Source organism: Geobacter sp. OR-1, assembly GCF_000813145.1.
GTDB lineage: Bacteria > Desulfobacterota > Desulfuromonadia > Geobacterales > DSM-12255 > Geoanaerobacter.
In genome coordinates this window covers 57,672-115,342 of sequence record NZ_BAZF01000013.1, presented here as the reverse complement: position 1 = coordinate 115,342, position 57,671 = coordinate 57,672, and the positions used below count along the sequence as shown (strand labels likewise).

43 protein-coding genes (2 of these 43 cut by a window edge) are annotated in these 57,671 nt (G+C 54.6%); 2 read left to right on the top strand and 41 right to left on the bottom strand.

Translation table 11 applies throughout. The features are described from left to right. On the top strand, positions 1 to 431 hold the end of the coding sequence (locus OR1_RS13940; RefSeq protein WP_052440463.1) for a tetratricopeptide repeat protein. It extends 1,186 nt beyond the left edge of the window; the window shows 431 of its 1,617 coding nt (coding positions 1,187-1,617); its start codon lies beyond the left edge, outside the window; it ends in the stop codon at positions 429 to 431. A gap of 24 nt (positions 432 to 455) precedes the next feature. Here the strand turns inward: OR1_RS13940 and OR1_RS13935 are convergent, their stop codons facing one another. Genes OR1_RS13935 through OR1_RS13925 form a run of 3 tightly spaced genes read right to left on the bottom strand, consistent with a single transcriptional unit; the run spans position 456 to position 5,100 of the window. Beyond that, positions 456 to 2,282, bottom strand: coding sequence for a tetratricopeptide repeat protein (locus OR1_RS13935; RefSeq protein WP_041972508.1), 1,827 nt, complete (start codon positions 2,280 to 2,282; stop codon positions 456 to 458). Then, positions 2,279 to 3,418, bottom strand: a complete 1,140-nt coding sequence (locus OR1_RS13930) for a radical SAM protein (protein ID WP_041972507.1) — start codon at positions 3,416 to 3,418, stop codon at positions 2,279 to 2,281. The genes OR1_RS13935 and OR1_RS13930 overlap by 4 nt, the downstream gene beginning before the upstream one ends. A 47-nt stretch (positions 3,419 to 3,465) precedes the next feature. Continuing rightward, positions 3,466 to 5,100: a hypothetical protein gene (locus tag OR1_RS13925; RefSeq protein WP_041972506.1), complete on the bottom strand. Its 1,635-nt coding sequence runs from the start codon at positions 5,098 to 5,100 to the stop codon at positions 3,466 to 3,468. Between the two features lie 102 nt (positions 5,101 to 5,202). Here OR1_RS13925 and OR1_RS13920 point away from each other — a divergent pair, with 102 nt between their 5' ends. Beyond that, on the top strand, positions 5,203 to 6,723 hold the full coding sequence (locus OR1_RS13920; RefSeq protein WP_041972505.1) for a B12-binding domain-containing radical SAM protein: 1,521 nt from the start codon (positions 5,203 to 5,205) through the stop codon (positions 6,721 to 6,723). Between the two features lie 15 nt (positions 6,724 to 6,738). Here the strand turns inward: OR1_RS13920 and OR1_RS13915 are convergent, their stop codons facing one another. The 38 genes from OR1_RS13915 to OR1_RS21680 all read right to left on the bottom strand — a co-directional run. Beyond that, positions 6,739 to 7,623: a radical SAM protein gene (locus OR1_RS13915; protein WP_160295257.1), complete on the bottom strand. Its 885-nt coding sequence runs from the start codon at positions 7,621 to 7,623 to the stop codon at positions 6,739 to 6,741. Continuing rightward, positions 7,620 to 8,453: a glycosyltransferase family 2 protein gene (locus tag OR1_RS13910; RefSeq protein ID WP_041972503.1), complete on the bottom strand. Its 834-nt coding sequence runs from the start codon at positions 8,451 to 8,453 to the stop codon at positions 7,620 to 7,622. Before OR1_RS13910 ends, OR1_RS13915 begins: the two co-directional genes overlap by 4 nt. Further along, a complete protein-coding gene (locus OR1_RS13905; RefSeq protein WP_041972502.1) occupies positions 8,453 to 9,880 on the bottom strand; it encodes a B12-binding domain-containing radical SAM protein in 1,428 nt (475 codons plus the stop codon). The genes OR1_RS13910 and OR1_RS13905 overlap by 1 nt, the downstream gene beginning before the upstream one ends. A 22-nt stretch (positions 9,881 to 9,902) precedes the next feature. Next, entirely contained in the window at positions 9,903 to 10,973 is a 1,071-nt protein-coding gene (locus OR1_RS13900) for a radical SAM protein (RefSeq protein ID WP_041972501.1), read from the bottom strand. Positions 10,974 to 10,998: 25 nt separating this feature from the next. Next, a complete protein-coding gene (locus OR1_RS13895; protein ID WP_041972500.1) occupies positions 10,999 to 11,661 on the bottom strand; it encodes a class I SAM-dependent methyltransferase in 663 nt (220 codons plus the stop codon). Between the two features lie 19 nt (positions 11,662 to 11,680). Continuing rightward, positions 11,681 to 12,763 (bottom strand): radical SAM/SPASM domain-containing protein, encoded by a 1,083-nt coding sequence (locus OR1_RS13890; protein ID WP_041972499.1) that lies wholly within the window; start codon positions 12,761 to 12,763, stop codon positions 11,681 to 11,683. Beyond that, positions 12,756 to 13,628 (bottom strand): NAD(P)-dependent oxidoreductase, encoded by an 873-nt coding sequence (locus tag OR1_RS13885; RefSeq protein WP_041972498.1) that lies wholly within the window; start codon positions 13,626 to 13,628, stop codon positions 12,756 to 12,758. Before OR1_RS13885 ends, OR1_RS13890 begins: the two co-directional genes overlap by 8 nt. Continuing rightward, the gene (locus tag OR1_RS13880; protein ID WP_041972497.1) at positions 13,621 to 14,541 is read right to left on the bottom strand and encodes a transketolase family protein; all 921 of its coding nucleotides are present in this window, start codon (positions 14,539 to 14,541) and stop codon (positions 13,621 to 13,623) included. The genes OR1_RS13885 and OR1_RS13880 overlap by 8 nt, the downstream gene beginning before the upstream one ends. Continuing rightward, a complete protein-coding gene (locus OR1_RS13875) occupies positions 14,538 to 15,329 on the bottom strand; it encodes a transketolase (RefSeq protein ID WP_041972496.1) in 792 nt (263 codons plus the stop codon). Before OR1_RS13875 ends, OR1_RS13880 begins: the two co-directional genes overlap by 4 nt. Continuing rightward, on the bottom strand, positions 15,326 to 16,126 hold the full coding sequence (locus OR1_RS13870) for a glycosyltransferase family 2 protein (RefSeq protein ID WP_041972495.1): 801 nt from the start codon (positions 16,124 to 16,126) through the stop codon (positions 15,326 to 15,328). The genes OR1_RS13875 and OR1_RS13870 overlap by 4 nt, the downstream gene beginning before the upstream one ends. A gap of 10 nt (positions 16,127 to 16,136) precedes the next feature. Then, on the bottom strand, positions 16,137 to 17,216 hold the full coding sequence (locus OR1_RS13865; protein WP_041972494.1) for a radical SAM protein: 1,080 nt from the start codon (positions 17,214 to 17,216) through the stop codon (positions 16,137 to 16,139). Between the two features lie 102 nt (positions 17,217 to 17,318). Next, positions 17,319 to 18,740 (bottom strand): hypothetical protein, encoded by a 1,422-nt coding sequence (locus OR1_RS13860; protein WP_152609903.1) that lies wholly within the window; start codon positions 18,738 to 18,740, stop codon positions 17,319 to 17,321. A gap of 220 nt (positions 18,741 to 18,960) precedes the next feature. Then, positions 18,961 to 19,890 (bottom strand): glycosyltransferase family 9 protein, encoded by a 930-nt coding sequence (locus OR1_RS13855; RefSeq protein WP_041972492.1) that lies wholly within the window; start codon positions 19,888 to 19,890, stop codon positions 18,961 to 18,963. Positions 19,891 to 19,929: 39 nt separating this feature from the next. Next, positions 19,930 to 21,648 carry a hypothetical protein gene (locus OR1_RS13850; protein WP_041972491.1) on the bottom strand — a complete coding sequence of 573 codons (1,719 nt, stop codon included), beginning with the start codon at positions 21,646 to 21,648 and terminating at the stop codon, positions 19,930 to 19,932. A gap of 67 nt (positions 21,649 to 21,715) precedes the next feature. Continuing rightward, a complete protein-coding gene (locus OR1_RS13845) occupies positions 21,716 to 23,353 on the bottom strand; it encodes a M48 family metallopeptidase (protein ID WP_041972490.1) in 1,638 nt (545 codons plus the stop codon). A 39-nt stretch (positions 23,354 to 23,392) separates the two neighbouring features. Then, positions 23,393 to 24,970: a M48 family metallopeptidase gene (locus OR1_RS13840; protein WP_152609902.1), complete on the bottom strand. Its 1,578-nt coding sequence runs from the start codon at positions 24,968 to 24,970 to the stop codon at positions 23,393 to 23,395. Between the two features lie 145 nt (positions 24,971 to 25,115). Continuing rightward, positions 25,116 to 26,738: a tetratricopeptide repeat protein gene (locus OR1_RS13835; protein WP_041972489.1), complete on the bottom strand. Its 1,623-nt coding sequence runs from the start codon at positions 26,736 to 26,738 to the stop codon at positions 25,116 to 25,118. A gap of 35 nt (positions 26,739 to 26,773) precedes the next feature. Further along, positions 26,774 to 27,451 carry an FKBP-type peptidyl-prolyl cis-trans isomerase gene (locus tag OR1_RS13830; protein WP_041972521.1) on the bottom strand — a complete coding sequence of 226 codons (678 nt, stop codon included), beginning with the start codon at positions 27,449 to 27,451 and terminating at the stop codon, positions 26,774 to 26,776. A 57-nt stretch (positions 27,452 to 27,508) separates the two neighbouring features. Next, complete coding sequence (locus tag OR1_RS13825) at positions 27,509 to 28,981, bottom strand: B12-binding domain-containing radical SAM protein (RefSeq protein ID WP_041972488.1); 1,473 nt, start codon at positions 28,979 to 28,981, stop codon at positions 27,509 to 27,511. Then, on the bottom strand, positions 28,962 to 29,753 hold the full coding sequence (locus tag OR1_RS13820) for a glycosyltransferase (RefSeq protein WP_041972520.1): 792 nt from the start codon (positions 29,751 to 29,753) through the stop codon (positions 28,962 to 28,964). The genes OR1_RS13825 and OR1_RS13820 overlap by 20 nt, the downstream gene beginning before the upstream one ends. A 14-nt stretch (positions 29,754 to 29,767) precedes the next feature. Further along, positions 29,768 to 31,390: a tetratricopeptide repeat protein gene (locus tag OR1_RS13815; protein ID WP_052440461.1), complete on the bottom strand. Its 1,623-nt coding sequence runs from the start codon at positions 31,388 to 31,390 to the stop codon at positions 29,768 to 29,770. After that, entirely contained in the window at positions 31,387 to 33,033 is a 1,647-nt protein-coding gene (locus tag OR1_RS13810) for a hypothetical protein (RefSeq protein ID WP_041972486.1), read from the bottom strand. Before OR1_RS13810 ends, OR1_RS13815 begins: the two co-directional genes overlap by 4 nt. Beyond that, positions 33,030 to 34,487, bottom strand: a complete 1,458-nt coding sequence (locus OR1_RS13805; protein ID WP_041972485.1) for a glycosyltransferase family 39 protein — start codon at positions 34,485 to 34,487, stop codon at positions 33,030 to 33,032. Before OR1_RS13805 ends, OR1_RS13810 begins: the two co-directional genes overlap by 4 nt. 40 nt (positions 34,488 to 34,527) lie before the next feature. After that, complete coding sequence (locus OR1_RS13800; protein WP_041972484.1) at positions 34,528 to 36,561, bottom strand: hypothetical protein; 2,034 nt, start codon at positions 36,559 to 36,561, stop codon at positions 34,528 to 34,530. Between the two features lie 62 nt (positions 36,562 to 36,623). Further along, positions 36,624 to 38,225 carry a hypothetical protein gene (locus tag OR1_RS13795; RefSeq protein WP_152609901.1) on the bottom strand — a complete coding sequence of 534 codons (1,602 nt, stop codon included), beginning with the start codon at positions 38,223 to 38,225 and terminating at the stop codon, positions 36,624 to 36,626. A 51-nt stretch (positions 38,226 to 38,276) separates the two neighbouring features. After that, the gene (locus OR1_RS13790; protein ID WP_041972482.1) at positions 38,277 to 39,887 is read right to left on the bottom strand and encodes a tetratricopeptide repeat protein; all 1,611 of its coding nucleotides are present in this window, start codon (positions 39,885 to 39,887) and stop codon (positions 38,277 to 38,279) included. Between the two features lie 15 nt (positions 39,888 to 39,902). Next, positions 39,903 to 41,606 (bottom strand): glycosyltransferase family 39 protein, encoded by a 1,704-nt coding sequence (locus OR1_RS13785; RefSeq protein ID WP_041972481.1) that lies wholly within the window; start codon positions 41,604 to 41,606, stop codon positions 39,903 to 39,905. Continuing rightward, a complete protein-coding gene (locus tag OR1_RS13780) occupies positions 41,603 to 42,847 on the bottom strand; it encodes a glycosyltransferase family 39 protein (RefSeq protein ID WP_041972480.1) in 1,245 nt (414 codons plus the stop codon). Before OR1_RS13780 ends, OR1_RS13785 begins: the two co-directional genes overlap by 4 nt. Beyond that, on the bottom strand, positions 42,844 to 44,901 hold the full coding sequence (locus OR1_RS13775) for a hypothetical protein (RefSeq protein WP_041972479.1): 2,058 nt from the start codon (positions 44,899 to 44,901) through the stop codon (positions 42,844 to 42,846). The genes OR1_RS13780 and OR1_RS13775 overlap by 4 nt, the downstream gene beginning before the upstream one ends. Further along, positions 44,898 to 45,671, bottom strand: coding sequence for a glycosyltransferase family 2 protein (locus tag OR1_RS13770; RefSeq protein ID WP_041972478.1), 774 nt, complete (start codon positions 45,669 to 45,671; stop codon positions 44,898 to 44,900). Before OR1_RS13770 ends, OR1_RS13775 begins: the two co-directional genes overlap by 4 nt. Further along, positions 45,668 to 47,611 carry a hypothetical protein gene (locus OR1_RS13765; protein ID WP_041972477.1) on the bottom strand — a complete coding sequence of 648 codons (1,944 nt, stop codon included), beginning with the start codon at positions 47,609 to 47,611 and terminating at the stop codon, positions 45,668 to 45,670. Before OR1_RS13765 ends, OR1_RS13770 begins: the two co-directional genes overlap by 4 nt. A gap of 24 nt (positions 47,612 to 47,635) precedes the next feature. Further along, complete coding sequence (locus tag OR1_RS13760; protein ID WP_041972476.1) at positions 47,636 to 49,201, bottom strand: B12-binding domain-containing radical SAM protein; 1,566 nt, start codon at positions 49,199 to 49,201, stop codon at positions 47,636 to 47,638. A 2-nt stretch (positions 49,202 to 49,203) separates the two neighbouring features. Beyond that, positions 49,204 to 50,700, bottom strand: coding sequence for a hypothetical protein (locus tag OR1_RS13755; RefSeq protein ID WP_041972475.1), 1,497 nt, complete (start codon positions 50,698 to 50,700; stop codon positions 49,204 to 49,206). Positions 50,701 to 50,704: 4 nt separating this feature from the next. After that, positions 50,705 to 52,240, bottom strand: coding sequence for a hypothetical protein (locus tag OR1_RS13750; protein WP_041972474.1), 1,536 nt, complete (start codon positions 52,238 to 52,240; stop codon positions 50,705 to 50,707). A gap of 3 nt (positions 52,241 to 52,243) precedes the next feature. After that, a complete protein-coding gene (locus tag OR1_RS13745) occupies positions 52,244 to 53,200 on the bottom strand; it encodes a glycosyltransferase family 2 protein (RefSeq protein WP_160295256.1) in 957 nt (318 codons plus the stop codon). Between the two features lie 307 nt (positions 53,201 to 53,507). Beyond that, on the bottom strand, positions 53,508 to 53,960 hold the full coding sequence (locus tag OR1_RS13740; RefSeq protein WP_152609900.1) for a hypothetical protein: 453 nt from the start codon (positions 53,958 to 53,960) through the stop codon (positions 53,508 to 53,510). A 160-nt stretch (positions 53,961 to 54,120) separates the two neighbouring features. Beyond that, on the bottom strand, positions 54,121 to 55,095 hold the full coding sequence (locus OR1_RS13735; RefSeq protein WP_160295255.1) for a glycosyltransferase family 39 protein: 975 nt from the start codon (positions 55,093 to 55,095) through the stop codon (positions 54,121 to 54,123). 214 nt (positions 55,096 to 55,309) lie between these two features. Continuing rightward, a protein-coding gene (locus OR1_RS21680; RefSeq protein WP_082002957.1) for a CxxxxCH/CxxCH domain-containing protein crosses the window boundary here: on the bottom strand, positions 55,310 to 57,671 show its end. The gene runs 3,818 nt beyond the window's last position; the window shows 2,362 of its 6,180 coding nt (coding positions 3,819-6,180); the start codon falls outside the window, past its right edge; the stop codon is at positions 55,310 to 55,312.

Below are 57,671 nucleotides of genomic sequence, written 5' to 3'. Positions count from 1 at the left end.
CATACTGGAAAAACTCCTACACCCTGTTTGAACACGCCCTGCGCCTGAATCCTGTCAATTCATATGCCCTGTTGGTCCTGGGAAAGGCATATTACAAAGACAACCGGTTTCCGGAAGCAATCGAAATCCTTGGGAAAGCGGAACGGCTCACGCCGAACCTGCCAAAACTGAACTATCTTACCGGCTCAGCCATGCACAAACTGGGACGAGTCGAAGAGGCGATCGATTACTACAAAGCCGAACTGCTGCTGAACCCGACGAACGTTGACTGCCTCAACAACATGGGGATAGCGGTAGCAGACCTCGGGCAGCTTGATGAGGCAGTGGCATATTTCAATGCCGCCTTGCGCCTGAAACCGGAGTACGATAACGCCCGGATAAACCTGGAGAAGACAATGCAGATGAAAAACCGGGTCGGCAGCACGGATTGAGCGGGGCTCATCCGAGCCATGAAGTCACTTTCCCGCGCCACTCGCCCCGCTTTGCTTCAAGGCAAATTCAAGGTTTTCCCGTGCCCCGGCGAAATCTGGCTTCAAGCGCAGCGCCTCCCGGAAATACCTTATCGCCTCATCCAGCCGCCCCTGCTCCGCAAGCTTTATCCCGACATTGTTGTGCACCCTTTCATCATACGGGTTCAGAGACAACGCTGCCAGGTATTCCTTGATCGCATCGTCCGGCCGGCCCAGTTGGTCAACCACAACCCCGAGATTATAATGGGCAAGTGGTGAGGCCGGATCAACCGCAATCGCTTTTACAAGAACCGCTGCAGCCTCTTCAAACCTTTTCTGCACCGCAAGGGCTATCCCGAGATTAACGTATGCTGCCAGATTGGTGGGAACAAGCTGAATGGAGCGGTTGTATCTTTCGATCGCCTCATCAATGCGTCCCTGCTTCTTCAGGCAGAGTCCCTGGTGGGTCAGGGCATCACCGACCACGGCGTATGCATTCCCGGGTGCCACCCTTACCGCTTCTTCAAACATCTTCATCGCCTCGGCAATATTACCCCTCTTCTCAAGTTCAATCCCGACCTGCGTCATCGCAAGATAGTTATTTTCCGTCACCGAAAGCGCATGGGAGAAAAGGGTCAGATTATCCTTCCAGAAAGCAGTCTGTCGGCAGGTCAGCAGCGAACAGGCCATCAGGGCGATAACGGTTACAGCAACGGCAACATGGTTTCTGTGCGTAACCTTTGCTGAGAGCTCCGAAAAACCCCATACAACCATTATGAAAATCCCTGTTAACGGGATGTACATATACCTGTCTGCCATCGACTGCATGCCGACCTGCACTATCCCGATAACCGGCACAAGTGTCCCAAGAAACCAGCACCACCCCACAATCAGCCATGGATGGCGATTGCGCTCCCGGACAACAACGACAGTGACAGCAGTCAGAAACAAGGCCGAGACCGTTACCTTCCAGAACGGGAATGATCCCGGCAGAGGGTAGAATATGGCCAGATCGGTCGGTAAGAACGTTTTTCTCAAGTAGGAAAGAATCGATAACAACGAGTTGGCAAACCTTGCGGTCATGGAGCTGTCGGCAAAGGAGCGGATTGCCGACTGCTGGGCATTAACGGTAATGATCGAAGAGACCGCCGCGCAAACAAAAAACGGGGTCTTTTCAAAAAGTAATCGGAGTATCGATTCCCTGTTTGCCTCTGACGGTTCAGCATTCAAGCGAAACCTATGCAAAGGCCAATAGTCCAGCAGCAACATAAGAAACGGGAGCGTGACAATCATTGGTTTTGCCAGCAACCCGAATACGTAAGCTGCAACCACAGAGACGTAGCGTTTGGCAGTTCGCTTCTCGACATACCTCGCATAAAGGTATAGCGTCAGAAAACCGAAGAAAGCGCACAGAAGATCCTTGCGCTCCGAGACCCAGGCCACGGATTCGACGTGCAAGGGGTGCAGGGCAAACAGGGCGGCAACGACCGCACTCCGCCAGAGATACCCGGTCATCCGGGCGAGCAGGAGAAACAGCAGCACGGCATTGACGGCGTGAATCGCAACATTCACCAGGTGGTGCCCGGCCGGGTGCAACCCGAACATCTGGATGTCGAGCATGTGCGATAACCAGGTAAGCGGGTGCCAATTGGCCGCATAGAAGGCCGTGAACGCCCACTTTGCGCCGCTTAAGGTGACACCTTCGCGGATCTGCTGGTTTTCGAGAATGTACTCCAGGTCGTCAAAAGCAATGAACTGGTGGCCGCCAACCTGCCAGTAGCAGAGCAGTACCGAGGCACACAGGACAACGGCTGTTATTGCCTTGCTCTTCATGACCCCGCGTTAGTCAAACGGTTTCGGACCGAGGACCGGACCAGGCCCAGCATTATCGAGAGTTCGGTCTGGCAGTTGAGATAACATTTGCCGCACTGCACCGTCTGGTCGCGATACTTCTGATACTCAGGCGAATTCCAGATTTTCACGAGCCCCTTGTCCGCAATGTTAAGCGACATATTACGCCAGTTGGCCCAGGGGTGACAGGGATAGAGATCGCCGTAGCAGTCGACTACTATGGAGGCAAACCCCGCATAACAGGGAAAAGTTGATGGCTGGCCGGAAAACGAGTTTTTAAACGAATCCAGGTGGAGAGAAGAGTTGTCGATCATGCTTCTCAGTCTGCGGTTTGCAACCAGCTCGGCAACGGTCCGATCGACCTTGCCGACGAAATCATCGTCATAGGTAAACTCTTCGCCATGGCCGCCCGACAGCAGCGGCTGGCAAGGCATCAGTTCGACACCGTCAATCCCCTCCCTGGCAGCCAGCTCAAGGATATTGCGGATATCGTCGATGTTATGCTTGTTCACTACCGTAAGAATCTTGATCCGCACGGGCGCCTTGAGGCTGTTCCTGACGGAAACCAGCGTGCGCAAGGCGGCCAGCGCCCGGTCATAAGCCCCTTTTGCCCGGCGGGTCAGCTGATGGACATCCGCCGTGGAACCGTCCAGGGAGATGCTGATCGACTCCAGACCGGTTTGAAGCAGCGCGGCAGCATTGCCGGCATTGATCAGCATGCCGTTGGTGCTCAGATGCCCCATGATCCCGCGTTGGTGTGCATACGCAATCAACTCCGGGATGTCCTGGCGCAGCAGCGGTTCACCGCCGGTGAACGCGATCGCCTTCACGCCGAGGGTGGCAAAGTCATCAATAACCCTCTTGAAGCCGGCGGTGTCGAGTTCCGGCATCGACTTGCCCGAGCAAAGCCGCGCAGTCTCGGGCATGTCGCAATAGCTGCATTGCAGGTTGCACCGGTACGTCAGGATCAGGATGCCGAATACCGGCCCGCAGAGCGGCTTGCCGACCATCCTGGAGGCATTGATCAGCAGGTACTGACCACCAAACCTTGCCAACAGAGAGAGCTTTTTCTGTTTGAGGATCTTCTGGGCCAGGTTGCTGTACACTTTTCTAATCATAAAATCCCTGTTAAATTACTTTACGGCTGACCGAACCGTTGCTGCGCCTAAATATTGATCCAGGCCATCTGCCCCTGCGCACGACCGGCCCTGATAAAATCCGCCTCGGCCTCCCGCTCCAGACCCATTGCCCTTAAGGTCGTCCCGCGATGATAAAAGTAGAGGGGATGGGGCTTTATAGCGATCGCTGCCGTCAGATCCTGGACCGACTCCTCGTACCGTCCCCACTTGAAGAAGGCCTCACCGCGAAAGGCATGGATATTCATGACATATTCCTGCGGCAGCCGTTCCTGACCGGCGATCTTGAGGCAGGTTGTATAATCCTGCACCGCGGCAAGAAAGTTGCCGGCATCGACATAATACAAGCCGCGGAGAAAAAACGCCCGATCGAACGGCTGAAACTGGATCACCCGCGTCCACATGGTTCCGGAGTTTTGCCAGACTGCGGTCAACCGCTGGGTCATGCCGGCGTAAAAGAGTATCAACCCCAATGTCAATGCGCTAAACAGGAGCTTGCTCCGCAAAGCCGCCAACCGGCACCCTGCCCGGGTCAGGATCACGGCACCGGCAATGGCCGTTGCCACGGAGGGGAGATAGGTATAGCGCGCCGCATATTCGACGCTGTTCATCTGGAAAAAGGTCAGCACCGGCAGGATCGGGATCAGAAACAACAGCCAGAGCGCCGGTACCCAGCGGCGCTGCCAAGCAAAACCTGCCGCTATGGTAGCCGCTGCCACACAAGCAGCTTTAAGGGCATACGTTGCCGGTATCGGGTTGAGAATGATCCTGACCGGAATAATGCCGACCGGGTAGAGCGTCAACCGGCAGTATTCGAAGATCGCGTTCCCGGAGAGGACCGTCTTCTGCCAGAAGGAAAGTCCGGCAGCCCCCGCCTGCAAGGCACCACCCTGTGCCCCGAGATAGACACTGGCAACGGCCATCACCCCGGCAAAGAAGAAAAAGGGGAGTTTTTCCGCCAGTACCGGGGCAAGAGTCTCCTTCCGGAGGCGATTCAGCGGATACCAGTCAAGCACCAGCAGGAGAGCGGGAATAACGACGCTGCTCGGTTTCGCCATAAAGGAGACCAGCATGAACAGCAGGGAAAGATAGTAATTGCCGGATCGATACCAGGCGGTTCCGGAACCCGGTACCCGGTCGACATACCGCAGATAGAAAAGCAGTGCAAGCAGATAAAACACCCCGTTCAGGACCCCGCGCCGCTCCGTCACCCAGACTACACTTTCAACCCGCAACGGGTGGATGGCGAAAAAAAGGCCGGAAAGCAGCAACAGCAGCGGATAAAGATAAGCCGAATCCGACGGGATGCCGAACTCCGGCAATCGGTCCCGACAGATCCGGTCGGTGATCAGCACCACCAGAACGGTATTGACGGCGTGCAAAAGGATATTGGTCAGGTGAAACCCGAACGGATCGAGCCCCCAAATCTGGTAATCCAGGGCAAAGGAGAGCCACGAAAGAGGTATCCACGAGCCGCTGATCGGAATGACCGTGGTGAACGCCCATTTGATAAGATTCCAGTCAAAGCTCCTCAACGGGAGATTGTTGACGACAAAATCGTGATCGTCGAAATTCAGGAAACCGCAGGAAAGCGCCCGCAAGTAGACCAGCAGGCAGATCAGCCCCGCGGCCAGGGCTATGATTACAGGGCGTCGTTGACGCATGGCAACCCCTTACAGTTAAATCGTGTTAGTATATCACTTGACACGAGTTGACGGCAACGTAACAATAACGCACTATTTCACCATGTTAATTCCGGAGCCAGAATGACGGGCAAAAAAAGGGTGCTCCTGATCTACCCGAAAATGGGGATGTCCGGGGCCTACGTCAGACACATACCGTTGAGCTTGCTCTATGCTGCCATCGATACGATCCGTTCCGGTTTCGAAATCGATATCGTCGATGTGCGTCTGAACCCGGACAACTGGCGCCGGGATATCGAGGCAAAAATCAGCGGCAATACCATCCTGGCCGGATTGAGCGTCATCACCGGGACGCCGATCGGCAATGCCCTGGAAATAACAAGCTGGCTCAAGGAGCGGTTCCCCCGGATCAGCACTGTCTGGGGAGGGCCGCACGCCAACATCTGCGGCGATGAAATCCTGGCCGAAGAGTGTATCGACTTCGTGATCCGCGGATATGGCTCCAGGCCCCTGGCATTACTGGCCTCCCATCTGCGCGGCGATGATGATGCCGTCGCGCTGAATGCCATCGCCGGGCTGATGTCCCGGGAGAGCCCACCCGCAAAGATCATTTCCGTGCCGCCGGAAAACCGCTTCGAGCATACCGATTTCCGGGAGATTCCATATCACCTGGTCGAAAGCGACCTGCCCGGCTACGGCCAGTTGGGGAACAGTGAAAGAATCTTTTCGATGTACAGCAGTCTGGGCTGTCCCTACCAATGCGCCTTCTGCTCTTCCCCGGCCCAGTACCGGCAGATGAGCAGACGGTACGAACTGGTTCCCCCGGCGGAAGTCGTCGATCATGTCGCCTACCTGGTCCAAAACTATCAGGCGACCTATATCTATTTCATCGATGACGACTCGTTCGTGGATCTTGGGCATGTCGAGGCGATCATTGACGAGATCGACCGGCGCGGGATCAAGGTAAAGCTCGGGTTCCGTGGGGCGCGCATCGATGAAATCAAGCGAATGGACGATGCCTATCTGACCAAGCTGGCCGCTGCCGGCACCAACATCCTTCATATCGGCGCGGAGTCCGGTTCGCAGCGAATGCTCGACCTGATGAAGAAGAATATCAAGGTTGAGGAGATCCTCGAAGTCAACCGGAAGCTGGCGAGGCACCCGGAGATCTCTGCCGGCTACAACTGGATGATCGGGCTCCCGGGCGAGACCCCGGATGATCTGAAAGAGACCCGCGATCTGATCATGAGGCTTCTGGCCGACAATCCGGCCACCCTGATCTTTGCCCCGAACAAGTACCGGCCGATGCCCGGCACCGAACTCTTTGACATCGCTGTCCAACACGGATATCAGCCGCCATCGAGGCTTGAGGACTGGATCGACGTCGAAGTGGAAGGGGATTACCGCTTCCCCTGGTACTCCGCCGGGACCGCTGCCGCGATCAACATGATGCAGATCGCGTCTTACTTCATCGACAACAAGTTCTACAAGCTCTCCACCGGCAACTCCCCGTTCTATACCATGGTCAAGCTGCTCGGCCGGCTGTATGCCCCTATTGCGAAGTTCAGGTATAGAACCGGCTTTTCATCCTTTCTCATTGAGTACACACTCTACAACCTGTTTGCCAAAAGGTTCCGCAGGTAGCCCCCCCTCGCGAGATCAGCCGTTCCGTATGATCTCCACCGAGGTATGACCGAACTCCTGGAAACGGTTGGTCTTCAGCTTCACGTCGCAGGGGTTGCAGAATCCGTAGTTGCTGCAGGGCCGAAAATCGCGGGTCAGGGAAAACGCCGGGTCGAGAATGGTGCCGACCGGCTCCCGCCCCTCGTAGAGATCGGCGTGACAGCGGTATAACCCGCCGTCAGGGCCGATGATCAGCTCCGTGGTCCGGCAGCTTACCTCTGAAGCAGTGAGCCGGTCGCAGGCATCGGCGTAGGACAGCACCCCGTGCATGGCCCCCTCATGGTGCCCAAGAAAATCCTTGAGCCGGAAATCGATCCCCGACTCAATGCAGTAGTCGCGCGCCCGTTCAATTTCCTCTTTCCAGAACGGATGCATCACACCCCAGATACCGACACTGTACCCGCTATCGAGCAGGCGGAGCACCTTGGCAGCCAGCTGTTCGATCCGCATCGACTCGGGATGATAACTGACGCGGATCGAGGCGTATGGAGCATCGCGCTTGACCCGGGCCGGATCGATCTCTGCCGTGAACCGGTCGAGATCGGTTTCCAGGTTGGTGAGGATATCGATATGTCTGTCAGAGCGGAGGCCGCTGATGATCGCCGCAAAATCTGGATGCAGGGTCGGCTCCCCTCCCTGCAGGGTTATCGGCAGGTCCGGAGTCCCGGCCAGCCGGTTCAGACCGGTGATCCATTCTGCCCCTGAGAGCATCCGGCCGGGTGAGGCAAGCGTGCCGAACCGGTTGATGCAGTAACTGCAGCCCAAGTTGCAGTCAAGGGTGAGGAACGCCGCGATATAGTTGTAGTCCCCCGGCAGGGCGATGTCCGGGAGGTTGGCTGTCTCTATTGCTCTGAAGTTCAATTTTGCCTCTTCCGCCATATTCTTCCGACTCGCCGGATGCCGATATCCAGGAAAAAGTGGGCCACGGAGAAAAAGTTTTTCATGGTAAGCGCCTTGGATGCACCGGCAGAGCGTTCACCCGCGACAACCGGGATCTCCACGAACGTTTTTCCCTGGTCGAGCAGCCGGGTAATCAGGTCGGCCTGAAAACCGAAGCCGTGATAATTGGTATTCCAGCGCATGACATTGTAGCGGAAATTGACCCCGCAGCCGTTGTAGTACCTTACTTTGTAGCCGCTGACAACATTGACCGTCAGCGTAAACAGGCGCGACAGCACTCTCCTGAGCAAGGTGCGGTTGAGAGTGTGCGCATGGTACGGCAGCAGCATGTCCGCCTCGCCGATATGAAGCAGCAAGGTTACGAGCTGGTCGCGGTTCTCCACGTTATCGCCGTTTACGAGTTTGTAGTAACGGCCACGGCCGAGAAAAGCCGCTTCGATGAAGTTCTGGGCGACTCCTTCATTCTGTTCCCGCACCAGGAGCCGAAGCGGACTCTCGCCATGCTGACTCATATACTGCAGCACCAGGGAAACCGAATTATCCGTAGACGCATCGTCGATGACGATGACTTCCGATGAGAGATCGAGTTCGGCCATGGCGGCTGCGATCTCCTCAAGGGTCGCAACAATGTTTTCTTCCTCGTTGTAACAGGGAACAAAGAGGGTAATGTCCAGGTCGGAGCCGTCAGTCGGGAGCGGCTGACAGACAGGGGTACCGTAGACAGCGGCAAATCCGGTCGGTTCAAACGGTTGTCTCATGACCCCATCGTGCCCCTTCATAGCCGGTGCCATTAAAAGTGTACCCCCATTTTTCTGCGCGTCTGACGGCGGTGTTCGGTGAGTTCATCGGCAGTTATCCCGTACATTCTCGCAACCCGGGCCATTTTCTCCGGCGTGCTGAAATTGATCCGGTCCCACTCGAAGGCACGCAGCACCATCAGTTCAAAAGGGGTAAACTCGTCAGTGGCAATGAATCCGGTGCCATAGCCGAAGAACTTCGGATCCAGAAAGCTGAAATCCTCCGGCAGGTAGCCGCGATCTTTGCAGATCTGGTACAGGTCGGTTCTGGGCAGCGGCGTAGCTATATGAAAATGCGCCACATCGAAGTCACACGCCTCGGCAAACCTGAAAGTCTGGCGAATCTCTTCCCATGTTTCGCCCGGTACCCCGATCACGAAATTTGCCCCAATGGCAATGCCCACGCTACGGCATTGCCGTACCAGAGCAGGAACCGTCTCCAGCCGGAGCGGCTTGCGGATCACCTCATCGAGTACCCGCTGGCTCCCGGACTCCACGGAAACGGTTATCTGCGTGCAGCCTGACCGTGCCATCAACTCCAGCAGTTCCTGATCGAGATGCCAGGCACTGACCGTGACCGCCTTCCAGGTCAGGTTGTAGTTGCGCTCGATAAAGGTCTGCAACAGCTCCGTGATGCGAGCCCGGTCGGCCAGCAGCGCATCGTCGACAAAGATGATGTTTTCGATCCGGTATTGACTCTTCAGGTATTCGATTTCTTCGAGCACGTCTGCCAGAGGCCGGAAGACGATGCGACGGCCGGAGAGCGTGCGGGAAGCACAGAATACGCAATTATACGGACAGCCGTATGACGTGATGATGAATGCCGTCGGCCGGTCGGAGTTCAGCTGGTAATCCATGGTCCGGTGATGCAGATATTTTTCCACATCAAACAGCGAATAGTCAGGCTTTACCATGACCTTGACGTCACCGATGGTTGCTACTGGAGGGTTGATGACCTGTCTGCCGGCATCGTCCCGGTACGCAACCCCGGGGAAAGACCGGGCCTGTTCCGGATTATCGGATACCAGCTGCAAAAACGGCACGATCCGTTCTTCCGCATGGTACATGAACAGCCAGTCGACATTCGGATCGTTCAACGCTTCTTCGGGAAGGGTCGTTGCATACGCTCCCCCCATGATGGTTGTTGCCGCCGGGCAGGCATGCCTGGCAATGGCCAGGGCCTTGTGGGCATGCCGATGGTATTCGACGGACAGGGCGGAAATCAGCAGCATCTGCGGCGCCATCGCTTCGAGCCTCCGGCGGCAACCCTCTTCATCCAGGTTGTCGCCGTTGGCGTCGAGGATGGCGAATTCACAGAAATCCCGCAACAGAGCCGTAAGAATCAGAGCCGCATAGGGGATGCTGCCCCAGGCTCGCTTGTCGAACCAGCGGCTGTTCGGAATAAAGAGCACGACTCTCATTGGACGCCTGGAACCTCGCTATTCACACGAACCCCAGATGCACCGGATCGGCCCCGAGGTACTCCAGGATCTGCCGATTGCTGTTATCGACCACGCAATGATGATTGCACACTACCGAAGGATCAATTTGGAAAAATCGCTCTTTGTCCGCCTGCCAGAACTCCTTGAACCGAGTTGTGCGGATTGACCCGAGCAGACCGTCCTTCAGGTTGTACGCCTTGTCGTGACAGGAATAGACGTTCTGGTCGGCACCGATGACCGGGGTTATCTGGAGATACGGGCACCAGTGATACCCCTTGGCAAAGGTTTCCAGTTCGAGATGAAAGGAGTCAAAAATCTCGAATTCCGGTCCGCTGTATTCAGCAATGGCCCGGCCGAGCTGATCTTTCACAGTGGCCAGGATCGGCTGGTGGTAGGCATTGGTTTCCACCCCGCTGTTGCTGACGATGCAGGGCGACACCTTGACGCTGTCTACCCCGGCATCTTTCAGCCGTCGGATCAGCGCCAGGATCTGGCTGCAGTTGCGGTTGTCGACAATGAGGGACACCCCGAGATAACAGGAGCCGCCAATCTTCCGGAACGCTTCCATGTTGGCCAGGATGCGGCTGAATTCACCGTCGGCACAGCCCCTGTATTCTCTGTAGCTGGCATCATCCCAGCCGTCCATGGATATCCTGATCCAGGTGGCATTATGGGCAAAGAGCTCCGCCAGCCGACCATGCAGCAAGGCGCCATTGGTAAGTGCGGCAAACCGGACCGGGGTGGCGGCCAGGCGCTCTATTGCTGCCGGCAGATGCGAATAGCAGAACGGATCGCCGCCGCCGCTGAAGGTTACGGCCCGGACCCCCATGTCGGCGATGTCATCGATTATCTCCAGCATCTTTTCCCGCGGGATGGCGTCCTGCAGCTTCATATCCTGCCCCAGCTGCAGTGCGTCGGCTCGGTAGGCGCAGTACCAGCAGCCATGGTTGCAGGCATTGGTCGGTTTGATCCGAACATGCAGCGGAGGCAGAATTTCATCCGAATCCCGTGACAATGAATCGAGTTTTTCCGGGAACCGGAAGATCTTCATCCGGGTATAGAGTAACCCCATGGTGCGCTCCAACATTAATTAACAACTACTCGAAATAAATGAACTCATAATCGCCGCCATACCCAAACTGGTTGAAAAGCCACTGCCACTCCTGCGGCGTGAAAAAAGCGGCGCAGGTCAGTGCCCAGCACTGCAGGTTGAACAGTTCTTCTTCGTTGCGATACGCCTCGACCACCAGGTACTTGTCCTTCCCCACCCGTTCCATCTCGCTCAGGGCCGACTGCAGATCCGGAAGATGCAGGTTGTGCAGGGTGTTGAGAGAGATCACCAGGTCGAACTCCTTATCCCTGAACGGGTAGTGGTCCTGAGCCCGGTGAACGGCGAGCCGGCCGTGGATCTCTTCCTTGGCATTGGCGATGGCGTATGCCGAGATGTCAAAGCCGGCAACCCGGGCTTGAGGCAGAAGCTGTTGCAGTTCATACAGCAGAAACCCCTTGCCGCAGCCGACATCCAGGATCGATGCATCCTGTTGCAGGCTGTAGGTTGCGATGAGCTTTTCGGCCACCGGCTTCCACCGGCCGTCGTACCGAAAACCGCCGTATCCGTAACGCCGGTCGCCATCCCAGTAATCGGCGCCGTAACGGTTTGCCACCCGCATGCAGTCAACCTTCGCATCCTGCATCCTGGCGAGATAGTCTCTTTCTGTTCTCCTGTGAAGAGAGGTGACTATTTCCATCAAACGGTTCAAGCTCAGTTCCTCAAATCGGCTAGATGAAATTCACATGTTCGGGAGGATGGTTGATTCTCCAGAGAAAATCGTTGATCGCATCGGTCCTGCAGTTGACATAGCAACCGCCCAGATCCAGATTCCTTATTTTATCGACAACACCGGAGTATCTGTCGCTCTCCAGAATCTCCCGGAAAGAGTGTTCGACAAGATCTCCCATGCAGAACTCCTCCTCCCTGTGGTTGAAGAACATTCCGCACGGGTACAATTTCCCGTTGCCGCTGGAATAAAGAAGAAACGGCGTACCCAGACACTGTTCATACGCACGTGCCCCCTGATTGGTCACCTTCCGCCATTTCACAATGACCGAATAGCTTCCGGTGCTCACTGATTCCGCTTCCTTAAGCCGGTCGGCAAACTGATCATACTCGCCGAGCCGGTTGAACACTCCAAGGGTGTTGTCAACCGAGTCACTGCACTGCTTGATGACGAGGTAATCGACGCCGAGATCGCGGCCCAGAACTGCAAGAGGCACTGCCTGGTCAACATTGGACGGCATCAGCACCATCTGCAGGCCAATGGTCACATCAAGCCCTTTGCGCCGCTTCACGGCAACACAGAAACGAATCTTTTCCAGCACCTGCGCAAATAAATCCCTGCCATGCACTCGGAGGTAGGCATCAGGAGAGGCAGCGCTCAAGTTGAACCGCAACCAGCTTAGATGCTCAAGGGCCTCCTCCCCCTGCTTCCCAGTATCGAACAGAGTGCCGTTGGTCCCAAGGGCCATATCCACGCCGCTTTTCTTGCCGCAAACGATCGCTTCATAGGCATGAGGGTTGACAAGCGGCTCTGCCTCGCCGACAAAAGCGATGGAACGCACTCCCAGAGCTCCGGCATCCCTCATGTAGCGCAGGAGAGGCTCCCGGGGAAAACAGCTTTCCAGCCCCTCTTCATAGACATTCCCCTGCATGACGCCGAAACAGTACGAGCATCGGATGTTACACCCCTTGCTGAGACCGGCGTCGATGTGAATGGGTGAGATCCGGTCACCCCGCAGCCATTCGGTGACGCGATCCAGATGCCAGTAAAGCTTGTGACCGTCCATCAGAAACCTGTCAGACATTGTGCCGCCATTCTGCAGAAATATACCTGCAATAATCATCGACTGCTTCACTCCAGGGACGTAACTGAGCGACCTTTTCCGATCGGATCGGGGTATAGGTGTTTTTCCTGCCCAGTGCCGGGAACTCCGCGTGCGAACAGCTCTCGATATCTGCATCCAGAGAGAGCCGGTCAACGATACGGCTCATGAGATCATGGAGAGACGCCTGACCGGCATTGGCAATATGATACAAACCGTAGGGAGCTTTCCGGCTTATGAGCCCCATTACTGCGCTGGCGACATCAAGAGAAAAAGTCGGCGAAGCAATCACATCGGAGGAGATCCGCAGCGACTTCTCGCCGTTTCTGATCCTGGAGAGCATCCGCTCGACAAACTGGTTTGCCCGCCCCGTAGGCCCAAACAGCAGCGATACCCTGATCAGGTAGTGTCTCCGGGTAGTATTCTGCACAAAGCAGTCGCCGCCGTATTTCGTGACCCCGTACATATTGAGCGGGCACGGGGTATCACTTTCCGAAAAAGGTCGGCCAACCGCATTGTTGAAGACCGAGTCGGAACTGAAATGGACCAGGTCAAACCCGCGATCTTCGGCACATTCCGCAAGGAATTTCGGCAGCATGGTATTCAAGCGCAACGCCTTTTCCGGCTCCCGTTCACACTGGTCGATCCCTTGAAAGGCCACCGTATTGAACAACAAATCCGGACGGCACTGATCAATCAATTTTCCCACCTGGGAGAAATCATTGGCATCAAGGCCGGTACTGTTGGCACAAACAACCTGGTCCTGACCGGGAAAAGCGGCTGCCAACGCCTGCCCCATCTTGCCGCTGTTACCGAGCAGCAGAATGCGCCTTGCCTTCTCACTCATCTGCTAGCCACCCCTTCACCTTACGAGCCAACTGAACGGCATCGAGCCCGAACAACCGGCGCAACCCCTTGCAATCATAGACCTCATGAATGAATTGCCTGGGTATTCCGGCTGTTTTCAGCCGCCACCCCGGATCGGCCTCTGATTTGACCCACAGCAGGGAGCTCCCCAGGCCTGAATGTTCATAATGCTCTTCAACCGTTACCACAAGACGAACCGGCCCGAGCATATCGACAAGCGCATCTTCATTCAGAGGCTGTACCATCGGCACGGAAATCAGCATGACCGAGATCCCATCCTCCTCAAGGAGCGCGGCTGCAGCCATGACCTCCTCGGCAATTGATCCGTGGAACAGGAGGGCGCAGTCACTGCCGCTGCAAATTTTAAGGGGCGTTGAGATATCGGTAACAGCCGAAGTATGAATGGCCTGCTCGCCACGTTTGGCCAGACGGACATAGACCGGTTGGTCGGCGCTGAGAGCGTACTCGGCGGCTGCCCTTGCCTCGGTCGCATCACAGGGGGAGATGACGGCCAGGTTCGGCATGGTGGCGGCAATGCCCAGGTCTTCTATGGAATAGTGGGACATCCCCTGGGGGGCATAGGTAATGCCGCTGCCGATGCCTGCCATGATTACCGGCAGACCCTGGTAGCAGATGTCGTTCCGAACCTGTTCATAGCAGCGATAGAGCAGGAACGGTATGATGTTGTACATGACCACCTTGTGGCCGGTCATTGCCAGGCCGGCGGCAAAACCGGCCATGTTCTGCTCGGCCACCCCCATGTTTACAAATGACCCAGGAGCATCCCGGCGTAATCCGTCGAAAACCCCAAGTCCGGCATCGCCACTGAGGAAGATGAGATCATCCCTTCCCTCACCCGCGGCAATCAAGGTATCGATAAATCTGTTTCTCATGCGAGTTCCTGCATGGCACGCTCACGGATCTCGTCGGTCACGATGTAATAATGCCAGATCAGCTGGTCTTCCATGAAAGAGACCCCTTTCCCTTTCACGGTGCCGGCAACGATCATCCTCGGTTTTCCAGCCGTCGGGCCGGCAATGGCAGCGGCAAGCGCCTGGTGGTCGTGACCGTCAACAGCGGCAACCTGCCAGCCGAACGACTCCCATTTGGCGATGACCGGCTCGAATGAGCATATCTCCCTCGGCCGCCCGTACCCCTGGAGATTGTTGTAATCCATGATCGCGGTGAAGTTGTCCAGCCCGTGCTGCGGGGCGAACAGCGCCCCCTCCCAGATCGATCCCTCCTGGGTCTCACCGTCTCCGACCAAGGCAAAGACCCGTTGCGCCGAACCCTTCCGCTTGAAGCCAAAGGCCATCCCCAGGCCGACATTGAAACCATGGCCGAGCGAGCCGGCGGAACACTCAATTCCGGGAGCGGACAACCGGTCCAGGTGGGCAGGGAGTTTTCCCCCGTTTTTACAGTAGCCGGCCAGCAGTTCCGGCGTAATTATCCCCTTGACTGCCAAGGCTGCGTAAAGGGCGGTTGCCGCATGAGCCTTGCTCAGAATGAAGATGTCCCGCTCTTCCCATGGGTCAAACCGGAGAATCTCGCCGTACAGGGTTGCCAGGATGTCCGCACAGGAAAGCGCCGAGCCCACATGAGGGCCTCCGGAACGGTGCGCCAGCTCAACGATCTCCCGGCGGATCATGCGGGCAAATTCCGCAGTAGCCAATTCGCTCATTGCTCACATGCCCCTTTTGCGCGCTGCTCGAAAACTCTTTTTGCAGTGACCGAACTGCAGGATATTTCGTTACCGTTCAACCCGGCAAAATGTACCGACCTGAATACTGATGCAAAATCCCTGAAAACCTTGATCATGGTTGCGATTGAAACTGCCTTTGAAGCGCCGGCATTCCTCTGCTTCAGTGCGTAGGGGACTTCGGCATAAAGATAGCCCCTCCGTATGGTTTTGATCAGGATTTCCGCCTGGTAAAAGAACCCGTTGCTGCGAAGATCGATCCCTTCGAGAATTGACCGCCGGTACATGACCGTTCCGTTCAGGTAGTTGAGCGAAAGGCCGAAAAAGAGGCAGACGATCCGGGTAAAAAGTGCCGAAAGTCTCTGCCGGAACCGGGACCTGACTTCGGGATTATATACGAATGGCACCACAATATCGACCTGCTCCAGCAACGGCAAGTACCGGAATATTTCTTCGGCATCATTCTCGCCATCGCCCGGGATGAAAACCACGATTTCACCCCGGCTATGCTGCACGCCATCCCAGAACGAAGCCCCGATCCCCCGGCAGTTTTCGTGGTGTATCGCCTGAATGCATTGCTGCCATTTCACCCGGGCATCGGCCAGGGCGCCGGTCCGATCGCTACTGCCGTCGTTGACGATGATCAACTCGCCGCAAATGCCCAACCTGTTGAAGACGTCAAGAACGTTGTCAACGCTGGCATCAAGGCAGAGTTCTTCATTCAGGGCAGGCATTATGGCAGTTATGAGAAACTGATAGGGATGGTCAGGTGCTGTCATTGTCGGGAACTCAAATAAAATTTACATGGCCGGAAGGGTGGACCAACTCCCAGAGATACCGGTTGACTTCATCCATGCGGCAGTTTACGCGGCACTCCGCAACATCAAGGCATTTGCTGACATATTCCAGCGACGCCCTGCGCAAAGAGCCATGCCAGATCTCAGCAAAACCCTGTTCCCCGATGTTCCCGTAACAGAAACGCTCGTCGCCGAGATAGGCGCTGCAACCCCATACATTCCCGTGCGAGTCGATATGAGACCAGAACGGGAGTGCCAGGCATCGATCATATCCTCTCGATTGTTGACCGAGTTTAAGAATTGTGTTCTGCCGGAATATCACCCTGAAATCGTCGTCATTGAACCGGTTGAGACGATCCGCAAGCGAAAGATAAGGCTCGTAGTCGATATGCTCATAGGTTGTGGTAAGACTTTTCAGATGCTGTGAATACGGCTTGATCACGAGATAGCTCAGTCCCGCGTCCCTGACGATGCCGGCAAGGGTTTCGACTTCGTGGGCATTTTCCGGCAGCAGAATCAGTTGGGCTCCCAGCGTGCAGGAAAAATCATTTTCCCGGGCAATCTTTGCCGCTTGGATCATGTTTTCGATCACACGGTCAAAATCCGCTTCCTTGGTGCGATGTATGGCAGCGTAGGTCTCAGGGGTGCCGGCATTGATGCTGACCTTGAGCCAGCTGAGGCTTTCCCCCATCTTCCCGAACAACTCCCCGTTCAACAGCACTCCGTTTGTGGTCAAGGCTGCATCGATACCGGCTTCTTTTGCATGATTGACCATGTCATCGATTTCACGATGGAGCAGCGGCTCACCTTCGCCGCAGAACATCACGCTTTTGACGCCGAGGCGGCCCATTTCCGTCAATCGCGATTTGAGGAGTGCGGCATCCAGAAAGACGGGACGATATTCGAGGTAATCCAAGGCGCAGAAGGTACAGCGGTGATTGCACGCCCCGGATGGTGAGATCTCCGCATATATCGGGAAGATATTGCCACCGTCAAGCCAGTCGGAAACCCGCTGAGGATGAAACATCAACTTGTGGCTGTCGATTCTGTATTTATCTGTTGTTATTGTCATAAAACCGATCTGACTGAAGCGAATTGCCCCCTGATCCTGACCTTTTCTATCGCATAAAAAGTGAATATACCTCTTATCAGCAGCCGTGACAAAGCATTTCACTTATTGTGCATTGTCCGGAGGCCAATAGTAAACGGTAAGCCGGTCCCGGCCGATCTTCTCATCCGGAACCTTGCCGTTGAAGTACAGGTACTGGCAGTTCTCCTCCTCCATCAGGAAAAGTGGATAATGGGCGTAATAAGGGAGGCTGAACGACCTGCGCCCCGGAATCGCTTCGATCTCCTCAGGCAAGCGATAACTGAAATCATCCATCATTCCGTGCTCAAGGATGCTTTTGCCGCTGTTGGCCCCCATTGGGCCGAGCAGCAGGGCAACAGGAGTCGATTTCGGAATCATGTACATGGTGACCGGCAGGTCAGCCGCCCCGATGTTGCGGATCAACCGCCTCCCTCCGTATCCCAGCCAGTTTGCCAGGTATTGACAATGGGGATCTTCGTCCAGCACAAGGTACACCGTGCCCGCAGGCATGGCGTCAATACGGGCTGGGGCATCTCTGCGGGCATGCCTGGCCTGAGCCGATGCGTACGTATCAGAAATGAGCAACGGTATCATGAACAGACAAAATGCGGTTTTCCGGATCTTTTCCCCCACTGGCAAGCAGGAGTATAAAAGTGTCAAAAACAGGATCGCAATGGGAAGCAGGGGGAACTGGGCTCTGCCGAGCTTGGTAAAGGGGAGAAGATCGAGAGCCACGCAATGGATGATCACGATGCTCATCATGGTAAGCAGAAGCAGGCCGGCCATGCCGTCCGCCTTCAATCTCCGCCAGAAGACGAGCGTTGCACCAATGGAGACCAGCATGAATATCAGCATGACCGGGGAGTAGACCCGCAATAGATGAAAAAAACTGAAAAATGGCGTCTTCGGGGCAAAACCGTACCGTTCCAGAAATAGAGAGGCATTGCCGGCGTAAATGTTTGTGGTCAGATGCTCTATGAGCGGTTTAAGGTAAAGCGGCATCAAAATGATTACCGGCAGAGCCGCAGCAGCGACAATTAACAACATTCGAACCGGTTTGCCTTTGCCTTGCGACCGGAAAATCAGCACCAGGTAACTGCTGACAAGGATTCCGGACAGCAGCTTGGCTGCAGAGCTGCTCAAAAAAAAGAGTCCGGCAAAAAAACCGGCTGAACAGAGCGGCAATCGGCGTTCCTGCGAACCGGTAAAGAATTTAACAAAGCAATACAGCGAGGCCATCATCAGCAGAGAGCTTAACGGGCCGTAGGTGTAAAAATGCACATATGTCTGCGCCCATGACGATGCGAGAAACATTACCGCTGCTGCCGTGGAGTAGAACAGCTCCCTTGTCACCAGATTAACCGTAAGTCTGAGCAGGGCCGCAGTACCGGCCAGAGAGATCACGGTCAGGTACAGATAGGCCTGAAACCAGTCCAGACCAACGAGCCCCATAAACTGTCCGACAATATACAGTGATGCCGGATGAACCGGCGAATTCATAAGCATGGGACTCCCGTCTCTCCACCAGTCCGGGACGGTGAGAGCGACGTGATATCCCCAGAGTTCATCGGTAGGGAAAGGCCGGTAGGGAGAGTTGAGGATAACCATAACAATCGAAAACGATAAGCACAGAAATGTCAGTATCAGTGAAATTGCGAGCGAGCGCTGTCTGTCGGTCGGATTCAATCAGGAGTCCTTGTTCTAAGCCGTTATCGGTTCAACAGGATCATACAGCGGGTAACAGCCTGGTAACCGCACCCATGACGGTTTCCGGAGCGATGAATGACATGCAGCTCTGCGCCTGATCGCATCTGGGATCAAGACAGGGGATGCACGGCAGAGAAATCTCCGGATAAATCACCTCGCCGCGACCGTAGAAATAGGTCTCGTTGGGGTTGGTCGGTCCGTAAAGCACCACAACCTTCTTTTTCAGGGCAAGGGCAATATGGAGACCGAGGCTGTCGTTAGTGACCAGGAGGCGACAGGAATTGATCCAGTCCATATATTCATGGAGTTCATTCATCCCCTGCTGCATTGAATAACTGAATCGGCCATCCAGCAAGCGCTTCAGCTCCACCCATTTGCCTTCAGGCCATGCCTTGTTGGGCCATTTCGAGCCGACCGACCAATTTAGTCCCACGTCAAACTCTTCCATGCTTCGCGGGCGGTAACCGAGGATATATTCCTGGCCGTCCCATTTTGCCCCGACAATCTGCAGCAGGGATTCCTGCCAGTTCCCCTGATGACTGCGCTTCAAATCCCCATCCTTGCAGAGGGAAAAGACCTTTTCACAACCGTCATAGGCTTCCGCCTCGCCATGCTGTTCATCGAACCGGAAGCCGTAACGCCGCCAGGCCGAGATCGAGTCGGCCAGGGCGCAGATCCCGGGCACCTTTTCGAGGTTGATCACGGTATCGAACCGCTCTCTCTGGAGCTGCAGCACCGACGTCAGATCATAGGTTAGAATCCGGTCAATGTGCGGATTTCCTTGGAGCAGCGGGTATGCCTGCTCGTCGACAAGCCAGGTGACATGGTCGTCGGCAAACGGATAAAGGATAACGGTGGTCCGGAGCACATCCCCCAGGCTGGTCACCTTGCCGATACCGGGATCAATCGTTTCGGAATATCCCATTTTGATAATTAGCACTTTTGACATGGGCTGGTTTGTCTCCATTATCAATCGGATTTGCTCAACTCACCTGCCGGGCGACTCCCCGGGTTCGACCTTCACGATCAAATACTCCGGATTTATCGCAACCGGCGCGAAACTGAATCCATACAGGAACCGTTCCCGACCGTTCCTGATTATGTCATGGATCATCAGACGAAAGGGATCGTTATCCCATTCCGGGACCAAAAGATGTGTCAGGTAATAATACGGATGACTGTCATTCATGGCCAGCAGTATATAGTCTGTTTTGGCGAGCAATTCCCTGCGCTTCAGCTCGGAAGAGACATTGAAATACTGTAGCGCCGTTAGCGACGTAAAGCGATCCGGGGCCTGGATGACAATCGGGTAGACAAAGTCGTCTTCGGTCATCAGACGGGTCGCGGTCGCCAGTGCATCATCAGACAGCAATTTATTAGCGCTGACGATGAAATCCTTCACAGGGAGAACTTGGGCGTTGGCCGTGTTAGAGTAAGGGGAATAATCGGGTAATGCATAGCCAAAGGAAATTGCCAGCATCAATAACAGAGCTGTCGCAGCTCCCCTCCCCGCTACTTGGCCCTGCCGCTTCAGTTCCGCAACAAGTCTGATGATTGTGCCGATCCCTAACGAACACCCAAAGGCATAAAAGGGGGCACAGTAGCGCTCCAGATTGAAGGTTCCCCCCATAAAAACCACATTGAGCACGAGGATTATCAGTATGGAAAACACACCGAGATACGATACTGCCCCGTAATAACAAGCACCGAATACGCCGATCGCCACCAAGGCAAACAACAGACGGGTCATGGAATTTTCTGCCAGGCCGGTCCTGACGATGTTTATCATGTAGTCCAGCTTGCTGTCAGGCATCCCCTCCAAAGGCCCCACATAACCGGCACCGGGTCCGGAGCTGAAGCGGTCGAACGCACCTTGCACCCGGTAAAGGACCGCAGCCCATAACACCATGGAGATGAGCGCCCAGGCAGAGAAAACGATAAGTTCCCGCCATTCCTTTCGGAAAAAAAGAACCAGCCAGACCACCAGCAATACCGCAATCGCGTAGATATGGAAATGGACCGACAAGACAAGTAAAAAGCGGCCAAGGGGCTTATGCTCTTTCCTCACCAGATAAAGCCATATCCCGATATAAAGAGACGGAATAAGAAAAATGGAATTGGATGCCGCCAGAAATTCGATCAGAAAAGCAGTGGCAGCCACCGGAAAAGCGACAGCCCCTGCCATCCTGCCCCCCAGATCGGTGGCAATCCTTACCAGGCACCAGATGCACAGAGCCATGACCAGGCAGATCCCCCCCTTGAACACAAAGCCGCCCATGATGAGCGAGAGCTTGTACAGGAGCCCGAGAACCACGACCTGCCCCGGTTTTGTGAACGCGGCCCCGATGCTGGCGGCAAGGTTGGGGCGGAAAAGGATCTCCCAGTAAGCTACCTGGCAGATGTTGTCCCCTTCCATGCGGAAGAGATCCAGGTAACCGGAATAGAATATCAGCAGATAGATAAAAGCGGCTGCGAAAACCAGCAGATTGAACCGGCGCTCCGCAAGCTTCCACTTAACCATTGCAATACCGGCAACAACAAAATAAAGGAAATTGAATGAAAAGAGCATTCTCAGCAGTTGGGTTCCGTTCCGACCGATATAACCAGGATCAAAATAGGCGGCAAAAGTACCGGTTAGCAGTAACAATGCCATAATTGAGATCAATAGCTGCCGGTTATCTTTAAGCATCCGAAATCCCTGCCTCATGATTCATCACCTTCAATTACTGCTCCCGCAATGCCCCATCATACGGCGTGGCAGCCCGCCTAGGCGTTCAGTCGACCCAGTACAGCCGCCCGGCTTCCCCATCCGCCCTGGCCAGATCCGCTGCCGCCGCCACGGCATTACCCATCGCCTTGTACGTCATCCCGCGGAAATAATAGAACTGCGGATGGGGGGCCATGGCAATTGCCGTGCTGAAATCGTCCACCGCATCGTTGTAATACCCGGCCTTCATCAGGGCGTAGCCGCGGTAGGAATGGATGTTGTACAGGGCTGGAATGGTCTGGGGAGAGGCCTGGGAGAGGCAGGTCGTATAATCGTCAATCGCTGCCTCGTAATTGCCAATATCCGAGTAATACCAGCCGCGGAAGAAATAGGCCTTGTCGAACGGCAGGCGCTCGATGACCTTGGTCCACATGGCACCGGAGTTTTTCCAGTCTCCGATCAGCCGGTATGTTGTTGCGACATAACACGAGAACACCGCTACGACCAGGGTTGCCGCCACATACCGGCCATAGCTCGGCCATGCATCAACGCCTCTTTGATACGCCTTTACGACCAGAGCAGCAACGATGATGCTCGGGAAGATCGATGCCAGATAGGTGTATCTGGCCGCAAGGATCAATTGATACCCGTCGGCAAAAAAATGGAGCGCCGGGAAAAGCGTAATGGTAAAGGTGAAGACCGCTGCAGTAAACCAGGGGATCTTCCTGCCGAGATAAACAGAATAACAGAGAAATAATATCAACAGGATGGTTTTTACCAGATACAGCTCCGGGATCGCCCGGGGGAGGTTGTAATACGGGAGGATACCGACCGGCCAGAGCATCATCCGGTAGTACTCGACCACCGAGTTACCGGCCGCAACAAACCTGGCGAACAGCGGGAAATCGCTGAATGTGTTGTACCCCCCCTGCTGCGCCCGCAACAGCATACTTGCCAATACGATCGGCACTGACAGCACCAGAAAGGGGAGCTTTTCCGTAACAAGCCGGATTACGTTCCCTTTGCGGAATCTCTCCAGCGGATACCAGTCGATCAGCAACAGCGCCACCGGAATCAGGATGCTCGAAGGCTTTGCCATCAGCGACAGCAAAAACAGCCCCAAGGAGATCAGGTAGGCCCGCCAAACCGCACCGTTCCCGAGCCCGGCCTCTTTCTTCTCCTGGTAGCAGAGATAAAAATATATGAAGCCCATGGTAAAAAAGCCGTTCAGGACATCCTTGCGTTCCGTGACCCAGGCGACCGACTCGACCCTGGCCGGATGGACTGCGAACAGCAGTCCGGCGATGAGCAGCAGCAACGGGTAGAGGAACCTTGACCGGGAAAAGCGCTCACTGACGCTCCATCTGTTTTTGAACATCTTGTCGCAAACGAAAACAATCAATCCGGCATTCAACGCATGAAGAATATTGTTCGTCAGATGAAAACCGAACGGGTCAAGTCCCCATATCTGGTAATCGATGGCAAAAGAGAGCCAGAGGAGCGGCACCCAGAAGTTGAGAGAAACCGTGGCAAACGCCCAGTACCAGAAATCCTTGTCCATGGTCCTGATGGCCGTATTGTCCAGCAGGTATTCCGGTTCGTCGAGGTTGACAAACCCGCATGACAGCGCCCGCAGATAGACTATGAAACATACGGCCGCAACCAGCAGCGCAATGGTGATTACCCGATATTTTTCCCGGTTCACGACGAATTCCTCATATGTTTCTTTGTGCACGATTGAGTATCAATCGAACCAATCCATCTTAACCGGCCCAGACCCGGCACGTTTGAAATCGGCCGCTGCGTCCGTTCCTTTCCCAACGGCCTGAAGCGCTAGCCCCCGGTGATAATAATAGGCCGGATGGGGGTAGAGTTCTATCGCAAAACCGTAATCCCTGATAGCTTCATCGTAGCGGCGCGCCTTTCTCAGCGCTTCGCCCCGGAAAGCATATAAATTGTAACTGGGAGGCATGCCGAGATTCCCGGCAATCTGGATCGCTGTCGAGAAATCCTCTGCCGCTGCCTGATATTTTCCGGAGGAGAGCTGGAAAAAGCCTCTCTCCTGAAAGGCTCTTCCCAAGGGTTCCACCTCAATTACCCTTGACCAGAAGGCCCCTGTATCCTTCCAGGCGCCGATCAGTTTGTATGTTATGCACAGCTGCATTATCAAGGCGGCAATGACGATCACAGGAACTAACTGCCTGAATCCGGGCCGGGACACCCGCATGTTCCGATTAGCCGCACCCAATATTCCGGCAACGGCAATACTTGGGATTACGGCAGGGAGGTATGTGTACCTGGCGGCAAACGCAGCGTCAGGCCCCTGCTGGATCAGTGCGAGCACCGGGAGTAATGGCAGTATGAATGCGGACCAGGTTGCAAAGAGCCACGGCCGTTTTTTGACTGAATAGATGAAGTAACCGGTACAAGCCAACACTGCCGAACATTTCGCAACATACGAATACGGGATCGCTTTTGCCAATACATGGTACGTACTGATGCCAACCGGCCAGAGAAGCAGGCGGCAGTATTCGAAGACGGCATTGCCGGATACGACTATCCTGACGAGAATCGGGGTATCGGAAACCGAGTAGAGCAGTTCTTCATTTGCTGCAGTAACTATGGTCAGGGCGGACATGATGCCGGCCATGACAAAAAATGGAATCTTCTCGACCAGCAGCGGGATTATCATCCCCCGGCGCAACGTCCGTAGCGGGTACCAGTCCATGACCAGGAGCATGGCCGGAACAACGACGCCAACCGGCTTCGACAGCATTGCCAGCAGGTAACAGAACAAGGAAAGGAGATAATGCAGGGAAAACCCCTTTTCATTCGGATTGCGGTCTCTCCGGTGCGCATAACGAAGATAGAACAGGATCGACCCGAGCGAAAACATGCCGTAAAGGACATCCTTTCGTCCGGATACCCAGGCGACCGATTCGACCCGTAGCGGGTGGATGCCGAAAAACAGCCCTGCGGCAAGCAACAAAGCGAGGTAAACACGCCTGGATGAAGGATCCTCCCTCAAGTCGGTAAGGCAATAGGCAAAAAGCGTGTCGGCGATTATCACCACCAGCCCGGCATTTACCGAATGAAAAAGCATGTTGGTCAGATGGTATCCGAACGGGTTCAGTTGCCAGAAGTAATAGTCGACCGCATAGGAAATGAAGGTCACCGGTATCAAATAGCCTGCCAGCGGACGGGTGAAGGCGGTCCGGAGAAGTTCGTTGTTCAGCTGCCTGATATGGAGGTTATGCTGGACATAATCGGGATCATCAAAGAAGATGAAATCGCATGAAAGCGCCCGAATATAGGCCAGCATGCATATTGCCCCGACTGCCAGAGCAATGGCATATACGCCGTTATTTTTATTCTCTGAGGAAATTGTCCGCTCTCCGTGCCGCATCTCAGGGCAATAGGGCTGAAGGCTGCCATTTGCAACTGATTGAGTTCCTGCCTGCCAAAGCCTACCCCTCCCCTTTCTCGTACCAGCCGAGCGGGCCGTTTTCCGCACCCGCACGGGTCAGGTCTTCCTCCGCCTCTTTCATCCTTCCGAGAGCCTTGAGCGAGAGCGCCCGATGATAGTAATAAGATGGGTGGGGAAACAGGGAGATGGCGGTGGAAAAATCCTGTACCGCCGCATCGAATCGGCCTGCGGAGCGATACGCCTCCCCCCTGAAGGCATAGAGGTTGAAAATCGAACTCTGGAAAGTGCCGGTCGCAATCTTGATGGCAGCGGTGAAATCCGCGGCTGCCTCCGTGTATCGTCCACCGACGTAATACAGCTTGCCCCGTTCCTTGTAGGAAATGACTTCCGGGGCAACCTCGATAACCCGGGTCCAGATACTCTCCGGATCTTTCCAAACGCTGATAAGCCGTACAGTCATGCCGGCATAGAAAACCGCAAGCAGAATAGCAGCGGCTGCAATCATTCGCCCCCGGACCATACCGCCAGCCGCTGCTTTTCGATATCCTCCGGCGATTACGGACGCTGCCATTACGCTTGGGACAACAGATGGGAGGTAGGTAAACCGGGCGGCATAAGATTGATCGCCGTTCTGGAAAAACGCCAGCACCGGCAGCAAAGGGAGCAGGAACAACAGCCAGGTGGCAGCCACAGCCGGGTGCCTGCGCCCTCCCCAGAGGAGCATGACGCATAACATGACTGCGACGACAGACGTGATAATGTAACCAACGGGGATCGGATCAGGAATCATGTAAAATGGGAGGATTCCGACCGGCACTATCAGGTATCGGATGTATGCGATGATCGCATTGCCGGAAACGATGAACCGGTCCCAGAGGGGAAACTGGTCCAGAGAGACCAGGTATTGGCTCTCCCTGGTGAAATAGATGGTGATGGCCGACATGGCGGCGGCCAAGGCAAAAAAAGGGAGTTTTTCGACAACCAGCCGCCCCCAGGCTCCTTGGCGTCCCCGTGCCAGCGGATACCAGTCGAGCACCAGCAGCATCGCCGGCAGAACCACGCTTGCCGATTTGGCCATCAGGGAGAGCGCAAACAGGGCCAACGCCGCACAGTAGGCGACGCCGGCGCCATCGGAACCCGATTCCTTGCGCTCGGCATAACGCAGGTAGCACAGGATCGCGCCGAAGGAAAAGAGGCCGTTCAGCACATCCTTCCGCTCCGTGACCCAGGCAACCGATTCGACCCGCAGCGGGTGCATGCCGAACAGCAGCCCTGCCAGGATGAGCATTGCCGGATAATGCCAGCCGGGTTCCTCCTTGGCAACAGTGCCGCGCAGCAACCTGTCGGCGATCAGCACTACCACCCCGGCATTCACGGCATGCAGCACGATGTTGGTCAGATGATATCCGAACGGCTCAATACCCCAGAAATGGTAATCAATCGCCAGTGAAATCCAGGTCAGCGGCATCCACCAGCCGATATGGGCCTGCGAGAACGACGCAACCAGCATATCCCGGTCCAACCTCCTGATCAGGAGGTTATTGAGAACATAATCCGGGTCGTCCAGAGTCACAAATCCGCATTGCAGGGCAGGGAGATAGAGCAGCAGGCAGACAATGGGAACAACTGCCATGGCAATGGACACGGGGCGTTTAATGGTCATCTTTACCCCTTGAGGCGCAACTCGCTACCGGCATCCTATTTTTTTACCTCGACAAGCTCGACATCATAGACAAGTGTGGCATCAGCCGGTATCACCCCGCTCCCTTCCTTGCCCAGAGCAAGGTCCGGCGGACAGATCAGTCTGGCTCTCCCCCCCTGCTTCATCAGCTGGACCGCTTCAGAGAGGCACTTCATCGCTTCGTTGACGAAAAACTCTTCCGGTTTGCCCACTTTATAGGTACTAGCCATCTCCTTGCCATCGATCAGGGTACTCCTGTAGTTCACCTTTATCCGGTCGGAGGGAGCTGCCTGGGCGCCGTCACCTGCTCGCACCGACTGAAAGATCAGACCGGATTCGGTTTTGACGGCACCGGCCTTAGCTGCCTCGGCCGCCATAAATGCAGGCACCTTTGGCAGCAGCTTTTTGCCATGCTCATCGCGTCTGGCAGACGCCAGCTCCTTGGATTTCTTGCTGTAAGCCGCGAAATCCACCAACGGCTCCCGCCCTTTTGTGGCGTCATCGAGCCCGCGTTTCACTAAGTTCAGCTCACTGGGGGTGAGATCAAAAATCTCGAGCTGGCGCGCAAAAACAAGCCCAATGGCATAGATCGTCTTTTGTTCTTCGGTCAACGGTTTGCCGGCCGGTTTCTTTTTCGCGGCAGCCGCGGGAAGAGCCATTAGCAGCAGAAGAGCAGCAATCAGTATCCTTTTCATTGCCATCACCTTTGTCATGTTCATTATTATTTCGACCCTGGCGGCCGGTTATATACTTTAACGAAAGAGCTTCATCGCCCCCTGAACCTTGGCCGCAAACTCGTGCCGGCTGCAGGTTGCCAGCAGGCTGCGCCAGATATAGCGCGGCCTCAGGTAAAACCGTTGATAGGAGTTCTTCTGCAGGCGCAGGAGTTCCGACATATTAAGCCACTGCTCCCAGTGATCCAGATGGAAGTCCGGCACCGGATTGCGGGCAAACTCCTGCCACCGCTCCGGCCGGATCAGACCCAGTTTTGCAGCATCCGCGAAAAGTTCCGTGTTCGGAAAGAGCGACAGGATCGACACCTGGGCGAAATCCGGGTCGATCTCCAGCATGAAATCGATATTCCGGCGCACGTCAACAGCGCTCTTTTCGAACGGCAGCCCGATCATGAAGTCGGCAATTGTGAGAATCCCCACGGATCGGCACCACTGAAAAACCTGTCGAATCTGCGCAACGGTACAGTTCTTTTTCAGCAGCAGTAACCCCTCATCGCTACCGGTCTCCACCCCGAACGATATCATGCGGCACCCGGCTGCCTTGGCACGCTTCAACGAATCCAAGGTGACGGTATTCACCCTACCCCTGAAGTCCCAGGTAAACCGGAAACCCCGTCGCACAATCTCATCACTGAAAGCAATGACTCGTTCGGGGGTAATATTGAAGAGGTCATCATAAAAGTGAACCTCGTCATACCCCATATCAAGACAGCTCTTGATTTCATTGGCGATTGATTGCACCAATCGCTGCCGATAGACTTTATACGGAACATCGCAGAAAGTGCAGCTGCAGGGGCAACCGCGGCTGCTGATCATGGTGGCAAGCCTGTCGGAAGCGCCCACGATGCTCCGGTAATTGATATTCCGGATAAACGATCGGTCGGGGGGCAGAATCTGGTCAAGATCCTTTATGTAGGCAGGAGGCGGCATCCGGCGGTTCAGAAACCTGTTGTCCTCCAGCAGTCCCACCCGGGGGGACCGGATCGACGCGGCGGTATACACCCCTCTGATGCCGGTGAAATCGGCCCTTTTAGCCACTGCTTCCGCAAGTGCGGGAAACGCCTCCTCACCCTCGCCGATAACAATCGAGTCGAATTCCGGGAGCGCTGCCGCCTCATAAGGGAAAGCGATCGGATGATGCCCGCCGAGACAAATATGCGCCGAGGGGAAGATGGCCCTGACGGTTCTTGCCGCCAGGCAGACATCGTACATTGCTATGGTGAAACTGGTAATTCCCACCAGATCGGGCTCAATCTCGGCCACTCTCTTCGCCAGCTCGACGTGGCTGATCTTCTCGGCAATGCAATCGAGGAAAAACAGCTCATGCTTCGGCTCACTCTTCCTCAGTGCCGCAAGGATATAGAGAAGACCCAACGGCGGGAACAGCCCGAAGTCGGCCGTATCCAGCAGGCCGTGATCATTCGGGTTGGCGGGATCAACGTACTCCCTGGCGGTATGTTCCGCAGGCGGATTAAGGAGCAGGATGCGCATCAGTATTCTCCACCGCCCCCCCGGCCCGAAGTCTTCTCAACGCCATTATGGTGGCAATGTATTTTCGCCCGCGTTTCAGGTAATGGAGGAGATTGGTGCCGGTCTTTGATATCCCGCTCCGACGCTGCTGCATTATATACGGCAGCTCTACCACTCGGAAACGTTTTGAAAGCAAAACCCGGTAGATGAAGTCGATGAAATACTCGCCGTAGTCGCCGCGGAGCCGGAACTCCCGGCAGACCTCCCGCCGCAGCGCGATGAAACCGCTGGTATAGTCGGTGAATGCCGGATCGAGGAGATGGCGCAACGAATAATTCAGGCACCTGCTCAGGAGCAGATGGAGTCCGGAGCCATCGCCGCAACGGTTCTCCCCTCCACCGGGCAGATAGCGGGAATTCACGGCCACATCGAACCCCTCGCCGATCTTTTCCAGCAGCTGCGGAATCCGGTCGGGAGTCTGGGAGAAGTCGCAATCGAACCAGACGATGACATCATTTTGTGCGGCAGCGATCGCATCGTTCATTGATGCAGTGAGCCCGTGATTCTCAAGCCGGCGCAACACTTTGACCGTCGCACCTGGGCAGACGGTCTCTTCGGCGATCTTCCAGGTGAGGTCCGGCGAATCGTCATCGGCAACGATCACCTCGATACCGGTGACCCCGGTTTTCTTCAAATGTTCGACGGCGTCCCTCATCAGATCGGCAATGTTGCCGGCCTCGTTGTAGGTCGGCATGATGATCGAGACGCTGAACGGATGGTCTTTTACCGGCATTACCTCTCCCAACATCAGTCTTTGCTGAACCAGTCTATCGCTGGCGGGTTTGGCCCGGCCCGGCGCAGGTCCTCGTTGGCCGCATCGAACCGGCCCAGTGCTTTCAAGGCAGCACCGCGCTGCTGAAAATAGGTCGGATGCGGATAAAGTTCTATCGCCTTGTCAAAGTCGGCCACCGCCTCCTCATAGCGGCCGATATCGCTCAGCGCAACCCCCCTGAAGGCATAGAGGTTGTATATCGAGCCGACACCCGACTTGGCGGCAATTGCAATGGCCGCGTTGAAATCGGCAACTGCGGCACCGCTTTTGCCATTGATCAGATAAAAAACCCCGCGATCGCCGTAGGCGCGTCCCAGCGGGTCGATCTCGATCACCCTCGACCAGAAGCTGCCGGTGTCTTTCCAAACCTTGATCAGCTGCAGAGAAATCCCGATGTTCACGGCAACGATCAGTGCTGCCGTCAAGAGCGACGCAATCAGGACCGGCCTGAGCCGGACCGGCTTCAATCTACGCGAAAGCAGGGCAATACCGGCCGCAACCGCGATTCCAGGCGCTATCGACGGAAGATAGGTGTAGCGTGCCGCCAGTGCCAGGTCGTCACCTGCCTGAATAAAGGCGAGCATCGGCGCAAGTAGCACTATAAAACAAAACCAGGTGACTGCCCAACCTTTCCTTCTCAGAAAGTCACGAGACATGTACAGCAAAACCAAGACAACGAGAACGGTCCTGACGAGATAGCTGTACGGAAGAGGCCTCGGCACCACGAAGTACGGACTGATCCCGACCGGAAACAGCCAGAGCCGGCAGTATTCAAAGATCGCATTGCCGGAGATGACCCCCCTGACGTAGAACGGCATGTCCCTCATGGAGATCAGGCTCTTCCCGGAACCGGCAAAATAAATGGTCAGGGCGGTTATCACCAGGGAAATGACCCCGAACGGGATCTTTTCGATCAGCGCCCCCCGCCAGCGGCCTTTGCCGATCCGATCCAGGGGGTACCAGTCCAGCAGCAGCAATATTACCGGCAGGGTTACGCTCACCTGCTTTGCCAGCAGAGATAACACAAAACAGGCCAGCGCCAGTGCATACGGGATCAGATACCGCGGCTCCCCGGCGGCTTTGCGCCGGACATAGCTCAGATAGGAAAGGATGGCCGCAATGGTGAACAGGCCATTAAGGACATCTTTGCGTGCGGAGGCCCAGGCAACCGACTCGACCCGGAGCGGATGGACTGAAAACAGAAGCCCGGCGAACAGCAGCAGAACCGGATAATGCCACTTTTGCAGAACGCAGTCATTGGCAATCAGGATCCGGTGGGTAAGCAGAGCCACCAGACCGGCGTTTAGTGCATGCAGGATAATATTGGTCAGATGATAGCCGGTGGGGTTGTCTCCCCAGAACAGGTGATCAAGGGCAAAGGAGAGATAGGTCAGGGGGAGCCAGGCAGCGAGATGCGATTCGGTGAAAATCCTGCGTATCGAACCGGGATCAAGGCTCTTTATGAACGGATTGTTGGTGATGTAGAACGGGTCATCCAGGTTTATGAACCCACAGTTTAGGGCCGGAAGATATACCAGCAGTGTAATGATGCCGACAGCGGCGGCCACCAACCGGATATAGTTCCGACTCTCTTTCACTTCTGTCCCGATCCCATGCTGTCTGTCCCGGAGCCGGCAATCTCTAGGGAAAGATCGTCGCGAAATCTGAAAATTTCCGGCCTGGGCATCTGTTCACTTGTCTGGATGGCCCAATCAACGGCAGCAAGCGCATCCGGCAGCCGTTTGAGATTTCTGAGGATCTTCGCCTGGGTAAAGGCCAGTTCGGAGTATTTCGACGTCCGTCCCCGCCGCAGGGCAATGGCGAGCGCCTCGTCGATATCAACCAGTGCCTCGAAATAGTTTCCGGCCTCGTTGCGGTACTTTGCCCGGGCAAAGTAGGCGGCGCCGATCTGCTTCGGATAGATGCCAATTTCCCTGGTGGCAATGGTTTCGGTGTTTTGCCACCAGCTGATCTGCCACAGGGTCATCAAGGTATAGCAAACGATCTGGATGGCCGCAAATCCAACGGCAGTAACGGCCAGATCCTTGAGCCCCCTTGCATGCAGCCATCCAGAAATCCATACGACACCAGCCCCCCATAGAAGGGCGATCCCCAGTGACGGCAGATATGAATAACGGTCCGCCATCCACTGGCTCCCGGCCTGGATGATCCCGAGCATCGGGGCCAGAGTAACAAGGAAATAGAGCCAGAGTGCCGGCCACTGCCGCTTACGTCTCCCGATATACGCTGCGGCAACCGTGATGGCTGCAACACCGAGGGCATAGGCAAGATACTCACCCGGTGCGGTCGCCGATACATTCCCCGGATGCGGATAGTAAGGAGCGAGACCGGTCGGCCAGATCGTCTTCCAGAGGTAAAACATCGCTGCCTTGAAAGAGACGAGAACCCTGGAGACAACGGTCAGGTCTGCCGAAAGCATGATCGGCTCCTGTTGTGCCTTCACGGTTAGCGCCGCTGTCCCGCCAGCAATAAGCAACAAGGGGATTTTTTCCGCCACAACTCGGAAAATCGCGTTCGAGTCAACCATCCTGCCAAGCGGATACCAGTCGATCAGGAGCAGGACGATCGGCAGGCTGACGGCAGTCGGCTTGCTCAACAGGGCGAGCAGCGCCATCAATACGGTTATCCAGTATGAACCGAACCGGAAGAACGGCTTGCCAGGCTGCAGGGACCGTCGAGCCGCGTACCTGAGATGGAACAGGATGGCTGCAGCGACGAAAAACAGGCAGAGGACATCCTTCCTTTCGCTTGCCCACACTACCGATTCCACCCTGAGCGGGTGAAGGCCGAAGAACAAGGCGCCGGCAATACTGGCCCAGACGATCTGCCGGCCGGCCGGCCATCTCTCCGACCAGTTCAGAGCCGCTGACGACAGTATCGATTTGAAGATGAAACAGACAAGGAAGACCGTGCCACCATGAAACAACAGGTTGGTAAGATGAAATCCTGCCGGGTTCATTCCCCACAACTGCCGGTCCATGGCCAGAGAGAGCATGGTCAAGGGGTGCCAGTTGGCCTCGTGAAAGCGGGTGAATGCCCAGACAACGGTCTGCCAGTCCAGGGAGTCGATAAACCGGTTATCAACAATGTAGCCAAGATCGTCCAGTTCGAGGAACTCGTTTTTCAGCGAGGTAAGGAATACGCAGATCGTCGCAACGGCGGCAAATACGGCGCCGGCCCATAAAATCCCGTCCTGTTTCTGTGCTGTCTTATTTTTCACATCCCGTCCTTCCGTCGATAAACATAACAGTCGGCCATCTGCTCTTCCAGAACATAATCATGGTCAATGACATACTCGATCTCTTCCTGCCCCTCCCAGTCTGCCCAGTCCGGTTGATAGACCAGGTATTTTGGCCGTTTTTGCTGTATTGCGGTAAGGACCTCAAGAACGGCCCGCTGTGGATGCTCCGACCATGCGGGCAATACACTGGCTATATACCTGGTCGGAGAACGCCGGGTTGAAAGGAAATACAGCTCCGGCTCCAGTCCCCATTGAAACAGATAATCCGCAGGAACGGTCCTATTCTTGATGTATTCGGCGAGTTCGACAGCCTCTACAAACTGTTTGCCGAATTTCAACTCTGAAATCTTTTCCGGGGGATAGAAAAGATAAAACCGATACTCTTTCATAATCGAATACGATAGAACGGCAATGATCAAAACAACAACCGCTGGATGGCGTACATTGTCCATGGCAAAGACGCTGGCAATCCCCCCGCCGGCAAGGATTGCCAGTTGCGGGATCAGGATGATGAAATAGTGCGGGAAAAATTTCCCGGGGAGGTAGACACCAGCTACCGCACCAAGGGTAAGAACCATCATGAGCAGCTCTTTGTATCCCGGCCGTTTCAGGACGATCCAAACAGCAGTCGGGAGCGAAGCTGCCAGTGGCAGGGCAAATTCCGGGGCAATCCGTTCGAAGGCCTTGCCTATAGGCGGGCCGTAGATTCCGCTGTCACGGTAGTTAAAGGGGAATTTGATTGTCCACCACAGCAAATCGTCGAGAGCCCCTTTGGAGGCAAAATAGCCAAGGGTAACTGCAGCCAGAACCACTATCGGCAGAATAAAGCTGCCGACATTGACCAACATCCCCTTCATGCTTCCCCGGGATTTGGGCAGGAAAAAAAGAAACGCGAAAAGGATAAGCACTTGAGGAAGTGCGACCGGTTTTATCACCATGGCCAGGCCGGCTGCCATGCCGCTTGCGGCAAGATAAACAGGTCTGCCGGTAGCGGCATTTCTGAGGAAGAAATAGATACCGGCGGTCATGGGAAGAACCATGAACACTTCGGTATTGCTGCTGCTCCCTTCAACCAGCGGGCCGCTGGAGGTCAAACCGCAAATGAATGCGGCCCAGAGCCCTGCCTTATTGCCCCATACCTGTCTGGTGGTAAGATAGACCGCCAGCACTGTGAACATGGCATAAAGTGCCGTAAACATCCTTATGGCAACGGCGGTCTCCCCAAAAACCGCCATACCTGCGGCATAAATATAGAATGCGCCTGGAGGCTTGATTTCGATCGCATCCCGGTACGGGACATTCCCACGAAGGATCTCCTGGCCGATGTAGGCATAATGCCCCTCGTCCCGCTGCAACGGCTCGTGCAAAAACGCCATTCGCAACGCAAACGAGAAGCCGATTATCAAGAACAGTATTATTGCTTCACGTTTCAATCAACACTCCAGATCCATGAAAGAGTTGCCAATCTCATCACTACTGGACCTTTTCCATGATGCCGATATCGCCGGCCGGGCTTAATTCCCTGATCCTGAACCGTTCTTCCAGCAACTCCGCAAGTTCGGGGTGGAGGCTGATGAACTGCCGGTCGACAATCACCTTCTCCGCAGCGCTCCCCAGATATTCGACGATCTTATTAAAATCCCGGGCAAGTAACAACTCCGTAATTCCTGGGATCTTCAATGGCGGCACAGTGCCGGATTCAAGGTAGTAGATCCCGGAATGCATCGACAGAATCAGCAGCTTCTCGCCCCTGAAGCTGTTTCGCCTTATAAAATCAACGTTCCGGGTTACCACCGTATTATCCCGCGCCAGGACAGGGCGTATTCTACTGATGATTGTCCCGGTAATCGCCGGAATATTCATCAAATATGTGGCTGAACCGAAAACAAAGCAAAAAGTGATCAGCAGAAACAAATACCGGTCACCCGGCAAAGGGGCGCTGCATGCCCTGTTAGCGAGCTTATCGGCATGGAGGATCAGAATCAGGATTGCCGGAAAGCTAACCGCAAGCAGGTTCAGGTCGTGACTTCTACCCTGATAATAGGCAAATAGCCCCACGCCCATGATTGAAAGGAAAAAGATCATGGCCGATCGGCCGGAATAGCGCCTGTCGGCAACGGGCCGGACTGAAGCGAGAAGCCCGTGGGCATATACCAGAATGACCAGCATCCAGGGATGCCACAACGGCATCGGCATCATGTAATACCCGTAAAGGTAGAACAATTGCTGGTACTGGAAAAACCCGCCAAACTCGGGGAAACTCCCGTACCTCATCCTCATGTAGGAAACAAATACCCCTGTGACCAGGGACAATGAAACTGCGGATGTCAGGAAATGGTAGCCCATCCTCCGGAAGTTCCGTTCAACAGCTTCCTGATAGATCAGGACCAGCAGCCACGAGAGAAACACCACAACCCCTGTTTCAAAATTCCAGAGCACACTCAGGGCAAAGAGCAGATGTGCCGTGAGATAGAGTCGCTTGGTGCCGGTCTGCAGGTATCTGAACACGAAATAGACCGCTACTGCCGGCCAGAAAAACCGGATCGGATGATACTGGAAAAAATTGTCCGGCTGGTGGACGACCCGGGAGAAAAAGAAACTGTAATAAACGAGACAAACAAACCCGAGATAACCGATGATCCGGCTGGAGCTGCTTTCCAGGATGAATCTCAGGAGGCAAACAAGGGCAACCCCCATGAGCAGCGACATGAGCAGGGAAAATTTCAGGACGCTGAGCCCGATGACCGCAAAGACCGGTTCTATGAAATGTGGGTAGAGCCCGTACTGATGCACGAGGTCCACAAGCAGTTCCTTACCGGCACAGACCTGCACCACGGCATGGAATACGGCGTTGAAGCTGTAATAAAAAATAGGTAGATTTTCAATTGATTCAAGCCCGATTATGGAATAGAGGCAGACAAGGATTATGGCCGAGGCCGCAACTGCCAGGGATATCCGGCGAATCGGCACGCGCAGATGCGAAACAATCCCCTTTTCGTCTCCGGAGAGCAGTATCACCCAGAGCAAAATGGCGGCAACGACCGTGGCAAGCATTGCGCCCGTGCCATTAAAAACACTTTTCTCCAGGAAATAGGGATTACTGCTGACGACAAACAACGCCAGTGCCGAAACCATCGCCAGTACAACAGGAACGGTCCACCGGCAGACAACCGCCATTATCTTTACCGGAAGCAATTTCACTAACCGTGAAAAAACGATCTGCCCGGCAAGCAATAATACCGGCACGATTACAACCCCGGAAAAGAACAGCAGCCGTTCCAGCGGTTCCGGAGCAAAATCCGCGGGATCGGCACAGAATATCGCCGTTATCCCGCGCTGGTCAAAGGGTGGCGGCGTGTAAAGTGCGGTGATTACTGCCGCAATAACTGCAAACAATAACGCTGCGGAAATCAGGCTGAGCGGACGGGTAACCCGCTCTGCCACGAGCGCCGGATCCAGTGGCGTTCTCTGTTTTTCTTCGGTATCGGCTTCAGACAACCGGATCATGCCTCAGCACCAGTCCATTATAAAAAAAGAATGACCGCTTCATGTTTCAATCGACTCGGATCTTATTCCAGCAGATCCTTCCTGATGTACCCTTTATACATATTGGTGGCATACTCTTCGTACAGATGCCTATGGCGGGACAGGAAATCTTGCACAACCAGGTCCCATCCCGGAGGGAAAAACTCATCCAGATTCTGGGGGACAATAAGTGCGGGAGCGCTTTTCTCCAACGCATTCATGAACGTTTCCGGGGCAAATGACCGACTCAGGGGGTCTCGTTCCTGAAATGCCCCCGACAGGCTCGGCCGGTCATCAAATATCTGGAAAGCGGCATCACGCCGGAACAAAGGGTGAAACGGCCAGGCAGCTACAACTGTTTCGTCCTTGGGGATAAGCGCCAGCAGGTCGTCATATTCATTCAAGATGTTTATGCCGGTTGGAGCCATTGTCACTTCGCCGATTATCGTTCTCGTGGTAGCCGTATTGCCGCGGGCGTTATACGCCGTAAGGTGGAATTCGTCGGCTACCCGGTCCAGCCTTGCCACAAGAATGGCAAAAGCAATTGTTACGAACAGGTACCGGGCATATCTTATCGTCCTTTGGCTCGAAACGGTTTCCGAATAGGCAACAGGGACAAAAAGGGCCAGGCAGAGCAATACCGGCGTGATGTATTGTTCGCAATATACAGCATCAAACAGCGTGGCAAGGAAACAGCCCAGCAGAATCCCCCCGCCACCCCAGATGAGGGGATCAGGTTTTCGCCAGCCGCTTACGGCATACCTGAGCCAGGCATAAATCCCTACGGCATACGAGAAAGAAAGCAGCAGATGGTGGCGGAGAAAAGTCCAGACATAAACGATGACCGGGGAATACATCGGCGAGCTGCCGATCTGTTCGTCGAGTACCGACGTGAATCTGAAATTGAACAGATAGGCGTATTTGAAATTGTCGATTATCGAACCGTGGTTCAGGCTGAAAATCGCGAAAATTATCGCCAATGCTGAAATAGCGCCGGCACAGAGCCCAGATATCACCATGGAAGGTTTTCGGTATGTTGCATAGCAGACCCAGAGATAGCCGAGCAAGCCGAAAAACAACGGGAAATGGTATTTGGGCATTATGAACAGCGAGATCAGACTGAGTGCCGAGCATAGCGCCAGCCGGAAAAAACCCGGTTCGGACATGATGATTGTCATTGCCAGGATCGCCGCCAGTGCCGCGAGGTGGTCGATGCTGTACTCGGAAAAAAAGACCCCGATGCTGCGGTCAGTGCTGATCAGGAGAAAAGGGAGCAGTGCAACGACCCAATCAGCGGAGATTCTACGGCCATGGGAATAATAAGCAAGCCCGAGGAGCGCGACAACTACTGCAGAAAAGAGCCGGAGTGCCAGCAGGACAAAGGCCGACTCCGGGAACAGCTTAAAATACGGCAGGGTGAGAAAATAGCCCAGTGTTGGATAGATGCAGAAGAAATCCACATTTGCCTTGAAGCCGGATGACAACAACCAGAGATAGCGGGTATGGATCGAACCGTCAAAAAAGGGGAAATGAGTAACGATATGCAATAAATAGATAATTGCCGAAATAAAGACAGAGGTGATAAAGAGGCTGTTGATGGCTTTGTCGGCAAGGCTATGCAGATTGATTTGAGATGTGTTATTCAATTTCTTTTGTCTTTCACCTGATATCTGCATCAAGAAATTGCGGATCATGCTTCAATACCAGTCAAGAGGCATCGGTTGCGGACCGGCAACCAGGAAATCCCCTGCCGCCTCGGCAGATCTCCCCATCGCTTTGAAGGCAAGGCCGCGCAGATAATTACACGACGGGTTAGGAGCAATGGCGATGGCAGCGGTCAGGTCTGCCACTGCCGCTCCGTATTGCCCCATAGCCCGGTAGGCGTCGCCACGAAAGGCATGGAGATTGTGCAGAACCGGAATCCCTCCCTGCCCCGCAATATCGATGGCGACTGACAGATCCTTGACCGCATCCGCGTAACGGCCAACGGAATAATAATACATCCCCCGCTCCACGTATGCCCTGCCGATCGGCTGCGATTCAAGCACCCGCGACCACAAGGTGCCGGTATTGTCCCAGACCCCGATCAGCCTGTAGGTCATCCCGCCATAGCAGACCAGCAGCAGCGCGATTGAGGCCAGCAATATCGGCCGGCAATTCTGCTGCCTCCCTGACCAGGTGACCAGGAAAAATGCGGCGCCGATTCCGGGAGCAATGGCGGGCAGATAGGTGAACCGGGCGGCCATCGCCTGCTCCCCGCCATTCTGGAGAAACGCCAGTACCGGCAGAAGCGGCAGGATAAAAAGCAGCCAGATTGCCGCGAGCCATTGCCGTCTCCCGGCGTTCGCCAGGCAGTAAACGGTGATTGCTACCGCTGCCGCGCATTTGATATAGAATGCTGCCGGCAGCTCCGGCGGGATCAGGTAAAACGGCCTTATCCCGACCGGAAAGAGCATCAGCCGCAGATATTCAAAGACGGCATTACCGGAGATGATCACCCGTTTACCAAAGGGGAGCGCCGCGTAAGAGAGGAAAAGCTCCCCCTGACGGGCAAAATGGATGGTTATGAGAGATACCGCCAGCGACAAGGCCAGAAACGGGAGTTTCTCGACCAGCAGAGAAACCAGGCCCTGCTTGCGAAACCGGCCTAGCGGAAACCAGTCCAGTATCAGGAACATGACCGGCAGGACCACGCTGACCGATTTTGCCGTAAGCGAAAGGGCGAACAGTATTATGGCCGCCAGGTAAAAACCGGTGCGAGCCCCTGCTTCCGGCACCCATTTCCGATCGGCATAGACCAGGTAGCAGAGTACCGACCCGAGCGTGAACACGCCGTTCAGCACGTCTTTTCGTTCCGTGATCCAGGCAACCGACTCGACCCGCAGCGGATGGAGGCCGAACAGGAGCGTTGCCAGCAGCAAGGCTGCTGCATATTCCCCCCTTGCGGTGCCGATCTCCTCGCATCTCCGGCGCAGTACCCTGTCGGCAATCAGGGCAACCAGCCCCGCATTAACCGCATGAAGAACTATGTTGGTGAGGTGATAGCCCAGCGGGTTCAGTTCCCAGAAATAATAGTCAACAGCTAAAGAGATCCATGTGAGCGGCATCCAGAAATCTATGTACGGCGCGGTAAAGACATTGGCAAGAAATGCCGGGCCAAAATGCCTGATCGGCAGGTTGTTAAGCACGAAACCGGGATCATCAAAGTTTACAAAGCCGCACGCCAGCGCCCGCAGATAGACAAGCAGGCAGAGCAGACCGGCAGCGATCGCTACATTAACAGCCGTATTCCCGGGAAGCTTTGTCATTTCACCCTTTGGTCCTTAGTTTATCCGGTAGATCATTATCGAATGGCCGACCTGCGCTATCGGCTCGTACTGCCTCATAAAGGCGTAATAGTCGTAATCCAGAGAGTATGGCGGATCGAGATAAGTCATGAGATACGGTAGCCCCTGGAGAAATGTGGCGCTGACAGCCACATACCCCGGTTTCGGCAGGTCGAGAAGCGGTTCGTAGTTTATGCCGTAGAACTCTGGGAAAGCATGGCCGAAATAGGCCAGTTGAATGCTTTCGATCCGGTTTTCCCGCATATACTGTTTCAGTGCCGGCAGGTCCTGCCCCCAGTCGAGATTGGAATCGATCAGGTACTTGTAGCCGTTTTTCGGGCCAGCGACCAGCTCGTTGAAATATGCGGTGTAATGCGGAGCTCTCGCGAGCACCGACAGGCAGTGAAACGCCAGCAGCCCCAGCAGCGCCAATCGCAACGTCCTGCGACCGGCACTCGCGGCAAAGACCCTGCTGTAGAAGTAACAGATAAACGGGTAGGCGGGCAACAGGTAACGTACCCCGATATCAAGCCTGTTCATGAAACTCAGCACAATGAAGAGCGTTGCCGGAAGATACCAGAGAAGCAGCCCCTCCTTGCGGTCCGGAGGGTGCACCCCAGCGCCGGACCTGACCAGAAAAACCAGCAAGAACATCAGGACGAACGGCACCGTCTCCTTGAGACAAAAAGCAACGGCATAATAGAACCAGAAACCGTTGGGAGACCACCGGCCATGAAAAAAAGCCGGGAACTCGGCATTGTCGCTGTCGCCTTTCTGGTGGTCGAATCCGAGGACCAGTTCTTTGGGGAGCGGCAGGGGGAGGTTCCCGACCGGGGTCAGACTCAGCGAATGCAGGGACCGGCTTTTCAGCTCCAGTTCGTTCAGGCGGTATCCGGCCCCCTTGAAACCGTACATTGCATTGAACAATACGAGGACGACCAGCACTGCTGCGAGCAGCGAGAGGAGGAGCGAGGCGAGCGACCTGGCGCCCCGACCGACAGGTATCCCCGTCCGGTTGGGCAACTTCTCCCCGAGCGTCGGCGCTCCTGTGCAGATAACCAGGAGCAACGGCGGGAGCAGAATCGTCGCCGTGAACTTGCACAGGAACGAAACGGCAAACATGGCAGCGATGCTGACCAGCCGGAACCAGGTTGGGGAGATGACCTGATCGATCATCTGGAACACCAGAACCGTCAGGGTAAGCGCGGCAATCACATCGGTCGTTGCGTAGTGGGAATGGGCGAGCAGCGTCGGCGAAAAGGCCAGGAAGGCGGTGCCGAAGAGTGCGGCATCATGACCGAAGCTTTGGCGCGCCCGGCGATACAGGTAAACCAGACAGAGCGTTGCGGCGAGGAGATTCACCGACCTGGCCGCGGTAACGAAGAAGGAATAATTGCCGGGGTTGGCCTTCATGAAATCGGTCGCCATCAGCCAGCCATCCCATCCCGGATAGCTCCCGTCCTGTACTGGTGGATGAAGCGGCTGTGCGCCGACGAGATGGGCGGGAAGGCTGAAGGCGAGCTTCCAGAGCGGCGGGGTAGCGCGGTCGAAAGAGAAGTCACCGCTCTGCCAGTAGTAGACACCGGTGGAGATATGGCGGAATTCGTCGATGGTAGGCGATTCGCGAAGTCCGGCGCTGAACGACAACCCGAAGAACATGAGCAGGAGCAGCGGCAGCGATATCCGCTTGGCAATTTTCATAATCCACCCGCTATCGGCACAATCAGGGCCAGGTCAGTGGCCAGTGCCGTCCTGACGGCAGTTATTGCTTCGAGGAGCAGAGCCAGCAAGGATACGGCAATCAGGACATTTGCCGCATTCCTGCGAAACCCGGTCAAGGCATCCTCTTTATATGCAGCAATGGTTTCACCCAGCTGGGAGGCAAAGAGCAGGGTAACCGGAGGAGTTGCGAGTATAACGTAACGCAACACCTTTGAATACCCGATTGAACCGAGCAGGACATGAAACAAGACCACAATCCCCCCCCATAATATAAGGGCGGACCAGAGCCGTACCTTGCCGCTGTTTCGCCAGGAAACCAAAGGGAGCAGCAGCGCCGGCACGACTGTCCACTGCACCCTGGGGAACAGGGAAAGGTACGCCAGCGGCGAGCGCTCCACAGTCAGGAAATGGATATATGGACTGCTCAGGACCAGGGTTTCCGAGGGCCTCCCCGCCCAGCCGGGGAATGCCGTTCCGTAGACCGACCACTGCCAGTAGCTCCAAGGTATTTGCAGCAACAGCGCCGGCACCAGCATGGCAAAGGCAAACCCGGCCAGGGTCCGCAGCCGCTTCTGAGGCAGAATATGCCAAAGGACCAGAATGAGCCCCGGCACGACCAGAAAGGCGGTAATCTTTATCAGGCTGGCGTAGCCGAGGACCAGGCCGCCGACAACGGCCCAGGACAGGCTCCCGCGCTTTGCACTCATTGCCAGCAGGGCAGCGGCGAGCATGGTAAAGGCCAGCAGCGGTCCGTCGAGCCAGAATTTCGTATTGACCTGCACGACAATCGGGTTAATGGCTGAGAGCAGCGCCACCATCGGCAACACCAGCCCGGGCGGAGCCAGATCAAGCGATCTGGCCAGGGCAAGCATGCTCCAGAAAAACAGGGCGTAGCAGCAGAGCTGTACGAGAGGGAACCCCCAGGGACCGGCCAGCCGCCAAAAGAGCCAGCACAGGGCTATCCCGCCGGGAGGATGGAAGAACAGCGGCCGGTCATACTGGTACGCGTCGATCACCCCTTCGGCAAGCAGATTGCTCCCCTGGAGAGTGTACCCTTTACCGCTGTCCAGCTGCTCGACGAGAGTCATGTAGATCAGCTCGTCCCCTTCCTGGTGCTGACCGGTAAAAACGGTCACCCGCAAACAGAGTCCGGCAATAAAGATCAGGAGGACCACCGGCAGACAATACCGCCGGTATGAATCGGTTCCAGGCCAGGTCACGGCGCACGTCTCCCGCAAAACCGGCATGACGCGATTGCGATCACGGCCAGCAATAGGAAACCGGCTGCCACATACACTCCGGCACGGAAATAGGGATCCACAAAGCTTATCCTCACCTCGTGCCGCCCTGGCGGGACGACCACCAACATCTGGCCATCGCCGGTTTCGGCTATACCTGCCGGCTTCCCGTCGATATCCGCCTTAAAGAAGCCGTTGTACAGGACATTGACGAGCAGTGGCCCGGCAGTTGCCCGTTCCGTAACAGTGAAGATCGAGTTGGTAGTGAACCGGTGCGGCACTCCCCCGGCTCCAGGGTTGTCGAGCCAGTATACAAAGGGCCTTGCAGAGCGGTCCCGCAGCACAATCCGCCTCTCGTCACGGAAAACCTGCTCAAGCCCGCCAATGCCCTGCAGGTTTACCCCTCTGTCAACGACATACCACTTTACCCCCCACTCCCGGAAGTAGTCCAGAGGCAGCGCTGCCGGGATGTCCAGAGGTGCCCCGGGCTGCAGGTTGAAATCTGCCCGGATGTTCAAACCGAGCGCGGCATCGAGATTTTTTTGCGACACCAGCAGCTCGTAACCGGCAAAGTGGTAAAGCCCGAACAGCGTCGCATAATTGAACCCGAGCTGCGGCACGGAATAGCCGTATATCTGCTTTTCCCCCTCCTTCACCCGGCTCGGGCAGATGCTCACGATCCTCCCATCCGCAAGCATGCTCTGCAGCGGCTCTGCAAACGGCGGCGCATCGAAATGCCTGGAAAACATCCGCTGGGGCGTGCCGGCATACAGAATCAGGAAGTTGGCGATATGGCAGACGAACAGGACCGATAGCGCAACAGCGGTAAAGCCACGGCTCCGGCCCGCAGACGCAAACCTGCGGTACCAGGCATCGAAACCGAAAGAGGCGACCGCGATCAAGTAGAAACTGGTGAAAAAACCCAGTTTGAAAGGCCAGCGCAGGCGGTTATGAAACGGGATCTGGTAAAACAAGCGGGTTACGAAGGTATCGGACGCCCAGAGCAGTGAAAACAGCGCGATCACGGCCAGGGAGATGACAACCTTCCGCTTGGCCTGATCCTGCCAATAAGCCGCAATGAGGAAGAAAAGGGTCAGATAGCCGATATGTGAGATAAACTGCTGCTCGGTCCAGCTGTTTACCGCCATATCAGAAAACGGCATGATCAGGCCGTTTAACCAGTCCGCCAGCCGATAACTGAACTGGGAAAACTCCTCCCAACCTAGGGGTCGCTGCCGGTCTGCGGATATGCTCACCTGGTGCAGCGCCGGGAGAAGCAGCGGCGCGGCGAGCAGGAACACACAAAGATAATTGACCGCCTGGCGGCAGGCAAAAGCGGCAAAGGGGCGCCACCCTCCTCTGACGCCGGATGCAAAGTAAAGAACGGTGACCGTCAAAAGATCGAACGTAACCGTGTAGATGAAATAAGGCGGGTAGCCGAGGAACAGATCGATAACCCGCACCAGCGCCAGCAGGACGAATACCTTCAGGCTGAACCCCTCGGCCATCTTCAGGGAAAACAAGAGTATCCAGGGAAGATAGGCCGCGTAACCGACGACCTGAATCCACGAATTGCCGACCACAATGACAAAGCCGCAGAATGCCCAGGCAATTGCGCCAAAGCAACCTGCAATATTGTGTAATCCGAAATGTTGCATCAGCCGGGAAAAACCGGTTGCTGCGAGCAGCAGGTGAAACAGGGCGATGAATTCCATGGCGCCGTAATAATGCCCGAACAGGACGCTGCTCAGGATCAGGGCAAGGTAGTTAGGCAGATATAGCGACGCGGACTGGATGCAGGCATGGACAGGGGTACCGAGGTATTGATGGAAATTGAACAGCGGGAACTCGCCAGCCAGGATGGCTCTGATGTTATGGATGTAATACGGCAGGTTCTGATCCCGGTTGTCGTCCTGAAGAAAGTACCAGGGGTGTTGCCACTCTATGGCGGCAAAGATGGCGAGCACCAGCACACCGAGCAATAGATCCCAGCGGTATCGGGTTACCGGCGGTTCAACATGCGGGGAGATTGTCATGATCGAATGCTCTCCCACTCACCGGATCCCCTGCGCATAAGTGCACGTAGCTCCCTGACCGTTTCGAACATATGGCGCAGCCTGACCGTAGATGCGCCGTGCGCTCTGCGCCGGCTCTCCACCCCGAGTTCCAGCACACCGGTCTTTTTCTGTTTCGCCAGGAAAACGATCTCCGTATCGATGAAAAAACCGCACGAACGCAGATCCAGTGACTGGATCAGGGTGGCCTTGAACAGCTTCAATGGGCAGTTTACATCCTTGAGCCTGATCCCCAGCAATATCCGGATAAGAAAGGCATACCCCTTGGAGAATATCCGGCGGGATAACGAGTCATCTCTTTTCTGCCGATACCCGACGACCATGCCGTATTGTCCCGCGTTGGCGATAAAGCGGGGGATGTCCGTCAATGGTATCTGGAGATCGGCATCGGTAAAGATGATGTATTCCATCGTTGCGGCACGGAAACCGGAGCGCAGCGCCGCCCCTTTCCCCTGATTGGTATTGAGTGCTATCAGCCTGATATTCGGATTGGCGGCAGACAGTTCACTAACGATAGCAGCTGTAGCGTCTCTGCTGCCGTCATCGACGACAATCAGCTCATATTCGGCAACTTCGCCGGAGATAGCGGCAACAACCCTTGCTACGGCCTCGGCAATGCTTCCTTCCTCATTATAGGCAGGAATCACTACCGATAGGCGGATTCCTGCCGATCGTGATGCCTGATCAGAGGCAGTAGTTGGCGTAACCGGTTGATGATCGGCTGATCTCATTCAAATCTCGTGGTAAATTTGACGCCCAGTTTCCGGGCCAGTTCCAGTTGTCGGATCCGGGCCGATTTCAGTACGGGATTGGGCTCCTGGCAGGCGCCATCACCTGAGCCCCGATAGAAATCCTCGACGCACTCCAGGATTTCGATGCTTTCCTGCCGGCAGACCAGGTACATATCCGTTGCCCAGTTATCCCAATAAGCGGCAAAACAGAAGCACCACAAAAAAGCCAGTATCACAGCGGCTTGCCGCGCCTGCCTGATGGCAAGCCACCAGGCCAGGGCGGCATAAGGGATTAGCAGGAAACCGAACTCCGCATATCTCGAGGTTTTCGGTGGGGTGAGAACCGTGCGCCCCATGCTTATGGCCGCCAGCACGGCAAAGATCCCCAGAATTGCCGTCACTACTATCCAGGTGGAATTCCTGTTGCGGCTTTCCTTGTCTTTGAGCAGCAGAACAATGGGCATGACAGTAAGGAAAACGCAGGCCAGCCCGGGCAGCAGCCCCATATCATCAATACCGAACCCAAAGGCGACAACGTTCAAGAAGTAATCCCAAAACCTGGCATCAAAAGGGGACAGCCACGGTTGCGACCACATCGGCTTCCGGTAACCGTAGAACCAGAGAGCAATGCCGCTGCCGGCAATGATCCAATTCGTGGCGATAAAGCCTATGCCCGCTCTCGACGCAATGCGATTACGCGCGATTCCGGAGAGGACAAAACCGCTGGTTAGCACCAGATAAACCGCGGCAAAGATCACCCCCCCGGAAAAATTGTAAACCCCGAGTACGGCCAGCAGCGAAAAGATTAACCCGTCCCGGATAGTCGGCTCTTCCTTGTAGGCATAGATGAGAGCGGCAACCGAGAAGAGCAGTTGCAGATGTATCGTGGAAGCCATTCCCCATAACTGGGTTTCAAAGGCTATCGGTGACAGCAGGAATACCATGAATGCCGGGAACAGGAGAAAGTTTTCCTTGCCGACCACAATCTCTTTCAGCTTTTTTACTGCCAGAAGCAGACAGCCGAAGAACAGATTGTTCAGAAAAATGCTGTAGACAACATCAAAACCGAACAGTTTCAGGTTCAGCCAAGCCGTGAAATTTGTCAGCACCTGGCGATGATCGTTGTGAAAACTAAAGAGCCATTTCCAGGAAAAGCCGTTTGGCAGGGCTTCCGGGTCAAAATAGGTCCATTCGTCCTGAAACGGCACATCGACGCCGTATTCCCTTATCTGGTAAAACCGGTAGAGATACAGTGCCCAGACAACAAGCCACGCCACTCGTGCCAGATAATGGTCGACAAGATCCTGCCGCGAACGGTGATTGGGCGTCGGACTGAAAACCCAAGCCAGTCCGAAGAAGAGTCCCAGGGCAATAATGACCGCAACTACAGACCGGAACTCATTACTGTTGGCAAAACCGAGTTGCGGGATTGCAGTAATGCTGATGGATCCATCACTGTTCAGCGCAATGCCGGGACGACCTTCCGGACAAGGCTCGCTCTTGCGGATGACGGGACTCCAGATCTTTTTACTGCACCCTCCTTGCGAATACCAGGAATAGCTGACGGTATCGTTATACAGGGAAATGGTGCCGATTTCATAACTCCCGTATCGGCCAACAGGGATTATGGTTATCGATTTGGTCTTGATTGCCGGCAACTCAACCAGGTACTGGCGTTCGTTACCGGAGTTATCGGTTATCTCTAAAGTTTTCGTGTATTTTCTGCTACTGCCGTCCGCTTCGGCTTGCACTGTCCATCTGCCCGTCTCCAGGCTCTTTGCGTCGAGACGCAATACCGGACTTTTGTATTCAATAGCCGAGAAGGTGAAAATGCCGGCCAGCAGTGAGATTACGGCAACAACCGACAAAAGAACCTTTTTGCCGGGCAGTCCGGATACCGTTCCGGTTCCGTTTGCATTTTTCGAGGTAGAGTCTGTCATAACCGCGGTCTTTGCCTGGGACCGTCACCTTCCAAATCGTCTCTGAATCATTTCGAGTATCCGCTGCTCAAAAACCGTATCAGTAGTTTTTCTGACAAAGATATTTATGAAAGATCTTGCTATACGCCGGGGCCGCAACAAATATGAAAGCCCGTAAAACAAGGACATCCCGATGATCCTGGCCAGAGCCACGATATACCCGGACATCTTTTCGGTGTACATTGTCCGGGAACTCAACACCATCTGCCCGATCAATGTATCGAAATATTCATCATTAATCTCAGGGATCCTGTTGTTGCTCCGCAGATACTCGAACAGTTCGGATCCCGGGTAAGGGGCGAAAAGATAGAGAGGCGCATCGTCAACGCCGACCAGGGCGAGCCGCAACTGAAAGACCAAGGTTTCCAGCAAATTGGCGATGGTTTCGCCGGGAAAACCTACCACCAGATTGCACCGGGTAATGATTCCCTGTTTGACCGCGATTCGAACCGATTGGAGAAGCGCATCGAGATTCAGCTCCTTGTTCAGGGATTTCAATGTCGCCGGTGAACCGCTTTCCGGCGCATAGACCAGATATCGGCAATTGGTAGCGGCTAGGCTCTCTATCACCTCCTGGTCAAGGGCTTCAGAGCGGGTGCCGGTCGGCAGGCACCAGACCACATTGAGGTTTTTCTCCCGATAGAGCCGGCAGAACTCCAGAATCCATTCTTTGCTGATGATTGCCGTAAGGTCGTAGAAGTGTACGTGGGTAACCCGGTATTTGTCGCTATACAGCTTGATTTCATCGATAACGTTCGCAGGTGAACGCATCACGTATCTCTGGCCCCACATGTTGCTGCTCGAACAGAAACTGCACCGGAACGGGCAGCCGCGCGTGGCGACAATCGGGATGGTGCGGCCGCTCTTGGGCCCGGAACCGCCATAACTGGCCGACAGATAGGTTTCGATCGGTATTTTATCCCAGGCAGGCCACGGCAGAGAGTCCAGATCGCTGATCCGGTGTCGCCTCGGATTGCATACCACCTCCCCCCCGTCCCGGTAGCAGAGACCGGCAATCTCCCTGGGATCCTTACCAGACCGGATGGCGGCTATGAATTCGAGAAGCAGTCCCTCCCCTTCTCCGGTGCCGCAATAATCCAAAGCGGCACAATCCCGGAGGCTGAAGGCAGGAAGTGCCGTTATATGCTCGCCACCGGCAATTATAACCAATCCGGGGTTTCTGCTCTTTATCAGAATCAGAAGATCCCTTATCAGCGGCCATTCCTGGGAAAACATCACCGAAACCGCCAGGATATCGGAATCTGGCGCTACCCGGGCAACAACCTTTTCGAATGTCAGACCCTGCAGCACTCTCTGCCTGGGCATCTCTTCCAGATGATGGAGATCTTCGCCGATTGCGTCTATGGCGTCGACACGATAGCCATGTTTTTCCAGAGTAGCCGCCAACGAGGCTATTGCTATGGGGGGCGTGATCGGAACACTGAACGAATGCTTCGGGTATATGACCGGAGGGCGCAAAATAGTGACCGGTTTATCGGCAACTCTAATCCCGGGACTGGCTGTTGAGCCGCTGGCAGCGTTAAGACTCATTTTTACTCTGCACCCTTCCCCAGATCGAACATCACCCATTTCCCCGAAACTGTAACTGCTGCGTTCGGGGTTGAATAAAGGGTATCGAAAAAATTGGCATACTGCGAATCGTTCCGGCAGATCACATACCTGCAGTTGAATCGTGAGCGGATGATTTCCGCGGCATCGCGCGGCGCCTCCAGCGGCAAGCGGTACCAGAGGTCATACAGGACCGGGTCTTTCATGTAAAACAGCGTCGGGTCTGCTGCTACCATGAAATACCGATCAGGCAAGTCTGCCATCAAAACCCCGGTATATTCCCATCCGCAGGTGAAAACCCTCGCTCCCGCAGGTATTTTCTGCTGATACTCCTTGACCGTATCCGGTTCGAAATAGCTGCTTCTGCCGGGGAGGTACCCCATGACCTCATACGGGTAACTCCCGAACAGCAATGTATATAGCAGTGACAACGCGCAAAGCCAGGGCGCCAGGTACCGAATGTGCAATTCCCTTGAGGAAAGAGCCAGGGCAACCACTGAAAACGGCACGAAATATTCGGTAAATCTGCCACTCTTGACGGTAAGAAGGCAGAAAAAGAGTGCCGCGACAGAAAACGCCAATGCCGCGGGATCTCTTTTGCGCGCCTTCCAGGCAATGAAAGCAGCGGCACCCGCCATGATCACGGCAAGCAGCAGATACTGCAACCAGCCGTCAATCGGGTACGGATTGAATTCAGCTCCGAGAGAGATGTTCTCCCTGCCGCGCCATGCCCCCTGAAACAGTATCTCCGACATATGCAACCAGTTGATTGCAAGCAGATTCACTGTATTCGGGTGCACCACCACCCCTGCCGTCACTCCTCCGAGCACGGCAAGGATTGCCCTGAAATCGATTTTCCCCCCGGAGACCAGGCGTGCCGTCTCTGCAGCAAACAGAAGCAGCAACGGCAACTGCCAGAAAGCTACATAGGAAAGCGGATAGAGCAACGAGACAGCGAACAGTATCCGCATTCTTCCCCGAAGATAGGCCCAGAGGAACACAATGGCAAGGGCGATGGAGAGCAGGTGCGGACGCACCATGGCAAACCGGTAGACAAAGGCGCTCGCACCCATAGGAAGGAGTGCCCAGAGAACGGCATACCGTACCTTCTCGAAACGCGCGACAAGATAGATGGCGGTCAATATCAAGGTACCGCAGATAACTCCAACGACACGTGAAGCATCGACAAGTCCCAATCCGATGAATGGCAGAAAAAGGAGGTGAAACAGGAACTCCTTGTCCGCATAGCTTTTCGCCTGAAGGCTGAACGGAGTCCAGGGAAAGCTGTCCAGAACCCCATAATCTCTTATCAACCGGGAAACCGAGTAGTGATAAGCAGTGTCATCTTCGAGAGGATACGGCAGATACAGCTGCAGTATCGCTACAATGACGATGAACAGGAGCACGCAGAGCGGGGCCTCCCACCTTTTTGCACAGCGCCATGAAAATGTACTGGTGTCGTTGCATTCATTGCCGGTCATGGTGCTATGACTTCCCTCGCGTATCACCCACTTGCCCTCTGTTCGTTCCGGTCGCCCCGAGATCAAATAGCAGCCATTTATCATTGGAGAGCAGCACTTTTACCCTTGCGTCGACCGCTAATGCATTAAAAAATGGCCATAGCTCAGTATGGTTCTGGCTGATCACATACCTGCTGTCGAATCGCGTCCGGACAATATCCGCGGCATTACCGGGCGCATCGAGCAAGAGGTGATACCAGTCAGTGTAGAGTTTAGGATCGCTTTTGTACATAAGGGTCGGATCCAGCGCTACCATATAATACCGGCCCGGCAGATTCAAAAGCAGGCTTCCGGTGTATTCCCACCCGGTTGTGAAGACCTTGGCCCCAACCGGCACCTCCCTTGCCATCAAATGCACCACCTCCGGCTCCATCACCCATTTGCTAATCTCGGGAGAGCGAAGCATGACAAACGGCCCCGTAGCTACCGTTAGGGTGAACATAAGCGATATTGCCAGCAATGCCGGCGCCAGATGGCGCCAGGCAATCCATCGCGACACAAGGGCAAGCGCCAGAACTGCAAGCGGGACAAAGTACTCGAGAAACCGGTTCGTCCTGGCCGTCAGCAGGCCGAACAGCAGTGCAGCCAGGGCAACCGCAAGCGGCAGAGCATCGGCTTTGCGGTGCCGCCATGACACATTCAGCGCCCAAATGGCCATGCCTGCAGGAGCCAGCAGGTATGTCAGCCACTCCGAAATGGTCAGCGGGTCAAACTCCTGTCCCATGTTGAATTCGACCTTATTCCCCCATGCGTTCCTCATGAGGACATCAGTCATATGAACCCAGTTGATTGTCATCAAATTGATTGAATTCGGGTGAAGAGCAATGCCGATGGCAACCCCGGCGCACACCGTCAGTAACTGCTTTGGCGTGAACCTTTCTTTGGCAGTTCTGCGGGCAGCCTCTGTTGCTGCAACCAGTAGTAGCGGAATTTGCCAGAAAGCAACGTACGACAAGGGGTAGAGCACTGAAACTGCCAGCAACAGCCAATATCGTCTCCGGCTGTAACTCCACAAAAATGCCAGAGCCAGTGCAATGGAAAACAGTTGCGGCCTCACCTGGGCAAACCGGTAGGCAAACAGGCTCACTGTCAGCGGCAGCAGTGTCCAGAGCCCGGCGTTCCGGATTTTTTCTCTGCGGAGTAAGGTATACAGTGTAACTAGGATGAGCGACCCGCCGATTATGCCGACAGCACGCGAAGCATTGACAAAGCCGAGCGCAGAAAACGGGATAAAGAGTAAATGAAAAAGGAACTCCTTGTCGCCATAATGGTCAAACTGCAGGCTGAAACGAGTCCAGGGGAAATTGACTAATATGCCGTTCTTTCTAATCAGTTCACTGACGGAAAAATGATAGGCCGTGTCGTCATCAATGGGATAAGGGAGATAAAACTGCAGAAAGGCTACCAGTACGAAGAATATAGCGCCCCAAACAAGGGATTCAAACTTGCAGGCATCTATTCCTTCTTGAGGAACTGCGCTGAACTCCGATTCTCCGCCCATACTTCAAGATATCCCGAATTTCAGTTTGAGTTTCAAGAACCCCTTGAAAGATGCAGTCAGCAACATGAGGCCGTGCTTGAGCGTTTTCATCTTAGATTCGCCGGAAATTCTCGGTTGATACCGTATCGGTACCTCGACGATTTTAAGGTTCAACTGCGAAGCGCCGAAAAGAAGGTCGAAATCGGGCCAGGCCTCATCCTTCATGACAATGCGCTGGTAGTCCTTGCGAAACATGCATTTTGTACCGCAAAGCGTATCAGTAACCTTTTGGTTGAGCAGATAGGAAAATATCAGAGAAAATATCGTATTCCCGAACATATGTACCGGCCCCATCGCCTTGTCGGCCAGCGGATACACCATACGGGTGCCGTTGACAAATTCCGCGTGGCGCGATTCAAACGGCGCAATGAACAATGGCAAATCTTCCGGCATGACCGTCATGTCGGCGTCAAGAATAACTAGAACATCTTTAGTTGCCAGATCAAGGCCGCATTTCGTAGCATAACCCTTGCCTCTGTTTACACGGTTATCAACGAACCTGATTCTGCTGTTATTCACCATCAGTTCTTGCACTACTTCGGCAGTCCGGTCGCTTGACCCATCATTGACAACAATGATTTCATAATCCCGCTGCAGATCAGGGATCCGGTTTATGCACTGGGCGATATTGCCCTCTTCGTTATAGCAGGGGACCATGACGGAATAGCTGTATTCGCGTTTCTGCTTGACCGGCAGGGCGTCAGAGATTATGCAGGAATTTACTTTAGGCCGGGGAGAGAAATCTGCCAGATAAAGTAGTGTTTCGATGAGTGATCGCGGAATCCAGTTATTGATCTTCTTTTCTTCACTGATTAGAAGAGATCTTATCCTTCTCAGTAAAGTAAGTCTCTTTACCTCTGACATTATCAGCTTGCTGTCATCGTGACACAACTCCCTGATCTTCAAGAAAGTAGTAAACACGTCCTCAATATATGGGAGGATGTCATCAATGATCACATAATCAAATTTTTGATCTGTCCCATAATCGCTAATGTATTTATCTAGTAAAGCAGAAGCCTCAACAATGCCGCACTGACTCGCATTCGTTGTTAAGGCTGGTAAAATGAAAACCATCTCAATATTTGATGAATCCTGCAAATTACTACCGTCATCACCAAGATAGAGAATGCGGGAATGCTCGGGTATCGTCGATTTCAATAAAGTACGCAGTCGACTAGATGACATTTAACATCCTGATCAAGTGATTCATAGCCACATCTGTCCGCAACTATAACTTGAATTTCCTTTTGCCGCTCAAATCATACACAAAAATACTATAACCAATTTTAGCGACAGGTTTATAATCAAGCAGCCACTTGTATTGATTTTTATCATCAAAGTAAACGCCTTGGAGGTTTGTGGCACTGATGGCAACCAATTGATCAGGAGTTACCCTAACTTCCTTGTCCGGTTCTGGATTGAAGAGGTAATGACTCGGAAGCCAGTCGTATTTAATGCCATATCTTTCGGGTGAGTCTGCTCCGAAATAACTGAGACTGATCCGCTTAATTCCATTTTCATCCATAAACTTTTTTAGACCTGGCAGATCCTGCCCCCAATCGAGATTACCATCCACAAGGTATTTATAGCCATTGCCAGGCCCGCCGGCAATTTCATTGAAATAGGCAAGATAATGTGGGGCTATATACCATGCGGAAGCAAGATACCAGATGATAAACATACTAGCCAGGTATCGATACTGAAGCAGGTAGGTTCCAAGAAATCCGACCATTACGAATATAAATGGATATATCGGGAGCACATACCGCAAGGCAAGACAATAGCCGGAAGCACTGAATAAAATCATTATCCCGACAACTGGGAGTAAAAGATAGATAAGATCAAACGTCTTTTCTGGATATTTTCTTATTATGAGCGAAATTGCAACTGGAAGCAGGATCAAGATCGGGACTGGGGGTTTTTAATAAAAAAGCAATAATATAATAATACCACCAACCCTTATTTGAATAATTACCTGCAAGAAACGATGACTGCCCTAGTTCCAGTTGTGACGCTCGGTATTCATTCCCCTGGATATATGGTGTAATATTAAAGCCATACCCGATAAACAGTATCAAAATCCCAATCAGCGCCACCCAACACCAAGAAACAACTCGCTTTTCCTTATATTTGTAAGAGTATATGAGAGTGGCGATACCTGAGATTGGCAAAATTGCAATTGCAGTAAACTTTGTTAAAAGTGACAATCCTAAAAAAACACCCGCTAAAAGAGTATTTTTAGTGGATCTATATTTTAAACTCAGCCAGTAATAATAAGAGAATATAAAGCAAAAAACCGTCAAAGGCATATCCGGCACACAAATCCCGGAAAAAGCCAGCATATTAGGACAGAACGTATATAACCCCAGAGCGACAACACCGCTCATCTCGCCAAAAAGTGTCCCCGCAAAGAGGAACACATAATATCCCAAAACCAAGCTTAATATTGTTACAGTCAGGCGAGACAGAATTAATAGCCTGTCATTTTTATTCTCCGCCATTGATAAGAGATTCTGCCCGCGATAATAATCAACCGCGCCAAGAAAATCGAGATTTCGCTCTTTTTCTTCATAACTCCAAATGGCTTTATCCTCTTCCACGAACAATAACGGGATGCTGTTCAAATAATAAGATAAAGGTGGATGTAGAATGGCACCCATGATGTCCCATTTCTGGGTCAACATAATGTATTTGCCGATCCCAAAATATTGCACTTCATCAAATGTCGCCGACTTTGAATTCAAAGAGAGGAACGATTGAATAAAGAAGATAATCAGCATTGATACGACAAGTACTTTAATCTTAATTATTGACATGGGCGCATCATGCTCATCTGAGGGTAGAATCATAAAAAAAATGGTGAGGTCATTAATAATGACCTCACCATATACTGCTTCAGTTGCTCAGGAGCCTAGCAGGGATGGACACTCGCAGAGCCAACCACCTTCGGTCTTACGTAAGTTTTCTTCATTGGTTATCTCCTTTCTGCACGTGTTATGTCGTGCTTTGTACACTCTATAACGATCAAGCTTACCAGTTGGTCCTGGTGTTCCAAATCTGGTTGGACGGTGTCCAAGTCGCGCCGCCGGTTGCTGCCGTGTTGTGGCAGTTGGTCGTGTAGGCGGCATCCATAGTGGTACCGGTTGTGGTCGTGGCCCCGAAGGCCCATGGCCCAGGATACCTTGCGGTGCTCGGTGTACCGCTGTAACGGGCACCACCGGCCGGGAACCGGCCCGCACCCTTACCGGTGGTGATAGCGGTTGCGGTCATCATGTTGCCGTTGTTGGTAGTCGGGTTGTTCCCGGCAGTTGCGGCAACCGTGCCGCCGCTCGCTACCCGGCCACGGTGCTTGACGTCGAGGCAGTTGGTGACCATGAGGCGCGGCAGACGTGATACGTGCGGCGCATGGCACTTGGAGCAGGTGTACGAATGGACCACGTTGCCGGCATTAGTGCCGGTGGAACCCCATCCGGTTACGGTATTGTGGATCCTGGAAGTGGTCTTCCAGGTCGGGGCCGTACCGCCGGCGTTCGGAGCTATGGCGCTCTGGTTGTGGCAGGTCAGGCAGAGCCCGCCTGAGGTTGCTGACGTCTGGGTCTGCAGGGTGACCGCGGAGGTTCCGAACAGGCCGAAGGTCCGGCTTGGTACTGTCGCCGGCAGATGCGTCCGGTCGGCCTGGAAGGTGTTCTGGTCGATGTTGTACAGCGGGTCGCTGCCGCCGCCGACGCCGGGCAGGGTGTTCTCACGTGATCCACCGCCGCGGCTCCGGTTGGTGTTGGCGGGCGCTACGTCCTCAGCATACGGCGAGGTGAGCCAGGTGCCTTTGAGCAGCGGTACGCCGTAGACCGGGTTGGCGACCTTGGTGGTGTTCTGCGAGACGCCGTGCGGATCGTGGCACGGGGTGCAGAGGCCGTTGATGGAGCCGCTGACCGTTGTCCCCATGGTGGCGCTGACGCCGAAGTGACCGCCGGCCGGTTTGGCCATGGACTTGCCGTAACGAGTAGAGGCCATCCCTTTGTACGGGAATCTCTTGGTGGAGATTGTCGAGTAGGCACCGAAGTATGGGGTATCCCAGTAACCGTTCAGGGCCTGTGAGGAGCCGAAGATGTCGTTGTAACCCCAAGGTGAGTAGCCGCCGAGTGCAAGCGCACTATTCTGGGTTCTGGTGTTGTGGCAGTCGAAGCAGACTGCAGCACCGGCATTATAACTGTTGTACTCACCTGTAGAAGCTGTATGCGCTGTCGGCTTGTACTTGTTGGTGTAACCGCCGGTACCGGCCGAGGAGATGTGCTTGAGGATCGCACCTTTGTATTTGCCGGTGGCGCTGGAGTAGGAGCTGGTCACCCCTGCTGCCGCGGAACCGTGGGAGTTGTGGCAGTCGTAGCAGTTGACGTTGACGTTGCCGGTGAAGTTGACCACATCAACCTCGTAACCGGTGGTCGAAGACCAGCCCATCTGGTTGTTGGCCGCGTTGCCATGGGCTGAGTAAGCCTTCTTGAGATGCTTCTTCCGGTTGGTGTTGGCTGTGGAGTACTGGCTCCATGTGGTGGTGGTGCTGTTGCTGTACTTCTCTTCGATGCTTCTGGAGTCCCAGGCGTATTTGCTCGGGGATCTGCCGTCGCCGAACGGGTCGGCCGGCGGAGTGGTGGTGGCATGGCAGCCAAGGCAGTGGCCGTTGAGCTTGTTGATCTGGTTACGCGAACCGTTGGCGGTGTAACGGATGAAGTTCGCGCTCCGGGCACCGCTGCTCCAGAGGACCAGGTCTACTGAAGCCTTTGTGGTTTTCTGGTGATATGTAGTAGTCTTTCCGGCAGCGTCAGCTTCCATGTGGCAGAAGTAGCAGTCGGCATTGGTAACTGCCCTGCCCTGGATGTGATGTGACTGGGAGTTGAACTGACCAGTAATAGCCGCTCTCTTGTATGGCGCAGTTGTGCCGGTATTTGCCTTTATTGAGGCGTGACAACCAAGACAGCTACCACCATCATTAGTACCGTTAATATGAGAGTTATCTGTGAAAGCAGTTCCAGCAGCATTCATCTTGTCATGGCAACCGACACATTGAGTAGCCAAAGTTATGCCAGCATGGTCGCCTACCGCTGCCGGTGGCGGCAGATAAGCATGACACTTGGTGCAGTCATTGGTTGCGACACCGGTCATGGTGTTATTACCCCAGGTTGGCGGCTTGTCGCCACCGGAGAGTGTTGCTCCATGACAGTAGGTATTGGTGCATTGCTTGGTGGTCGGATTGAAATACCGTGCCGCATTCAACGCGGCAACCGTACCGTTCATCGGCGCTTCTGCCGGCAGAGCGGTATCAATATGACCGGTAGTGCTTGATTGAGCAGGAACGGCATGGCAGTCGGAACAGGCAAGTCCGGCAAACATGATATTA

What these genes read in the sequence shown, in the direction of transcription:
- OR1_RS13935 (WP_041972508.1), bottom strand. Translation starts at nt 2,282, where the DNA reads ATGAAGAGCAAGGCAATAACAGCCGTTGTCCTGTGTGCCTCGGTACTG.
- OR1_RS13930 (WP_041972507.1), bottom strand. Translation starts at nt 3,418, where the DNA reads ATGATTAGAAAAGTGTACAGCAACCTGGCCCAGAAGATCCTCAAACAG.
- OR1_RS13925 (WP_041972506.1), bottom strand. Translation starts at nt 5,100, where the DNA reads ATGCGTCAACGACGCCCTGTAATCATAGCCCTGGCCGCGGGGCTGATC.
- OR1_RS13920 (WP_041972505.1), top strand. Translation starts at nt 5,203, where the DNA reads ATGACGGGCAAAAAAAGGGTGCTCCTGATCTACCCGAAAATGGGGATG.
- OR1_RS13910 (WP_041972503.1), bottom strand. Translation starts at nt 8,453, where the DNA reads ATGGCACCGGCTATGAAGGGGCACGATGGGGTCATGAGACAACCGTTT.
- OR1_RS13905 (WP_041972502.1), bottom strand. Translation starts at nt 9,880, where the DNA reads ATGAGAGTCGTGCTCTTTATTCCGAACAGCCGCTGGTTCGACAAGCGA.
- OR1_RS13900 (WP_041972501.1), bottom strand. Translation starts at nt 10,973, where the DNA reads ATGGGGTTACTCTATACCCGGATGAAGATCTTCCGGTTCCCGGAAAAA.
- OR1_RS13890 (WP_041972499.1), bottom strand. Translation starts at nt 12,763, where the DNA reads ATGTCTGACAGGTTTCTGATGGACGGTCACAAGCTTTACTGGCATCTG.
- OR1_RS13885 (WP_041972498.1), bottom strand. Translation starts at nt 13,628, where the DNA reads ATGAGTGAGAAGGCAAGGCGCATTCTGCTGCTCGGTAACAGCGGCAAG.
- OR1_RS13880 (WP_041972497.1), bottom strand. Translation starts at nt 14,541, where the DNA reads ATGAGAAACAGATTTATCGATACCTTGATTGCCGCGGGTGAGGGAAGG.
- OR1_RS13875 (WP_041972496.1), bottom strand. Translation starts at nt 15,329, where the DNA reads ATGAGCGAATTGGCTACTGCGGAATTTGCCCGCATGATCCGCCGGGAG.
- OR1_RS13870 (WP_041972495.1), bottom strand. Translation starts at nt 16,126, where the DNA reads ATGACAGCACCTGACCATCCCTATCAGTTTCTCATAACTGCCATAATG.
- OR1_RS13865 (WP_041972494.1), bottom strand. Translation starts at nt 17,216, where the DNA reads ATGACAATAACAACAGATAAATACAGAATCGACAGCCACAAGTTGATG.
- OR1_RS13860 (WP_152609903.1), bottom strand. Translation starts at nt 18,740, where the DNA reads ATGCTTATGAATTCGCCGGTTCATCCGGCATCACTGTATATTGTCGGA.
- OR1_RS13855 (WP_041972492.1), bottom strand. Translation starts at nt 19,890, where the DNA reads ATGTCAAAAGTGCTAATTATCAAAATGGGATATTCCGAAACGATTGAT.
- OR1_RS13850 (WP_041972491.1), bottom strand. Translation starts at nt 21,648, where the DNA reads ATGAGGCAGGGATTTCGGATGCTTAAAGATAACCGGCAGCTATTGATC.
- OR1_RS13840 (WP_152609902.1), bottom strand. Translation starts at nt 24,970, where the DNA reads ATGCTGGCCTATATTCGGGCGCTTTCATGCGATTTCATCTTCTTTGAT.
- OR1_RS13835 (WP_041972489.1), bottom strand. Translation starts at nt 26,738, where the DNA reads ATGACCATTAAACGCCCCGTGTCCATTGCCATGGCAGTTGTTCCCATT.
- OR1_RS13830 (WP_041972521.1), bottom strand. Translation starts at nt 27,451, where the DNA reads ATGAAAAGGATACTGATTGCTGCTCTTCTGCTGCTAATGGCTCTTCCC.
- OR1_RS13825 (WP_041972488.1), bottom strand. Translation starts at nt 28,981, where the DNA reads ATGCGCATCCTGCTCCTTAATCCGCCTGCGGAACATACCGCCAGGGAG.
- OR1_RS13820 (WP_041972520.1), bottom strand. Translation starts at nt 29,753, where the DNA reads ATGCCGGTAAAAGACCATCCGTTCAGCGTCTCGATCATCATGCCGACC.
- OR1_RS13800 (WP_041972484.1), bottom strand. Translation starts at nt 36,561, where the DNA reads ATGATCCGGTTGTCTGAAGCCGATACCGAAGAAAAACAGAGAACGCCA.
- OR1_RS13790 (WP_041972482.1), bottom strand. Translation starts at nt 39,887, where the DNA reads ATGACAAAGCTTCCCGGGAATACGGCTGTTAATGTAGCGATCGCTGCC.
- OR1_RS13785 (WP_041972481.1), bottom strand. Translation starts at nt 41,606, where the DNA reads ATGAAAATTGCCAAGCGGATATCGCTGCCGCTGCTCCTGCTCATGTTC.
- OR1_RS13775 (WP_041972479.1), bottom strand. Translation starts at nt 44,901, where the DNA reads ATGACAATCTCCCCGCATGTTGAACCGCCGGTAACCCGATACCGCTGG.
- OR1_RS13770 (WP_041972478.1), bottom strand. Translation starts at nt 45,671, where the DNA reads ATGAGATCAGCCGATCATCAACCGGTTACGCCAACTACTGCCTCTGAT.
- OR1_RS13765 (WP_041972477.1), bottom strand. Translation starts at nt 47,611, where the DNA reads ATGACAGACTCTACCTCGAAAAATGCAAACGGAACCGGAACGGTATCC.
- OR1_RS13760 (WP_041972476.1), bottom strand. Translation starts at nt 49,201, where the DNA reads ATGAGTCTTAACGCTGCCAGCGGCTCAACAGCCAGTCCCGGGATTAGA.
- OR1_RS13755 (WP_041972475.1), bottom strand. Translation starts at nt 50,700, where the DNA reads ATGACCGGCAATGAATGCAACGACACCAGTACATTTTCATGGCGCTGT.
- OR1_RS13750 (WP_041972474.1), bottom strand. Translation starts at nt 52,240, where the DNA reads ATGGGCGGAGAATCGGAGTTCAGCGCAGTTCCTCAAGAAGGAATAGAT.
- OR1_RS13740 (WP_152609900.1), bottom strand. Translation starts at nt 53,960, where the DNA reads ATGTTTATCATCTGGTATCTTGCTTCCGCATGGTATATAGCCCCACAT.
- OR1_RS13735 (WP_160295255.1), bottom strand. Translation starts at nt 55,095, where the DNA reads ATGTCAATAATTAAGATTAAAGTACTTGTCGTATCAATGCTGATTATC.